The organism is Robertmurraya siralis (assembly GCF_005502275.1).
In the GTDB taxonomy this organism is placed as follows: Bacteria; Bacillota; Bacilli; order Bacillales; family Cytobacillaceae; genus Robertmurraya; species Robertmurraya siralis.
The window spans coordinates 1-57,671 of sequence record NZ_SWLZ01000004.1; the positions used below are offsets into that span (position 1 = coordinate 1).

49 protein-coding genes are annotated in these 57,671 nt (G+C 39.4%); 42 read left to right on the plus strand and 7 right to left on the minus strand.

Annotated elements, in window-relative coordinates; genetic code table 11:
- Window positions 1-101: 101 nt before the first annotated feature.
- Complete coding sequence (locus tag FCJ93_RS06740) at window positions 102-1,592, minus strand: methyl-accepting chemotaxis protein (RefSeq protein WP_137743191.1); 1,491 nt, start codon at window positions 1,590-1,592, stop codon at window positions 102-104.
- A gap of 303 nt (window positions 1,593-1,895) precedes the next feature.
- Here FCJ93_RS06740 and accB point away from each other — a divergent pair, with 303 nt between their 5' ends.
- From accB to FCJ93_RS06810, 14 genes are all read left to right on the plus strand, one after another.
- On the plus strand, window positions 1,896-2,387 hold the full coding sequence (accB, locus tag FCJ93_RS06745) for an acetyl-CoA carboxylase biotin carboxyl carrier protein (protein WP_095306703.1): 492 nt from the start codon (window positions 1,896-1,898) through the stop codon (window positions 2,385-2,387).
- Between the two features lie 14 nt (window positions 2,388-2,401).
- Entirely contained in the window at window positions 2,402-3,754 is a 1,353-nt protein-coding gene (accC, locus tag FCJ93_RS06750) for an acetyl-CoA carboxylase biotin carboxylase subunit (protein ID WP_095306702.1), read from the plus strand.
- A 23-nt stretch (window positions 3,755-3,777) separates the two neighbouring features.
- Window positions 3,778-4,182 carry an Asp23/Gls24 family envelope stress response protein gene (locus FCJ93_RS06755; protein WP_095306701.1) on the plus strand — a complete coding sequence of 135 codons (405 nt, stop codon included), beginning with the start codon at window positions 3,778-3,780 and terminating at the stop codon, window positions 4,180-4,182.
- Window positions 4,183-4,616: 434 nt separating this feature from the next.
- Entirely contained in the window at window positions 4,617-4,997 is a 381-nt protein-coding gene (gene nusB / locus FCJ93_RS06760; protein ID WP_095306700.1) for a transcription antitermination factor NusB, read from the plus strand.
- A 41-nt stretch (window positions 4,998-5,038) separates the two neighbouring features.
- Window positions 5,039-6,388 (plus strand): exodeoxyribonuclease VII large subunit, encoded by a 1,350-nt coding sequence (xseA, locus tag FCJ93_RS06765; RefSeq protein WP_095306699.1) that lies wholly within the window; start codon window positions 5,039-5,041, stop codon window positions 6,386-6,388.
- 2 nt (window positions 6,389-6,390) lie between these two features.
- On the plus strand, window positions 6,391-6,618 hold the full coding sequence (locus tag FCJ93_RS06770; protein WP_137743192.1) for an exodeoxyribonuclease VII small subunit: 228 nt from the start codon (window positions 6,391-6,393) through the stop codon (window positions 6,616-6,618).
- A 22-nt stretch (window positions 6,619-6,640) separates the two neighbouring features.
- The gene (locus FCJ93_RS06775) at window positions 6,641-7,501 is read left to right on the plus strand and encodes a polyprenyl synthetase family protein (protein WP_235879437.1); all 861 of its coding nucleotides are present in this window, start codon (window positions 6,641-6,643) and stop codon (window positions 7,499-7,501) included.
- A gap of 618 nt (window positions 7,502-8,119) precedes the next feature.
- Window positions 8,120-10,012, plus strand: coding sequence for a 1-deoxy-D-xylulose-5-phosphate synthase (dxs, locus tag FCJ93_RS06780; protein WP_095306697.1), 1,893 nt, complete (start codon window positions 8,120-8,122; stop codon window positions 10,010-10,012).
- Window positions 10,013-10,018: 6 nt separating this feature from the next.
- Window positions 10,019-10,852: a TlyA family RNA methyltransferase gene (locus FCJ93_RS06785; protein WP_095306696.1), complete on the plus strand. Its 834-nt coding sequence runs from the start codon at window positions 10,019-10,021 to the stop codon at window positions 10,850-10,852.
- A 230-nt stretch (window positions 10,853-11,082) separates the two neighbouring features.
- The gene (gene ahrC / locus FCJ93_RS06790; protein ID WP_095306695.1) at window positions 11,083-11,532 is read left to right on the plus strand and encodes a transcriptional regulator AhrC/ArgR; all 450 of its coding nucleotides are present in this window, start codon (window positions 11,083-11,085) and stop codon (window positions 11,530-11,532) included.
- A gap of 137 nt (window positions 11,533-11,669) precedes the next feature.
- Window positions 11,670-13,361 (plus strand): DNA repair protein RecN, encoded by a 1,692-nt coding sequence (gene recN, locus FCJ93_RS06795; RefSeq protein WP_095306694.1) that lies wholly within the window; start codon window positions 11,670-11,672, stop codon window positions 13,359-13,361.
- A gap of 353 nt (window positions 13,362-13,714) precedes the next feature.
- Window positions 13,715-15,007, plus strand: coding sequence for a SpoIVB peptidase (gene spoIVB, locus FCJ93_RS06800; RefSeq protein WP_408014791.1), 1,293 nt, complete (start codon window positions 13,715-13,717; stop codon window positions 15,005-15,007).
- A gap of 289 nt (window positions 15,008-15,296) precedes the next feature.
- The gene (gene spo0A / locus FCJ93_RS06805) at window positions 15,297-16,094 is read left to right on the plus strand and encodes a sporulation transcription factor Spo0A (RefSeq protein ID WP_095306693.1); all 798 of its coding nucleotides are present in this window, start codon (window positions 15,297-15,299) and stop codon (window positions 16,092-16,094) included.
- 68 nt (window positions 16,095-16,162) lie between these two features.
- Complete coding sequence (locus FCJ93_RS06810; RefSeq protein WP_095306692.1) at window positions 16,163-16,891, plus strand: glycerophosphodiester phosphodiesterase; 729 nt, start codon at window positions 16,163-16,165, stop codon at window positions 16,889-16,891.
- A gap of 257 nt (window positions 16,892-17,148) precedes the next feature.
- Here FCJ93_RS06810 and FCJ93_RS06815 read toward each other — a convergent pair whose 3' ends face one another.
- Window positions 17,149-17,400 (minus strand): DUF2627 domain-containing protein, encoded by a 252-nt coding sequence (locus tag FCJ93_RS06815; protein ID WP_095306723.1) that lies wholly within the window; start codon window positions 17,398-17,400, stop codon window positions 17,149-17,151.
- A gap of 284 nt (window positions 17,401-17,684) precedes the next feature.
- Between FCJ93_RS06815 and FCJ93_RS06820 the strand changes: the two genes are divergently transcribed.
- The 13 genes from FCJ93_RS06820 to FCJ93_RS06880 all read left to right on the plus strand — a co-directional run bounded on the left by FCJ93_RS06820 (window position 17,685) and on the right by FCJ93_RS06880 (window position 34,997).
- Window positions 17,685-19,733: a sigma-54 interaction domain-containing protein gene (locus FCJ93_RS06820; RefSeq protein ID WP_137743194.1), complete on the plus strand. Its 2,049-nt coding sequence runs from the start codon at window positions 17,685-17,687 to the stop codon at window positions 19,731-19,733.
- A gap of 204 nt (window positions 19,734-19,937) precedes the next feature.
- Window positions 19,938-20,843 carry a phosphate butyryltransferase gene (gene yqiS / locus FCJ93_RS06825; RefSeq protein WP_137743195.1) on the plus strand — a complete coding sequence of 302 codons (906 nt, stop codon included), beginning with the start codon at window positions 19,938-19,940 and terminating at the stop codon, window positions 20,841-20,843.
- Between the two features lie 30 nt (window positions 20,844-20,873).
- The gene (gene bcd, locus FCJ93_RS06830) at window positions 20,874-21,968 is read left to right on the plus strand and encodes a branched-chain amino acid dehydrogenase (RefSeq protein ID WP_095306689.1); all 1,095 of its coding nucleotides are present in this window, start codon (window positions 20,874-20,876) and stop codon (window positions 21,966-21,968) included.
- Between the two features lie 136 nt (window positions 21,969-22,104).
- On the plus strand, window positions 22,105-23,211 hold the full coding sequence (buk, locus tag FCJ93_RS06835) for a butyrate kinase (RefSeq protein WP_095306688.1): 1,107 nt from the start codon (window positions 22,105-22,107) through the stop codon (window positions 23,209-23,211).
- An 18-nt stretch (window positions 23,212-23,229) separates the two neighbouring features.
- Window positions 23,230-24,651 carry a dihydrolipoyl dehydrogenase gene (gene lpdA / locus FCJ93_RS06840; RefSeq protein WP_095306687.1) on the plus strand — a complete coding sequence of 474 codons (1,422 nt, stop codon included), beginning with the start codon at window positions 23,230-23,232 and terminating at the stop codon, window positions 24,649-24,651.
- Window positions 24,652-24,671: 20 nt separating this feature from the next.
- Window positions 24,672-25,670 carry a thiamine pyrophosphate-dependent dehydrogenase E1 component subunit alpha gene (locus FCJ93_RS06845; RefSeq protein WP_095306686.1) on the plus strand — a complete coding sequence of 333 codons (999 nt, stop codon included), beginning with the start codon at window positions 24,672-24,674 and terminating at the stop codon, window positions 25,668-25,670.
- Window positions 25,671-25,684: 14 nt separating this feature from the next.
- Window positions 25,685-26,668, plus strand: a complete 984-nt coding sequence (locus tag FCJ93_RS06850; protein ID WP_095306685.1) for an alpha-ketoacid dehydrogenase subunit beta — start codon at window positions 25,685-25,687, stop codon at window positions 26,666-26,668.
- Window positions 26,669-26,704: 36 nt separating this feature from the next.
- A complete protein-coding gene (locus tag FCJ93_RS06855) occupies window positions 26,705-27,964 on the plus strand; it encodes a dihydrolipoamide acetyltransferase family protein (RefSeq protein ID WP_095306684.1) in 1,260 nt (419 codons plus the stop codon).
- A 165-nt stretch (window positions 27,965-28,129) separates the two neighbouring features.
- Window positions 28,130-29,944 carry a methylmalonyl-CoA mutase subunit beta gene (locus tag FCJ93_RS06860; RefSeq protein ID WP_095306683.1) on the plus strand — a complete coding sequence of 605 codons (1,815 nt, stop codon included), beginning with the start codon at window positions 28,130-28,132 and terminating at the stop codon, window positions 29,942-29,944.
- On the plus strand, window positions 29,937-32,141 hold the full coding sequence (gene scpA / locus FCJ93_RS06865; RefSeq protein WP_137743196.1) for a methylmalonyl-CoA mutase: 2,205 nt from the start codon (window positions 29,937-29,939) through the stop codon (window positions 32,139-32,141). The genes FCJ93_RS06860 and scpA overlap by 8 nt, the downstream gene beginning before the upstream one ends.
- Complete coding sequence (gene meaB / locus FCJ93_RS06870) at window positions 32,128-33,252, plus strand: methylmalonyl Co-A mutase-associated GTPase MeaB (RefSeq protein WP_095306681.1); 1,125 nt, start codon at window positions 32,128-32,130, stop codon at window positions 33,250-33,252. The genes scpA and meaB overlap by 14 nt, the downstream gene beginning before the upstream one ends.
- A 219-nt stretch (window positions 33,253-33,471) precedes the next feature.
- Window positions 33,472-33,909, plus strand: coding sequence for a BrxA/BrxB family bacilliredoxin (locus FCJ93_RS06875; protein ID WP_095306680.1), 438 nt, complete (start codon window positions 33,472-33,474; stop codon window positions 33,907-33,909).
- Between the two features lie 92 nt (window positions 33,910-34,001).
- Complete coding sequence (locus FCJ93_RS06880; RefSeq protein ID WP_137743197.1) at window positions 34,002-34,997, plus strand: aromatic acid exporter family protein; 996 nt, start codon at window positions 34,002-34,004, stop codon at window positions 34,995-34,997.
- Window positions 34,998-35,246: 249 nt separating this feature from the next.
- Here FCJ93_RS06880 and FCJ93_RS06885 read toward each other — a convergent pair whose 3' ends face one another.
- Both FCJ93_RS06885 and prli42 read right to left on the minus strand, forming a co-directional pair.
- Window positions 35,247-35,714 (minus strand): BsuPI-related putative proteinase inhibitor, encoded by a 468-nt coding sequence (locus FCJ93_RS06885; protein ID WP_137743198.1) that lies wholly within the window; start codon window positions 35,712-35,714, stop codon window positions 35,247-35,249.
- Window positions 35,715-35,968: 254 nt separating this feature from the next.
- Window positions 35,969-36,064 (minus strand): stressosome-associated protein Prli42, encoded by a 96-nt coding sequence (gene prli42, locus FCJ93_RS24805; protein ID WP_150915065.1) that lies wholly within the window; start codon window positions 36,062-36,064, stop codon window positions 35,969-35,971.
- 146 nt (window positions 36,065-36,210) lie between these two features.
- Between prli42 and mce the strand changes: the two genes are divergently transcribed.
- From mce to FCJ93_RS06935, 11 genes are all read left to right on the plus strand, one after another.
- Window positions 36,211-36,624 carry a methylmalonyl-CoA epimerase gene (gene mce / locus FCJ93_RS06890; RefSeq protein ID WP_095306678.1) on the plus strand — a complete coding sequence of 138 codons (414 nt, stop codon included), beginning with the start codon at window positions 36,211-36,213 and terminating at the stop codon, window positions 36,622-36,624.
- Between the two features lie 4 nt (window positions 36,625-36,628).
- Window positions 36,629-38,176: an acyl-CoA carboxylase subunit beta gene (locus FCJ93_RS06895; RefSeq protein ID WP_137743199.1), complete on the plus strand. Its 1,548-nt coding sequence runs from the start codon at window positions 36,629-36,631 to the stop codon at window positions 38,174-38,176.
- 78 nt (window positions 38,177-38,254) lie between these two features.
- Window positions 38,255-39,376 (plus strand): M20/M25/M40 family metallo-hydrolase, encoded by a 1,122-nt coding sequence (locus FCJ93_RS06900; RefSeq protein WP_137743200.1) that lies wholly within the window; start codon window positions 38,255-38,257, stop codon window positions 39,374-39,376.
- A 117-nt stretch (window positions 39,377-39,493) separates the two neighbouring features.
- Entirely contained in the window at window positions 39,494-39,985 is a 492-nt protein-coding gene (locus FCJ93_RS06905; RefSeq protein ID WP_095306675.1) for a chemotaxis protein CheW, read from the plus strand.
- Between the two features lie 157 nt (window positions 39,986-40,142).
- A complete protein-coding gene (locus FCJ93_RS25755; RefSeq protein WP_280526657.1) occupies window positions 40,143-40,259 on the plus strand; it encodes an RAxF-45 family protein in 117 nt (38 codons plus the stop codon).
- 455 nt (window positions 40,260-40,714) lie between these two features.
- On the plus strand, window positions 40,715-42,550 hold the full coding sequence (abc-f, locus tag FCJ93_RS06910; RefSeq protein WP_408014793.1) for a ribosomal protection-like ABC-F family protein: 1,836 nt from the start codon (window positions 40,715-40,717) through the stop codon (window positions 42,548-42,550).
- Window positions 42,551-42,660: 110 nt separating this feature from the next.
- Window positions 42,661-43,935, plus strand: a complete 1,275-nt coding sequence (locus FCJ93_RS06915) for a DNA polymerase IV (RefSeq protein WP_095306672.1) — start codon at window positions 42,661-42,663, stop codon at window positions 43,933-43,935.
- A 136-nt stretch (window positions 43,936-44,071) separates the two neighbouring features.
- Window positions 44,072-45,481 (plus strand): NADP-dependent phosphogluconate dehydrogenase, encoded by a 1,410-nt coding sequence (gene gndA, locus FCJ93_RS06920; protein WP_095306671.1) that lies wholly within the window; start codon window positions 44,072-44,074, stop codon window positions 45,479-45,481.
- A 414-nt stretch (window positions 45,482-45,895) separates the two neighbouring features.
- Window positions 45,896-46,519 (plus strand): DedA family protein, encoded by a 624-nt coding sequence (locus tag FCJ93_RS06925; RefSeq protein WP_095306670.1) that lies wholly within the window; start codon window positions 45,896-45,898, stop codon window positions 46,517-46,519.
- 163 nt (window positions 46,520-46,682) lie between these two features.
- A complete protein-coding gene (locus FCJ93_RS06930; protein ID WP_095306669.1) occupies window positions 46,683-47,243 on the plus strand; it encodes a signal peptidase I in 561 nt (186 codons plus the stop codon).
- A 136-nt stretch (window positions 47,244-47,379) separates the two neighbouring features.
- Window positions 47,380-48,297 (plus strand): hypothetical protein, encoded by a 918-nt coding sequence (locus FCJ93_RS06935; protein ID WP_137743202.1) that lies wholly within the window; start codon window positions 47,380-47,382, stop codon window positions 48,295-48,297.
- Between the two features lie 444 nt (window positions 48,298-48,741).
- Here FCJ93_RS06935 and zwf read toward each other — a convergent pair whose 3' ends face one another.
- Window positions 48,742-50,211: a glucose-6-phosphate dehydrogenase gene (zwf, locus tag FCJ93_RS06940; RefSeq protein WP_235879438.1), complete on the minus strand. Its 1,470-nt coding sequence runs from the start codon at window positions 50,209-50,211 to the stop codon at window positions 48,742-48,744.
- A gap of 400 nt (window positions 50,212-50,611) precedes the next feature.
- On the opposite strand from zwf, the gene rnz reads away from it, so the two are divergent.
- Window positions 50,612-51,538, plus strand: coding sequence for a ribonuclease Z (gene rnz / locus FCJ93_RS06945; protein ID WP_137743204.1), 927 nt, complete (start codon window positions 50,612-50,614; stop codon window positions 51,536-51,538).
- 419 nt (window positions 51,539-51,957) lie between these two features.
- Here rnz and namA read toward each other — a convergent pair whose 3' ends face one another.
- On the minus strand, window positions 51,958-52,974 hold the full coding sequence (namA, locus tag FCJ93_RS06950) for an NADPH dehydrogenase NamA (RefSeq protein WP_095306666.1): 1,017 nt from the start codon (window positions 52,972-52,974) through the stop codon (window positions 51,958-51,960).
- Between the two features lie 674 nt (window positions 52,975-53,648).
- Entirely contained in the window at window positions 53,649-54,491 is an 843-nt protein-coding gene (gene proC / locus FCJ93_RS06955; RefSeq protein ID WP_137743205.1) for a pyrroline-5-carboxylate reductase, read from the minus strand.
- A 543-nt stretch (window positions 54,492-55,034) separates the two neighbouring features.
- Between proC and FCJ93_RS06960 the strand changes: the two genes are divergently transcribed.
- From FCJ93_RS06960 to FCJ93_RS06970, 3 genes are read left to right on the plus strand one after another with little or no spacing between them, the layout of a single operon-like run.
- On the plus strand, window positions 55,035-55,997 hold the full coding sequence (locus tag FCJ93_RS06960; protein WP_095306664.1) for an MBL fold metallo-hydrolase: 963 nt from the start codon (window positions 55,035-55,037) through the stop codon (window positions 55,995-55,997).
- A 9-nt stretch (window positions 55,998-56,006) separates the two neighbouring features.
- Entirely contained in the window at window positions 56,007-56,798 is a 792-nt protein-coding gene (locus FCJ93_RS06965) for an SDR family NAD(P)-dependent oxidoreductase (protein WP_373315032.1), read from the plus strand.
- Between the two features lie 37 nt (window positions 56,799-56,835).
- Window positions 56,836-57,621: a nucleotidyltransferase domain-containing protein gene (locus FCJ93_RS06970; protein ID WP_137743207.1), complete on the plus strand. Its 786-nt coding sequence runs from the start codon at window positions 56,836-56,838 to the stop codon at window positions 57,619-57,621.
- Window positions 57,622-57,671 lie beyond the last annotated feature (50 nt).

A 57,671-nucleotide genomic window follows, 5' to 3' on the forward strand; every position in this document is an offset into this window, starting at 1 on the left:
GAATTAGTGAGTGAATGTGGTGCAGAAGGGAAACCCTTTCAGTTGGCCTTTAAGGCCAAGGCCGGTAAGAGAGGCTTTCAGCCGCAGAGCAAACCACCAGTTCACACTGGTGGTTTTGATTGGAGTTTCATTAAATTATCAACAGATTGATGGGCATCTGTTACAGAGTTCAGCAATATTTCATGTTGTGCCGTTTGTACTCCGACTGCCGATGATAATTCCTGTAGTGTGGCGCTGGCTTGTTCAATCACAGCGCTAAATTCACTGAGTGCCTGCTCAATTGATCTGGAGGAGCCCAGGACATTTTTCGTGAGCGTCTCATATTTGGAGATATCCTCCTTTAGTTGGCGGAATGTAGTTTGAATTTGTGTAAAGGCATGTTGTGTATTGATCGCAAGCTGCAGATTATGATTAATTTTCGTTCTCGTTGACGAGACCGTTTCTGTCACAGCTTTAGTCCCGCCCATCACATGCTGTAGGTTTTCGGAAATATGTGTGGCCGTTTTATGGCTGATTTCTGCAAGTTTTCTTACTTCATCGGCTACTATCGCAAATCCTTTGCCGGATTCTCCAGCTCGTGCAGCTTCAATGGAGGCGTTTAACGCGAGTAGATTTGTTTGATCGGCTATTCCTTGGATTGCCTCTGAAAAATTAACGGTTTCTTTTACTAGCGAGGCTAGTGTTGTTGTTTGTTTTGCAACCTCTTCCATATTAAAATAGGAAACTTCAAGTCCATCTTTTAACTCGGTTACAAGCAATGCGCCATTATTGGTCACTCCTTGTGCGGCGATTGAATCACCGTGGAGCTTATGAACTAATTCACTTGTTTCCAGAATAACTTGATTTGAATTTTCTAATTCCCTAGTAATTTCTTGAATCGAATCAGTCTGAGTTTGCATGCCTGCGCTAATTTCACTAATTGAATGATTCATTTCTTGCGCGGCTTCATAATTTTCATGACTTTTATGTTTGACAAATTGGATCAAATTTGAGAGGCTAACCGTACTTGCATCAACCGTCTTTCTAATTTCTCGATCAAGCAATAACAGCTCCTCTGTTTGTTTTTGTGCTGTGACAATATTTTCAGATAATTTTTTTGCAATGGACAATTGGAACGCTAACAAAATTGACACTAACAGATAGAGGAGATAGACGGTTGCATAGTTCTTTATATCTAATGGCAATACGGGATGATGCACCCAAGTAAAGACGCTAATTGCGACAAAACCGAGTATCGCTCCTGACCATAGTACCTTTTTATCCATGTAGATAGCTGCTGTAGCTAGAATAAAGTACAATAGAACATAGGCAGTAGGAGATACACTATTCGCCATGATAACATACATAACCACAGCGACAAGGAGAACTGCTAAGTATGGAATAATGGTTACGAGCTTTTTTGTATAATGGAGAAGAGCAATCAGACCCACTCCAAGACCACCGCCGATAATAATAGATAAAATGAGGGCTAATTCCTTTTGCATGACGATGTCTACAAGAGCGGCCAAAATGACACAGACAAATGTAGCTTTGACTACGAGTGAATTCTTTCTCGTTAAATCCTCCTGTTTAATTTCTGTAATCGTTTTCATCCTATTCCTCCCTGCTTTTTTCTTCTAAAATAATTTTCGCTATAATTGTAAAAAAATCCTTTTCAAAAATGTAATTTCATAATTGAAATATTCGATAGGAACAATTCCGACTCAGACATTATTGGCATACGTCTTCCTGCTTTATGTATTAGCCTCATGAAGAGTTTAAACATCTCCTTCATTATCTTAATTTTGAGGAACTGAAAATGATTGAAAAAAATGTAATGATTGAACTTTTGTAAGGTCTTATCGTATAGTATTAGTATCTAGTGCTAAACTTTAATGTGAATAGGAGTGTCATAAATGTTAAAGGTACAAGAAATTCGTGAACTAATTAAACTTGTAGATCAATCCAATTTAGATGAGTTTGTATATGAAGTTGATGATTGCAAAATTAAAATGAAAAAAAATCACGGAGGTGTAGTTGCTGTTTCAGCATCACCTGTTGTTGAACCGGCAGCCGTCGATGCAGCGCCAAAACCACAGGTGGTTCAAGCTGACAAGGAAGTTGAAGTAAAAGAAACGAAGGATGCACCTGTCTCCGTCGATGAAAGCTTACATAAAATAACCTCACCGATGGTTGGTACTTTTTATCATAAACCATCACCTGAAGCGGAGCCCTATGTAAAAGTAGGGAGCAAAGTTACCAACGATTCGATCGTTTGTATTGTTGAAGCAATGAAATTATTTAATGAGATTGAAGCAGAAGTAAATGGGGAAATCGTGGAGATCCTTGTGAAAGACGGCCAATTAGTAGAGTATGGTCAACCACTATTTTTGGTAAAGCCTGAATAAGGAGCGAAGCGAAAATGATAAAAAAATTATTAATTGCCAATCGAGGAGAAATTGCTGTCCGCATCATACGTGCCTGCCGGGAATTAGATATTGAATCAGTAGCTGTATATTCTGAAGCGGATAAGGATGCCCTCCATGTTCAGCTTGCTGATGAAGCATATTGTATCGGGCCAACATTGTCAAAGGATAGCTATTTGAATTTTACGAATATCATCAGTGTGGCAAAACTTACCGATTGCCAGGCGATTCACCCTGGATACGGATTTTTAGCTGAAAATGCAGCTTTTGCAGAGCTTTGTCGAGAGTGCAATATTATATTTGTAGGTCCGACTCCGGAAGCGATTACAAAAATGGGAACAAAGGATATTGCAAGAGAAACGATGAAGGAAGCAGGAGTTCCGATTGTTCCAGGATCGCAAGGAATTATTAAAGATGAATCCGAGGCCATTCAGCTTGCCGAAGAAATTGGCTATCCTGTTATTATCAAGGCAACTGCAGGCGGTGGTGGAAAAGGAATTCGCGTTGCACGTAATGAAGCTGATTTAATTAAAGGAATAAATATAACTCAACAAGAAGCGCTCACTGCTTTTGGCAATCCTGGAGTATATATTGAGAAATATATAGAAGATTTTCGCCATGTCGAAATTCAAGTTTTAGCAGATAATTTTGGCAATGTTGTTCATTTAGGCGAGAGAGATTGTTCGATCCAACGAAGACTGCAAAAGCTTTTAGAAGAAACTCCTTCCCCAGCCTTAGATAGTGAAATTCGAGAAGAAATGGGTAATGCGGCTGTAAAAGCGGCTAAAGCAGTTGATTATACTGGTGCAGGTACGATAGAATTTATATATGATTATCGAAATCGCCAATTTTATTTCATGGAGATGAATACGCGAATTCAAGTTGAACATCCAGTAACAGAGATGGTCACAGGAGTCGATCTCATAAAAGAACAAATTAAAGTTGCTTCTGGGGAAGCATTGAAATTTCAGCAGGAAGAAGTCGAATTTAATGGATGGGCGATTGAATGTCGAATCAATGCAGAGAATCCAGAAAAATCTTTTATGCCTTCTCCTGGTAAAATTGAGATGTATCTTCCACCAGGCGGATTGGGAGTTAGGGTGGATTCGGCGGCATATCCAGGATATGCGATCCCTCCATTCTACGACTCGATGATTGCAAAGGTAATTACTTATGGAAGTACAAGAGAAGAAGCTATTTCGAGAATGAAAAGAGCATTGAGCGAGTTTGTCATTGAAGGGATCCATACAACCATTCCCTTCCACTTGAAATTGCTTAATCACGAGAAATTCGTGGAAGGTGATTTCAATACGAAATTTCTAGAAATGTATGATGTTATGAAATCTTAATACAAATATAGGAGGACTCGGATATGAGCGAAAACTTATTGGAAATGAGTCAAGGTCAAACTGGGCTTGGAAAAATAGAAATTGCTCCAGAGGTTATAGAAGTCATTGCTGGAATTGCCGCTTCAGAGGTTGAAGGCGTTTCACAAATGCGCGGAAGCTTTGCAACGGGTGTGGTGGAAAGATTAGGAAAGAAAAATCATGGAAAAGGCGTAAAAGTGGAACTTACTGAAGACGGGATTAAAGTCGATGTCTACTGTTTGATGAAATTTGGGATCTCTATTCCAACGGTAGCTGGAAAGGTTCAGGATAATATCCGTCAAGCTTTACTAAATATGACTGCACTTGAGGCTGAAGAAGTGAATGTTCATATTGTTGGAATCCAATTTGACAATCCGAAACAAGAAGCGGAAACTGAGCAAGAAATGTAATGGCACAATGAAAAAAACCAGAGACGAAAAGTCTTTGGTTTTTGTTTTCTTTTTAGAAAATGCCTCCGGGCTTTTTTAAAAATCTGTCAAAAGAGATTAACCTGACATAATAACGGCTATAGTGAAGGATAAGATTAAAAATTCCACAAATTCTAACTTTAAAGCTGGTACAGGAGCCCAGTTGAAAGGCATTTAAAATAAGAGGTGATCTGCCGTGATCACAAATATTGACCTCACAATAATATTGTTTAACATAGCCCTTTGTTATGCTATTATTTTTAATGACTTATAGAAAAGCAATGAAACTTGTTAGAGTGGCTTAATCCTATTGGCAAAATAGGAAGCTCATTTATTCCACTCACTTCAGCCATTAAGGTTACGAAGTTTAACGATATAAGTTCCATCTAAAACATCCTAAAAGGAGTAGAAAATAAATGAAAAGAAGAACAGCTAGAGAAAAGGCGTTGCAGGCGTTGTTCCAAATTGACGTAAGTGATGTAGAGCCGAAGGATGCGATTGCTCATGTCCTTGAAGGAGTACGGAATGATGATTATTTATTAAAATTAGTTTTGGGCGTTGTTGAAAACAAAGAAGAAATTGACGGAATTTTGCAGAAGAATCTTGAAAATTGGACGCTTGAACGGTTAGCGATTGTCGATCGTAACATTTTGCGTCTTTCAGCATATGAACTTTTGTATTGCAAAGAGGACGTTCCGACGAAAGTGGCTATTGATGAAGCGATTGAAATTGCCAAAATCTATGGAGATGATCAATCGAGCCGGTTTATCAATGGAATATTATCAAAGATTCATTAACGGATTGTAACAAGTTTTGCTTGTGAAAAAGGGGTTTTTTTATGAAGGAAAAGCGCTACCTTACTGTCGCAGCCTTAACGAAATATATAAAAAGAAAATTTGATGCCGACCCCCATTTACAAGGAGTACATGTAAAAGGGGAGATTTCCAATTTTAAACAGCATTCAAGTGGGCATATGTATTTTACCTTAAAGGATGATAAAGCAAGAATATTGGCAGTAATGTTTTCCAGCGATGCGCGTGCGATGAAATTCATTCCTGAGAATGGGATGAAGGTTCTGATTACCGGTAACATAACCGTGTATGAGCAAAGCGGACAATATCAAATATATGTTAAGAACATGCAGCCTGACGGTATTGGTGAACTATATTTGGCATATGAACAGCTAAAAGAGAAATTAGAAAAAGAAGGATTATTTTCACCTGCCCATAAAAAACCACTCCCAAAATATCCAAAAACAATTGGAGTTATTACTTCACCAACAGGTGCGGCTGTCCGAGATATCATTACAACGATAAAAAGGAGATATCCTGTTGCCAGCATCCTCATTTTTCCCGCAATTGTTCAAGGAGATCAAGCGCCAAATTCGATTGTAAACGCCATTAAAACAGCGAATGAAATGGATGAAGTCGATTGTTTAATTGTGGGCCGCGGCGGTGGCTCGATAGAGGAATTATGGGCGTTCAATGAGGAAATAGTTGTTAGAGCGATCTATACTTCGACGCTCCCTATTATTTCAGCAGTTGGACATGAAACTGATTTTACGATAGCTGACTTTGTTGCTGATATGCGCGCTCCTACCCCGACGGGAGCCGCTGAATTAGCAGTACCACATGTAGATGAATTGATGGAGCGGATATTGACGAGACAAACGAGAATGCTGAGGGTTATGAAAGAGCGGGTTCATTATGCACAAGAACGCCTAAAGCGAATTGAACGTTCTTATGCATTTCGTTATCCAAGACGAGCATACGAGCAGAAGATGGAGCAGGTTGATAGAGCAACAGAGCGTCTTGTAAAGGGTGCGGAAAAACAATTTTTAACCCAGAAAGAAGCCTATTTAAACTTAAATCGCCGTATTGAAAGACATAAACCACGTGAGCTGTTAAAAGAAGCAAGGGAACAGCATGAAAAAGCTGAAAAGCAAATGAACCGCGTGATGACAGCTATTTTGGCAGACAAACAGAAGGATTTTAGACAGATGCTTACAACACTTGAAGCGTTAAGTCCATTGAAGGTAATGGAACGGGGCTATAGTCTTGTCTACGATGATAGTGGCAAACTAGTAAAAAGTGTGAATGACTTTTCAAAGGAAGATCAACTGACCGTCCGGATGTCAGACGGATCGATTCAGTGTCAAGTCCTGAATGTTGAGGGGAAGGAGAGTTAAAGGTGGAAGAAAAAATGACGTTTGAAGAAGCGATGAAAAATCTCGAAGATATTGTGGAAAAGCTTGAAGAAGGAGATGTGCCGTTAGAAGAAGCAATCGCAATTTATCGAAAAGGAATGGAGCTTTCTAAGCTGTGCCACGATAAACTAAAAGATGTTGAAGAACAATTGACACAAATTATTACAGAGGATGGGAAAAAGCAGGAGTTTTCCATCCAAGAGGAGGAGTAAAGTGGAGCTTTTAGCATCTTTTATGCAAAAACATAAAGAGCTCCTCGAGCAGCAATTACGGACAAGTGTGATGCAAATGAAGGCCCCAGAGATTATAAAAGAATCCATGTTATATTCTTTGGAAGCTGGCGGGAAAAGAATTCGACCGATGCTCTTATTTGCCACAATTGATGCATTCGGGGATAAAGTTGAAAAAGGGTTACTGACTGCAGCAGCAATTGAGATGGTTCATACATATTCTTTGATTCATGATGATCTCCCAAGTATGGATAACGATGATTTAAGAAGAGGCAGACCGACAAATCATAAAGTTTATGGGGATGCTTTTGCGATTTTAGCAGGGGATGCCCTACTAACTTATAGCTTCCAATTAATTGCCGAGACAGCTGAGGTAGGGGCTGAAACAAAGCTGAAACTTATACGCGAGCTTTCTGTCGCCGCTGGTGCTGAAGGAATGGTCGGAGGGCAAGTTGCTGATATAAGCGGAGAAAATCGCCGTTTGACCTTGGACGAACTTGAATATATTCATATTCATAAAACAGGCAAACTGTTAGCCTTTAGCGCTGTCGCAGGAGCTCTCTTAGCAGGAGCACCGACCGCCATCGTTGAACAATTTAGAAAATTCGCCCATCACTTAGGACTGGCATTCCAAATTCGCGATGATATTCTTGATTTGGAAGGGAATGAGCAAAAGCTAGGAAAGCGTACTGGCAGTGATACTTTTAATCATAAAAGCACCTATCCTGCACTATTAACTATGGACGGTGCAAAGAAAGCATTGGTGCAGGAAATTGCGAAAGCGCAAGGCATTCTTCAGGAAACGGGCTTAAATACAGGATTGCTTATGGAGTTAACAGATTTGGTTGCAAATCGAGATCATTAATCTCCTTTATATGGGTGGCATAAATCTGCATTTTTACTAAATGGAATTTCTATGTTATAATACAGATTGATTTTGTCTAAATATTTATTTTGCTACATAGACTGAACGTAAACAAACACTTTCTCTATGTAAATGCAGTAGTGAGAGAGGGCGAAGTGAGGTATATCAACCTCCATCCCTTTATTATCCAAGCTGCGGTAGTGAAAAGGACCGTGTAAAATAAATAATTTGTTTTAAATGGAATTTGCGAAGCAGACGCAGAATTTCTATTAGAGACAATAAGCAAAAAGTCTAAATTGACATGAAGTCAGTTCAGCCGTTATCACTTTTGTGCTAGCGGTTCTTTTTTCAAGGCTATGTTATATATGATCTAGTTGATTTATGGCTCATCTGCGTAAGCAACCCTTGGTTTCTTATGTCTTTGAAGCTTAGCTTAAAAGCTGATTCTGACTTTGAGAAAATGCTAGGATTAAGCTTTTTTCTTCTTCGCTTCATCGAGTCAGAACTATAATAAGCCCAAAATGCATGAGCAACCATATTTAACACAGCTTTTTTTAGAAAGACAATCCGAAATCGGAATTAGTAATCCGAAAAAGAAATGAAAGTGAGTGGTCCGTTATGGATCTGTTATCAATAAAAGACCCATCTTTTTTGAAAGCATTGTCTAATAAGGAACTAGAGAAGCTAAGCCAAGAAATTCGCGAGTTTTTAATTGAAAAGTTGTCGAAAACAGGAGGCCATATTGGCCCGAACCTTGGTGTTGTTGAACTTACGATTGCGTTGCATAAATGCTTTAATAGCCCAAAGGATAAAATTCTTTGGGATGTCGGCCATCAATCGTATGTTCATAAAATTCTTACAGGAAGAGCCGATCAATTTGACACATTAAGGCAGTATAAGGGGCTTTGTGGATTCCCAAAAATGGTTGAAAGTGAGCATGACGTATGGGAAACAGGCCATAGTTCTACATCATTGTCTGCAGCGATGGGAATGGCGATCGCTCGTGATTTAAAAAAGGAGAAGTCGTTCATTGTTCCCGTTATTGGAGATGGGGCACTTACAGGCGGGATGGCACTTGAGGCGTTAAATCATATTGGACACGAACGAAAAAATATGATCGTTGTTCTAAATGATAACGAAATGTCAATTGCTCCGAATGTTGGTGCGCTTCACAATGTGTTGGGACGACTTCGGACGGCAGGTAAATACCAATGGGCTAAAGACGAATTGGAGTACTTGTTGAAGAAAATTCCGGCTGTAGGTGGTAAGTTGGCGGCTACAGCGGAAAGAATAAAGGACAGTTTAAAGTATTTGATCGTTTCGGGTGTGTTCTTTGAAGAGCTCGGTTTTACCTACTTAGGTCCAATTGATGGCCATAATTACGATGCATTATTAGAAAACATTGCCTACGCGAAGAAAATGGATGGACCCGTTCTTCTCCATGTCATTACGAAAAAAGGAAAAGGTTATCAGCCGGCCGAAAATGATACGATCGGAACATGGCATGGTACCGGTGCTTACAAAATTGAAACGGGTGACTTTATTAAACCTGTTCAATCTCCTCCAGCATGGAGCAAACTTGTCAGTGAAACGGTGCGGAAAATCGCTCGTGAAGATGAGAGAGTTGTCGCGATTACCCCGGCGATGCCAGTTGGTTCTAAATTAGAAGGTTTTGCTGGCGAATTTCCCGAGCGCATGTATGATGTTGGAATTGCTGAACAGCATGCAGCAACGATGGCAGCAGGATTGGCGACACAAAAAATGAAGCCGTTTCTAGCGATTTATTCCACGTTTTTGCAGCGTGCCTACGATCAGGTCGTACATGATATTTGTCGCCAAAACTTAAATGTCTTTATTGGAATTGACCGTGCTGGTTTAGTTGGGGCTGACGGAGAAACTCATCAAGGGGTATTTGATATTGCTTTTTTACGGCATGTACCTAATATGGTGCTAATGATGCCAAAGGATGAGAATGAAGGACAGCATCTTGTCCACACTGCATTAAAATACGATGATGGTCCAATTGCGATGAGATTCCCAAGAGGGAATGGCCTCGGAGTTCCTCTGGATGAAGAGCTGAAAGAAATACCGATTGGAACATGGGAAGTATTAAAAGAGGGGCTTGATGGAGCGATATTAACTTTTGGGACAACGATTCCAATGGCAATGAAGGCGGCAGAAATTCTTGAGAAACAGGGGGTTTCGATCAGGGTAATCAATGCACGTTTTATTAAGCCAATTGATGAAGAAATGCTTCTAGGTTTATTGGATGTAGATATGCCAATTCTTACAATCGAGGAAGCTGCCCTACAAGGTGGATTTGGTAGCTCGATTTTAGAATTTGCATCTGAAAAAGGATATCATCACGCTGAAATTGATCGCCTTGGCATTCCTGATCGATTTATCGAACACGGAAGCGTGAATGAATTGCTAAATGAAATTGGCCTCACAACAGAAAATGTTGTCAATAAACTGCAGACGTTGGCAAGAAGAAAACAAAAGAGGGCCTAAACAAAAATGAAAAAGGAACGGATAGACGTTTTACTAGTAGAACGGGGTTTAGTTGAAACGCGAGAAAAGGCAAAAAGAGCTATTATGGCTGGCCTTGTTTATAGTAATGAAGAACGGTTAGACAAGCCTGGGGAAAAAATTAGCATTGAGAGTCCGCTTACAGTGAAAGGAAATGTCCTTCCTTATGTAAGCCGTGGCGGATTAAAGCTCGAGAAAGCACTGAAAGAATTTGATTTAAATATTGAAGGCAAGGTACTGTTAGATATCGGTGCTTCAACTGGTGGTTTTACAGACTGTGCCCTACAAAACGGGGCGAAAATGTCCTATGCTCTTGATGTAGGTTATAACCAGTTAGCGTGGAAGCTCAGACAGGACGAGAGAGTTATTGTCATGGAAAGAACTAATTTTCGTTACGTGACTCCAGCTGATCTGTCGGCTGAGCTCCCTAACTTTGCTTCAATAGATGTTTCATTTATATCATTGAAATTGATCTTTCCTGTGTTAAAAGCATTGCTTGTTCCGGGAAGTGATATTGTCGCATTAATTAAACCTCAATTTGAAGCAGGACGTGATCAGGTAGGAAAAAAAGGAATTGTTCGGGATCCGAAAGTACATGAAGAGGTTCTGGAAAAAATGATTGATTTCGTGTTAAAAGAAGGCTTCGATGTTAAAAATTTGTCTTTCTCTCCGATCACGGGAGGAGATGGAAATATTGAATTTCTTCTTCATCTTCAATGGAATGGTTCGAAGGTCATGGGAGAGAAGAATTTGCTTTATTTTCCATCAGACATTGTGCGGAGCGCCCACGAACAATTGAAAAGAAAACAATCAGAGGAATAAGCATAGGCTTATTCCTTTTTTGCGTGAGTCATGAATATGGAAATTTCAGCAAAAAAATGATTGCTAAAGATGGAGAATGAAGAGGAATATCGTCGTCTAATCACGAATCATTATATGAAAAAGTATACATTTTCCTGTTTTTCAGCTAACATATTATTGAATGATCTGTGCAATTATGAATGTAAAAGTATAACACCAATACACTGTATAAATTTCAGAGGTGATTTAATATGAATAAAGGACAACGACATATTAAAATAAGGGAAATTATAACGAATAACGATATTGAAACACAGGACGAGCTTGTTGATGAATTAAAAATTGCAGGTTTTAATGTTACGCAGGCAACTGTATCAAGAGATATTAAAGAGCTTCATTTAGTAAAGGTACCTCTTATGGATGGGCGTTATAAGTATAGTCTTCCAGCTGATCAACGCTTTAATCCTTTGCAAAAGTTGAAAAGAAATCTCATGGATGCATTTGTTCGTATCGATCAAGCGGGACATTTGCTTGTCATGAAGACGTTGCCCGGAAATGCGATGGCAATAGGGGCGTTAATTGATAATCTTGATTGGGAAGAGATTTTAGGAACAATTTGTGGGGATGATACGATTTTAATTATCTGTAAAACTCCGGTTGAGACAGAAATCATACAGGCTCGTTTTCTTGAAATGCTGTAACAATTTCTTTGTCCGGGATTCAAAATCTGATCATATTATTTAGGTTTATTTTAATTTTTTTAAAGAATGAACGGAATCAACCGTAAATGTGAATCTGGACTAAAGTGAAGATGAATTTGATTTAGAGGTGACTATTCATGCTCAGCGAGTTATCGATTAAAAATTTTGCTATAATTGAGGCTCTTTCGATTTCTTTTGACAAAGGGCTAACGGTTCTTTCTGGCGAAACAGGAGCAGGAAAATCAATTATTATTGATGCCATTCATTTGCTCGTTGGTGGCAGAGGTTCATCTGAATTTGTCCGCCATGGGGAAGAGAAAGCGGAAATTGAAGGGCTTTTCCAAATTGATCATGATTCACATCCATTATTTCAAAAGGTGCAGGAGTTTGGCATCGAGATTGAAGACGGAATGATCATTCTTCGACGCGACATTTCAAAGAGTGGGAAAAGTATTTGCCGCATAAATGGGAAGCTAGTGACAATTTCCACACTGCGTGAAATCGGTGCGGCGCTTGTTGATATTCATGGTCAGCATGAGCACCAAGAATTAATGGATGAAACTCGTCATTTATCCTTGCTTGATCAATTTGGTGGCAAGGAAATTGAGGACGTCTACCAAGAATATGTACATATTTATCAGCGATATGAAAAAACGCATAGGGCGCTAAAGCATTTGAGTGAAAATGAACAGCAGGTTGCACATCGTCTAGATTTAATTTCTTTTCAATTAGAGGAAATTCAAAAAGCGGATTTAAAGCTTCATGAAGATGAAGAGCTGATCGAGGAAAGAAGGAAGCTGAGCAATTTTGAGAAGCTTCATGAAGCGTTGAATATAAGCTATTCAGCCTTACAGGGCGATAATAAAGGACTCGATTGGCTTGGTCTTGCGATGAACCATTTGGAAGATGCAGCATCAATTGATCAACACTATAAAGAGGTATCTGATACGGTTTCTAATAGTTTTTATGTACTCGAGGACATCATACGAACATTAAGAAATGAGCTTGATATCCTTGAATTTGATCCTGAACGATTGAGCAATATTGAGGAGAGACTTAATGAAATTAATCAATTAAAACGTAAGTATGGAAAAACAATTGCCGAAATATTAGAGTATGCGGCCAAAATTGAGGAAGAGCTCGAGACACTGCAGAATAAAGAAACACATATTGAGAAGTTGCAGCGGGAGCTTTCCATCATCCAGAAAGACCTGGCGATTGAAGCGCGTGAATTAAGTAAAATGAGACAAAAGCATGCTGGTCAACTAACAAAATTGATTCATACTGAATTAAAAGAGCTTTACATGGAAAAAACAATATTTGAAGTTCGTTTTACAAGTGACTACGATAACTTTACGATAGCAGGTTCAGATAAAGTTGAATTTTACATTTCTACCAACCCGGGTGAACCATTAAAACCTCTTTCAAAAATAGCTTCAGGAGGAGAGTTATCGCGAATTATGCTTGCCTTAAAGAGCATCTTTTCAAAGCATCAGGGCATCACGTCGATTATTTTCGACGAAGTCGATACGGGAGTCAGTGGTCGGGTAGCACAAGCGATTGCTGAAAAAATATATCATGTGTCTGTTGACTCGCAAGTTCTGTGTATTTCTCACCTTCCTCAAGTAGCAGCAATGGCCGATACCCACTTATTTATTGCGAAAAAAATTACGGATGGTCGGACAAGGACTTCCGTAAAAATTTTGGGTGACGACGAAAAAATTCACGAAATTGGCAGAATGATTTCAGGGGTGGAGATAACCGATTTAACGAAGGAGCATGCAAAAGAACTGCTTCATTTAGCGAAAGAGATTAAAATAACACAATGAGGCTATCCATATTTGGATAGCCTTACTTCTTTACTTCTTATCAAAAATGCATTGGCTACAGCGTTGTCATACAAGCAACTCATTAATACGCAATGTCCTTAAAGAAGCAGTATAACGATTCGAAATAAAGTAAATACTGTTGTTGATAAATTGTTAAGCAAACCTGTAAACAATCACCACTTAAAGGATTATCTTACTCAAAAATTCTAAAAGCGCCCAAGTTCCATTACTATCCATTCTGGGTAGCTTTTTTATCTCTCTAGCGGTTATAAATGCGTCTAAAGGAGGCAAAATTAAAGGTGTAGCCATTTTAGAGTAAGTGTGTGTGTGGACTAGAAGCGAGGAGAGTGAAGATGTTGAATTTTGAACTTCTTAGAAAAATAATTGGTGGAATTCTCCTTGTTTCAATTGTTGCTCTTGGGTTTTCGAAACCTGTGCAACAGTATATTCAATTCCCAAAGGAAGTAACGCTTTTTGAAGGGCAAGAATTTTCTTTTCAGAAATCCCGCCCAGTGTCAGCAGAAATGAATAGCTCAAACCTTAGTGTTTCAGTCGATGATGAAGAAAATACAGTTTCATTAAATGCAAACAAATACGGAAAAAATGAGATGCTGTTAGAATTAGCGGGTTTTCCAATTAAAAAGGTCGATGTCAATGTTCTAAAGGATTTTAAGGTAATTCCAGGTGGCCAATCTATCGGAGTTAAGTTAAATACAGTTGGGGTCCTGGTAGTAGGACACCATCAGGTCAATACAAATGAAGGAAAGCAATCACCGGGAGAGGAAGCGGGAATAAAAGTCGGCGATATTATTACAAAGATTAACGGGAAACAGATTGAGAAAATGTCCGACGTTGCCCCTTTTGTTCAAGAGGCCGGAGAATCGGGAACACCGTTGAAGGTTGAGATCAGTCGTGAAAGTGGAAAAGTAACAACAGAACTAAAACCGCAAAAGGAAAAAGATGAAGATAAGTTTAAGCTTGGTCTCTATATTCGAGATTCAGCAGCAGGAATAGGAACGATGACGTTCTATCATCCGCAAAGTAAAAAATACGGTGCTTTAGGGCACGTCATTTCTGATATGGATACAAAAAAGCCAATTGTTGTAGAAGACGGGCAAATTGTTCGTTCAACTGTAACATCCATTGAAAAAGGAAGCAATGGAGACCCTGGAGAAAAATTAGCTAGGTTCTCTTCAGATAAAGAGGTAATTGGAAATATCCAACGAAATAGCCCATTCGGAATATTTGGGAAGCTAAATCGTGACATAGAGAACGGGGTTATGGATAAAGCTTTGCCAATCGCTCTTTCCCATCAAGTTAAGGAAGGTCCGGCACAGATACTGACAGTCGTCGATAATGATGAAGTTAAACTTTTTGATATCGAAATTGTCAGTACAATCCCGCAAAAATTTCCTGCCACGAAAGGAATGGTCTTAAAAGTTACAGATAAAGAATTGCTTGATAAGACAGGCGGAATCGTTCAAGGGATGTCGGGAAGCCCAATCATTCAAGATGGAAAAGTAGTTGGAGCAGTTACTCATGTATTTGTTAATGATCCAACTTCAGGTTATGGAGTTCATATTGAGTGGATGCTTAATGAAGCAGGGATCGATATTTATGAAAAGGAAGAGGAAAAAGCAAGTTAAATTATTACCTTCTGGAGGTGGAATTTTCCGCCTCCTTCTTCTTTTTTCATGATAATATGGAAGAAAATAAAGATTTTTCGACAAAGTCATCACACAAAAAAAATCAAGTGACGAAACTAGTCGAAAATAAGAGAAAATAGGAGAAAATAGAAGAATTACTACATTTTTGCAGAAAAAATAAAAAAAGAAAAGGATTTTTATTGGCTTTGTCGAATTGAATATTTAGAATAAAGATATAAGAATCAAATTTAAGAGACGAGAAACTTAAGGATCGAGGAGGAAACTGTAAGTGAAGAAAATTAAAGTTTGTGTAGTTGATGACAATCGAGAACTAGTGGGTCTATTAGAAGATTATATTTCTTCTCAGGAAGACATGGAAGTTGTAGGTGTGGCCCATAATGGACAGGAGTGCCTGGAGGTATTGCAGGAAACTGACCCAGATGTTCTTGTTTTAGATATTATTATGCCGCATTTAGATGGATTAGCAGTACTGGAAAGGTTAAGGGAGATGAAAAAGAACCATCTTCCAAATGTTATTATGTTAACGGCATTTGGCCAAGAAGATGTGACGAAAAAAGCAGTTGAGTTAGGTGCATCTTACTTCATTTTAAAACCTTTTGATTTAGAGCATTTAGGCAATCATATTCGTCAGGTAAGCGGGAAAGAAGCGCCTGTTATGAGAAAATCATCAGGATTAGCGAGTGCTGTTAGACCAGTTGTGGAGGAAAAACCAAGAAACCTTGATGCTAGTATTACAAGCATAATTCATGAAATTGGTGTCCCAGCTCATATTAAAGGCTATTTATATTTAAGAGAAGCTATTTCCATGGTCTATAATGACATAGAATTATTGGGATCGATTACAAAAGTTTTATATCCCGATATTGCCAAAAAATATAACACTACAGCTAGCCGCGTTGAGCGCGCTATTCGTCATGCCATTGAAGTGGCATGGAGTCGTGGCAATATTGATTCTATTTCATCCTTATTTGGTTATACCGTATCTATGTCCAAAGCAAAGCCAACGAATAGCGAATTTATCGCGATGGTGGCAGATAAGCTTCGTTTAGAGCATAAGGCTTCTTGAAAGGGAAAGGACTAAATAAAAGACGTCGAAAGGGCGTCTTTTATTTCTGATTAGGAGGTTGAAGAAACTTGACACTTATTTTTGCCCACCGTGGTTATTCTGCAAAATATCCTGAGAATACGATGAAAGCTTTTAAGGAAGCGGAAAATGCAGGTGCTGATGGAATCGAATTAGATGTCCAATTAACAAAAGACAATGAGATCGTTGTCATTCATGATGATAAAGTCGATCGTACGACAAATGGGAGCGGTTTTGTGAAAGATTTTTCCTTCGCAGAATTGCGGAGACTTGATGCAAGCTATAAGCACAAAACAATTCTAAAAAAAGAGCCGGTCCCTTCTTTAAAAGAGGTGCTTGCGTGGCTGCAGACGAATCAACTTCAGTGCAATATTGAAATTAAAAGCAGTGCGGAATCATACATGAAAATAGAGGAGCCGCTTATTGAGCTTATTCGTGAATTTGCTTTAACAGAGCGAGTGATCATTTCTTCATTTAATCACTATAGTATCGTTTACTGCTATCGCCTTGCACCTGAAATAGAGATTGCTCCCTTATATCATGAGGGACTCTACATGCCCTGGGTCTATGCACGGTCGATTAAAGCGAAGGGAATGCACCCTAATTTCCGAGTCGTTCCTAATGAAATCATTAAAGCTTCTCTTGAGTTTGGTATTGAAGTGAGACCTTATACTGTCAATAAAGAACAGGAGATGAGGAGACTCTTTGATATTGGCTGCACTGCATTTATTACAGATGATCCAGTAAAGGCGATTAAAATTAGAAAAGAATACAGCTAAATTTAATATCTATTGAGAAAGGCATCCCCAAACCTTTTGCGGATGCCTTTCTGAGCGATTAAAATGTCGAACACGTACAGCTAAAATGCTTAACAAGTGAGGGATATGCTACTAAGAGAACTTCTTTCGTTATCGGCAGAAAACTGATGCTAATACGGTCATGGTACGGAGCAAAGCTACTTTCATTAATCGTCTACCGGAACAAATTTGAACCAGTTCTAAACAGTCGCCGCCCTTATAGTTGAAAGATTGTTAAACTAAAGTTTTTTATCCAATTTAAAGCGATTCTGGACTTTATTTTTCTTTCGATCACGATGAAGGATAAATCCTCCGATGAAGGCTAATCCAGCTAAAAACAATAATAATCCGGAAATAAATTGCAGCCATAATAAAGAGGAAGTAAACGGTCCAATTGTAATTCCAAAGACCATATCCCGCATCATTTTAATTCCGTATGCCGCAATGATTCCAGGTATTACTAAAATTAGTAAAGCTATAATCCGAATCATAAAAATCCTCATTTCTATTTGATCTCCTATATTATAACATGCTTTTGCGATACAAGTATGTCGTCCTCCTGACATTCTCGCAGTTCCTTTTCAAAACATTTTTTTATTTGGCTTTGTTCAATAGAATTGGTGTTAAAATGAGCCCAAAGTCAACAGCGACCTAAACAAAAAACATATTCTAAAAAAATTTGTCATTGAAACCGTTTAACACTAAAATAGACTTATGTGCAAAAAAATTCATTGTTTATGAAAAATTTTTCTTGCAAGAAGGTAGGGGAGATCATGTGCAAACAGTAATGATTGTTGGAGCTGGTTTGGGTGGATTATCGATTTTAAAGATATTAAAAGAAACCGCTGTTCTGGATGTGAAAGTGGTCATCGATATTGATGAGAATGCTCCGGGAATCTTGTTTGCTAAGGAGCTAGGGATTGAAGTGGGAACAGATTGGAAAAAATATTTATCTGATCAGCTGGATGTGGTCATAGAAGTAACTGGAAGGCAAGAGGTATTTAACGAAATTCGTGAGTTAAGAGACAGGAAGACAGTGTTAATTCCAGGGAGTATGGCTTATTTAATCTCAAAGTTGATTGAAGAGAAAGAAGAATTAATCTCTAGACTTGAATATGAAACCTACAAACATGATTTAATATTTAATGCAACTGGTGATGGCATGCTTGTTGTAGATAAAGATGCGACGATCACCTTCATCAATCATAGCGCAGCAACGATGATCGGAATGAAAAAGGAAGAAATGATCGGAAAACCGGTTTTAGAAGTTGTCCCAACTAGCCGTTTGCCGATTGTTTTACAAACCCGAAAGTCTGAAACAAATCGAAAACAAACTCTTGCGAACGGGATGAAGATCATTACGACGAGAATCCCGATGATCGCTGAAAATAATGAAATAATCGGAGCATTTGCAGTCTTTAAGGACATAACGGAAGTTGTCAATTTAGCCGAGGAACTCACAAATTTAAAAGAAGTGCAAACGATGCTTGAATCAGTGATTCAATCGAGTGAAGAGGCGATTTCTGTCGTTGATGAAAATGGTTTGGGGATTATCATTAATCCAGCTTACACAAGATTAACAGGGCTCTCTGAGGCAGAGGTTATCGGTCAACCGGCGACTACGGATATTTCTGAAGGAGAAAGCATGCATATGCAAGTTTTAAAAACGAGGCGAGCTGTTCGTGGGGTGGCAATGCGATTAGGTCCTAACAAGAAAGAGGTCATTGTCAATGTGGCGCCTGTCATTGTTGATGGGAAATTAAAAGGAAGTGTCGGAGTCATTCATGATATGTCCGAAATAAAGAGCTTGAACCGAGAACTGAGCAGAGCGAGGCAGATTATTCGAACGCTGGAAGCAAAATATTCATTTGAGGATATTATTGGTGATTCCGAAGAAATGCGTTTAGCTATTGAGCAAGCAAAGCTGGGGGCTAGAACACCTGCAACCGTTCTTCTTCGTGGAGAGTCCGGTACTGGAAAAGAACTCTTTGCTCATGCGATCCATAATGCAAGTGATCGAAAGTATAACAAATTTGTTCGCGTTAATTGTGCTTCTCTATCAGAGTCATTACTTGAAAGCGAACTTTTCGGTTATGAAGAAGGAGCTTTTTCCGGTGCGAAAAGAGGTGGAAAACGAGGCCTTTTCGAAGAAGCGAACAATGGTAGTATTTTTTTAGATGAAATTGGTGAATTAACAGCGAATACTCAAGCGAAACTATTACGAGTATTGCAGGAAAGTGAAATTACTCGAGTCGGTGGCACGAGGCCGATTTCCATTAATGTAAGGGTAATTGCTGCTACAAATGTTAATATTGAAAAAGGGATCATCAATGGAACATTTAGGGAAGATTTATATTATCGTCTCAATCGAATGCCGATTCATATTCCTCCTTTAAGGGATCGAAAAGGAGACATTCCGTTATTATGTGAGCGTTTGATCCAGAAGATTAATCAAGATTATGGGAGGAATGTGGAAGGAGTAACGGCAGATGCCATGAAACATTTGCTTCAGTATCATTGGCCAGGTAATGTAAGAGAATTGGAAAATATTCTGGGACGAGCGATTATTTTCATGAATTATCATGAAACGGAGATTGATTTGTTGCATTTGCCGAATTTAAACATCATTCAGGAGCAGACATTCGAACCATTCTCTCATTCTGAAGCTGAAGGAGAAACATTAAACGTGAAATTAGAGCGGTATGAGAAAGAGATTATCGCACAAACGCTTGCGAAAATGAATGGCAATAAGACGGAGACAGCCAAAGCTTTAGGTTTATCCGTTCGTAATCTCTACTATAAGTTGGACAAATACAAATTATAAGGCTATGATCATGTTTGTAAAGATTAGCATGCAATTTTTTTCGCATATCTGCAAAAAAGTTCATGGATTGCAAGCTAGAAACGGGAGTTTAAAACCCTTATTTTAATTGGCATAAAAATTGCAAACATACTTTATGTTATCGCAAAATGTATTTGACCAAATAAAGGAAAATACAGACAAAAATTAAAGGGGGTTGAATACAGCTTGAAATTGCAATCTCTAATTGACAGAGCCATACAATTTCCTTCAATCACGGTGGCGGTAGCTGCTGCTGAAGATGAGGATGTACTTGAAGCGGTACAAGAAGCGCTGCGAAGAAGGCTTTCCCGCTTCCTTTTATATGGCGACAAGGAGAAGATCATCGAGATTATCAATGCTAAATTTCCTCATTTGATAAACAAGGGTGATGTTCAAATCATTCATGCACTTACGAATCAGGAGGCAGCTGAAAAAGCCGTTAAGGCTGTACAATTAAATGAAGCCAATGTGTTGATGAAGGGAAATGTTCAAACCGCGGTTATTTTAAAGGCAATTTTAAATAAAGAATATGGTTTAAGGACAGGAAATATTCTTTCGCATGTTGCTGTTTTTGAAATCCCAGACTTTGAACGCCTTCTCTTTATTACCGATGCAGCGATGAATCTCTATCCTGATCTTGGACAAAAGGTACAAATTATTGAAAATGCCGTTGCAATTGCAAGAAGTGTTGGGGTCAATTGGCCAACAGTGGCACCGATTGCCGCTGTTGAAGTAGTCAACCCGAGTATGCAGGCAACACTGGATGCTGCTGCACTTTCGCAAATGAATCGAAGAGAGCAGATAACGAATTGTCTTATTGATGGGCCGCTTGCGTTAGATAATGCGGTTTCGAGCTTGTCAGCTGAGCAAAAAGGAATCAAAAGTGAAGTTGCTGGACGAGCAGATATCCTGCTTGTGCCAACAATAGAGGTAGGAAATGCATTGTATAAATCATTGACATATTTTGCGAAGGCGAAGGTTGGAGGAGTCATTGCCGGGGCGAAGGCACCAATTGTTTTAACTTCCAGGGCAGATTCTGCTGAAAGCAAGCTTTACTCCCTAGCTTTAGCCATTTGTTCTACTAAACATTGATGATATTTAACAAAAGAGGAGAGATACAACATGGAAATTTTCAAGTATATGGAGTCTTATGATTACGAACAAGTCGTTTTTTGCCAAGATAAGCAATCCGGACTAAAGGCGATAATTGCGATACATGATACGACTTTAGGACCAGCGCTTGGTGGAACGCGGATGTGGACATATGAATCAGAGGAGGCAGCAATTGAAGATGCTCTTCGTTTAGCGAAGGGGATGACATATAAAAATGCTGCTGCTGGGTTAAATCTTGGAGGCGGTAAAACGGTTATTATTGGGGATCCTCGTAAAGATAAGAACGAAGAAATGTTTCGTGCCTTTGGCCGTTACATTCAAGGTTTAAATGGCCGTTATATTACAGCTGAAGATGTAGGAACAACTGTTGCTGATATGGATTTGATCCATGAAGAAACCGATTATGTAACGGGAATATCACCAGCATTCGGTTCATCGGGAAATCCTTCTCCAGTTACAGCTTATGGTGTATATCGTGGGATGAAGGCAGCAGCTAAGGAAGCCTTTGGGAATGATTCACTAGAAGGAAAAGTGGTTGCTGTTCAGGGTATCGGTAATGTTGCTTTTAATTTATGCCGTCATTTACATGAAGAAGGGGCAAGTTTAATTGTGACAGATATTAATAAAGAAGCTGTACAAAGAGCGGTGGAAGAGTTCGGTGCAAAGGCAGTGGAACCAGACGAAATTTATAGTGTCGACTGTGATATTTATGCTCCTTGTGCGTTAGGAGCTGTCATTAATGATGATACAATTCCGCAATTAAAGGCTAAAGTTATTGCGGGAGCTGCTAACAATCAGCTTCGTGACACGGTTCATGGTGACCTCATTCATGAATTAGGGATTGTCTATGCACCTGATTATGTAATTAATGCCGGTGGAGTTATCAATGTCGCCGATGAGTTGTACGGTTATAACCGCGACCGAGCGATGAAGAGAGTTGAGACAATTTATCAAAACATTGAAAAGGTAATTGAAATCTCAAAGCGTGATGGAATTCCGACTTATAAAGCAGCAGATCGTATGGCTGAAGAGAGAATCGAAAGAATGCGCAATTCCCGCAGTCAATTTCTTCAAAATGGCCATCACATTCTAAGCAGAAGATAAATGCTTTGTCAGTTAAATGGTATGGTTATTACATGTTGAAAGGTGTTAAGCGCAAGTTTCCGTTATGAATGGCTCAAATCATCGAATAAAGAACAGTAGGAAAGGAAATTTGCGCTTTCAATTGGAGGGTTAGACAGTGCCAGAGTCAATTAATCGAATTCTCGTCATCAATCCAGGATCTACTTCAACGAAAATTGGGGTATTCGATAATGAGAAATCTGTTTTTGAAAAGACGATTCGTCATCGTAATGATGAAATTGGTCAATTTAATCAAGTTATTGATCAATATGAATTCCGTAAAAAGACGATCCTCGAATCACTCGATAAAGAAGGTATGAACATTTCCAAGCTTAAAGCGGTTTGCGGTCGTGGTGGATTGCTGCGCCCCATAGAAGGAGGAACGTATCGAGTTAACGAAGCGATGTTGTCCGATCTTCGTGCTGGTTTTGCTGGTGAGCATGCCTCCAATCTTGGTGGAATTATTGCCCATGAAATTGCATCAGGATTGAATATTCCAGCTTATATTGTCGATCCTGTTGTTGTTGATGAGTTGGAACCTATTGCTCGAATTTCAGGTTTTTCGTTAATAGACCGAAAAAGCATCTTCCACGCCCTTAATCAAAAGGCAGTATCGAGGCGGGTTGCGCAGGAGTTAGGGAAGAGATACGAAGAGCTCAATTTAATTGTCGCCCATATGGGGGGCGGGATTACGGTTGGTGTACATAAAAAGGGGAGAGTTGTCGATGTGAACAACGGTCTTCATGGAGATGGACCGTTCAGTCCAGAACGTGCGGGTACAGTGCCTGCGGGCGATCTCGTTGCCCTCTGTTATTCTGGACAATACTTTTATGAAGAAATCATGAAAAAACTGGTCGGACAAGGTGGATTGGTTGGCTATTTGAAAACAAATGATGCTCTTGCGGTGGAAAAAATGATAGAAAATGGCGATGACAAGGCAAGCTTAGTCTATTCTGCGATGGCATACCAAGTAGCGAAGGAAATTGGTTCAGCTAGTGCGGTTTTATCAGGGAAGGTCGATGCGATTATTTTAACGGGTGGTCTTGCCTATGGAAAAGGATTTGTGCAGGAGATTCAGGAAAGAGTCAAATGGATTGCTGATGTCATTGTAAAGCCGGGAGAGAATGAGCTTCAAGCGTTAGCGGAAGGAGCGCTTAGAGTGTTAAGAGGTGAGGAAGAGGAGAAACATTATCCAAACCCAGTAAAGAGCAGTGAGAGGATTTGAAAAAGGAGGTCGTTTTTTATGGCGAAGGAATATGATTTAGTCATTCTTGGCGGTGGTACAGGTGGCTACGTCGCAGCGATTCGGGCATCTCAGTTAGGCTTAAAAACGGCAATCGTTGAGAAAGGAAAACTTGGCGGCACCTGTCTACATAAAGGGTGTATCCCCAGTAAAGCATTGTTAAGAAGCGCTGAAGTATTTGCGACGACAAAAAAAAGCGAAGAATTCGGTGTGGAAACCACAGGTGTTTCATTAAATTTTGCCAAGGTGCAGGAACGAAAAAACAATATCATTGAACAACTTCATAAAGGTGTTCAACATTTAATGAAGCAAGGTAAGATTGATGTTTTTGCAGGAACAGGGAGAATTTTAGGTCCGTCTATATTTTCACCTATGCCAGGAACAATTTCTGTTGAAATGAATGATGAAACAGAAAACGAAATGCTAATTCCTAAAAACGTTATTATTGGAACTGGTTCAAGGCCGCGTACTTTACCGGGATTAGACATAGATGGTGAGCTAGTAATGACTTCAGATGAAGCGTTGCAAATGGACTCACTTCCCCATTCGATCATTATTGTTGGCGGCGGTGTGATTGGAATTGAATGGGCATCAATGTTGTCGGATTTTGGGGTTGAAGTAACAATTATTGAATACGCAGATCGTATTTTACCAACAGAGGACAAAGAAATTTCCAAGGAAATGCAGCGGCTGATGAAGAAGCGTAAAATCAATGTTGTCACAAGTGCAAAGGTTTTGCCAGAAACGCTTCAAAAAGGAGAAACTGTCACCATCTCTGCTGAAGTAAAGGGAACAGAAAAACAATTTAAAGCAGATAAAATACTTGTTTCGGTTGGCCGTATCGCAAACACAGAAGGAATAGGTTTAGAAAATACCGATATTCAAGTAGAAAAAGGGTTCATTGTCACAAATGATTTTTATCAAACAAAAGAATCGCACATTTATGCGATAGGAGATTGTATCGGTGGCTTGCAGCTTGCCCATGTTGCTTCACATGAAGGGATTGTTGCGGTTGAGCATATTGCTGGAGAGAAGCCAGAACCTCTTGACTATCGGTTAATTTCTAAATGTATATATAGCGCTCCTGAGGTAGCAAGTGTTGGTTATACGGAAGAAGAAGCAAAGGAAAAAGGACACAAAGTTAAAGTTGGAAAATTTTCCTTCCGTGCGATTGGAAAGGCGCTTGTTTTTGGTGAATCAGATGGATTTGTGAAAATGATCGCTGATGAAGAAAGCAATGATATATTAGGCGTCCATATGATTGGACCTCATGTAACAGATATGATTTCTGAAGCGGGTTTAGCACAAGTATTAGATGCGACACCTTGGGAGGTTGCCCATACGATTCATCCGCATCCAACTTTATCAGAAGCGATTGGTGAAGCAGCTTTAGCGGTTGATGGCAAGGCGATACATGGATAAGATTAATTTCTCGGGAGGGAATGGAATTGACTGAGAATCGTCATAGCGCTCTTGGATTGAGCGATGAAAAGGTGCTGGAAATGTACGAAACAATGCTGTTGGCAAGAAGAATTGATGAACGGATGTGGCTCTTAAACCGTGCAGGTAAGATTCCGTTTGTTATTTCTTGTCAAGGGCAGGAGGCTGCCCAGGTTGGTGCGGCATTTGCATTAGATAAAGAGAAAGATTATGTATTGCCCTATTATCGCGACATGGGGGTAGTATTGACTTTTGGAATGACAGCAACAGAATTAATGCTTTCTGCATTTGCAAAAGGGGAAGATCCGAATTCTGGGGGCCGACAAATGCCCGGACATTTTGGACAAAAGAAAAATCGGATTGTCACCGGTTCATCCCCTGTAACGACACAGGTTCCTCATGCGGTTGGAGTGGCATTAGCAGGAAAGATGGAGGATAAAGATCTTGTCACTTTCGTCACCTTTGGTGAAGGTTCATCGAATCAGGGTGACTTCCATGAAGGTGCCAATTTTGCGGGTGTTCATAAGCTCCCAGTTATCTTTATGTGTGAGAATAATAAATATGCAATTTCTGTACCCATTGAAAAGCAGTTGGCTTGTGAAAATGTCTCTGATCGTGCTGTTGGTTATGGAATGCCTGGAATTACAGTCGACGGAAATGATCCGTTAGAGGTGTATAAGGCTGTTAAAGAGGCAGCGGATCGCGGACGCCGTGGCGAAGGTCCATCATTAATTGAAACGATTTCTTACCGTCTAACTCCACATTCTTCAGATGACGATGATAGAAGCTATCGTGCTCCTGATGAGGTCGCTGAAGCGAAAACAAAAGACCCGATTATTACTTTTGGAGCTTATTTGAAGGAAAATGGTGTAATGAACGATGAGAAGGAAAAAGAAATTAACGATCGTGTGATGAAAATCGTTAACGAAGCAACAGATTATGCAGAAAACGCTCCATACGCAGAGGCAGAATATGCGATGAAGCATGTGTATGCAGAGTAAGGGGGAAGATTGAAATGGCAGTCATTTCATATATAGATGCAGTGACGATGGCGATTCGTGAGGAAATGGAAAGAGACTCTAAAGTTTTCGTTCTTGGTGAAGATGTAGGGAAAAAGGGCGGAGTTTTTAAAGCAACTCAAGGATTATACGAGCAGTTTGGGGAAGACAGAGTCATTGATACCCCCCTTGCTGAATCAGCGATCGCAGGAGTAGGAATTGGGGCAGCAATGTATGGCATGCGTCCGATTGCGGAAATGCAATTTGCTGATTTTATCATGCCGGCTGTCAATCAAATCATTTCTGAAGCAGCAAAAATCCGTTATCGTTCCAATAATGACTGGAATTGTCCCATTGTGATTCGCGCCCCATATGGTGGCGGTATTCATGGAGCATTGTATCATTCCCAATCGGTTGAAGCCGTATTCGCCAACCAGCCTGGATTAAAAATTGTCATGCCATCTACGCCATACGATGTAAAGGGACTATTAAAGGCTGCAATTCGTGATGAAGACCCGGTTCTCTTTTTCGAGCATAAAAGAGCATACCGTTTAATTAAAGGCGAAGTACCTACTGAAGATTATGTTCTTCCAATCGGAAAAGCGGATGTCAAGCGTGAAGGCGATGATATTACTGTTATTACGTACGGGTTATGTGTTCATTTTGCACTGCAGGCTGCTGAACGACTTGCGAGTGAGGGCATTTCGGCACATATTTTAGATTTGCGTACTGTTTATCCGTTGGATAAAGAAGCCATTATTAAGGCAGCCAGCAAGACGGGTAAAGTATTGCTTATAACAGAGGACAATAAGGAAGGCAGCATTATTAGTGAAGTGTCGGCGATAATTGCAGAAAATTGCCTCTTCGATTTGGATGCTCCGATTAAGCGCTTAGCGGGACCAGATGTACCTGCAATGCCATATGCACCGACAATGGAAAAGTATTTTATGGTTAATCCGGATAAAGTTGAACAAGCGATGCGAGAGTTGGCTGAATTTTAAATAGAGAAAAAGCGTAGTTGAAGGAGGTTTTTCGAATTGACAATTGAACAAATTAAAATGCCTCAATTAGGAGAAAGTGTTACCGAAGGAACAATAAGCAAATGGCTTGTATCAGCAGGGGATAAAGTCAATAAGTACGACCCGCTGGCAGAGGTTATGACAGATAAAGTAAATGCGGAAATACCCTCCTCTTTTTCCGGTGTCATAAAAGAACTAATTGCAAATGAAGGGGATACGCTAGCAGTAGGTGAAGTGATTTGCTCTGTGGAAGTAGAGGGCAGTGTAAGTGAAGCAGATGAAGAAGCTCCTGCTGCTCAAAATGAAGCAGACTTTTCAAGTACAAACGCTTTGCTTGATGCAACAAACAGCAAAGCTCGTTATTCACCTGCTGTACTGAAACTTTCACAAGAACATGGTATTGATTTGAATCTTGTGCAGGGAAGCGGTGCTGGCGGACGTATTACCCGTAAGGATATTTTAAAGATTGTTGAGTCAGGTCAGATTCCAAAATCGGTTCAAGCTGAGACACCGCCTGCGAAACCTCAAGCTCAGACAGCAAAACAAAGCGCTCCTGTGCCATCGATTCCAGTTGGGGCTGGTGATACTGAAATTCCACTAACTGGAGTTCGCAAAGCAATTGCAGCAAATATGCTTAAAAGCAAGCATGAAATCCCGCATGCTTGGACAATGATCGAAGTCGATGTGACGAATTTAGTTGAATATCGAAACATGGTCAAGGATGAATTCAAAAATAAAGAAGGATTTAATTTGACTTTCTTCGCGTTTTTTGTCAAAGCTGTTGCTCAAGCCTTAAAAGAGTTCCCACAAATGAATTCAATGTGGGCAGGAGATAAAATCGTGCAGAAAAAAGACATCAATATTTCTATTGCAGTAGCAACAGATGATGCATTGTTTGTACCGGTTATCAAGGCAGCCGATGAGAAAACAATTAAAGGGATTGCTCGCGAGATTACCGAGTATGCCACAAAGGTGCGTGCTGGTAAATTGACAAGCGAAGACATGCAGGGCGGGACATTTACAGTGAATAACACAGGTTCATTCGGCTCTGTCCAATCGATGGGAATCATTAATTATCCACAAGCTGGGATTTTACAAGTGGAATCGATTGTCAAGCGCCCTGTTGTTATAAATGGCATGATTGCCGTTCGTGATATGGTGAATTTATGCTTGTCGCTTGATCATCGCGTTCTTGATGGCTTAGTATGTGGTCGTTTTCTCCAAAGAGTTAAAGAAATTCTTGAACATACAAGCAAAGAAAATACCTCGATTTACTAAATGTTATTTTAAAATAGCATATAATCTCTTGAAGACCGTTTATTAAACAACGGTCTTCCTCTTTTCTCTCCGTTGCTTGAATGAAATTCGTGTACTACAATAGTGGTATCAATAGAAAATTTAATAATCGGAATTTTTAATAACCTCATGGAAGGTGGAGAGGAAATGCGAGAGCAATCGTTTCCAAAGGTTTCTATTAAGAATTGGGTTGAAAAGAGCGAGCAGTCAATGAAAGGGAAAAAGATTGAGTCGCTTGAAAAAGATACATATGAGCAAATAAGATTGAAACCGCTTTACATGCAAAACGATCAAGAGGAAGTAAGCCAGTTTCCGGCACAGTCCGATTTTAGAAGAGGAGCCTATTCTCTAGGTTATTTATCAAATCAATGGAAGGTGGCACAAAAACTTACGATTGATAAAAATTTAAATGAGCAACTGTACAAAGCCATTTCTAAAGGACAAACAGCGCTCTCGTTTGAGATCAATGAAAGCGTGTTGGCAAAAGTTGAAGAATTAGAGGAAGAGCTGCTCCGTTATCCATTTTCAATCAATGCGAAAGAATATCACCATGAATTTTTAAAGAAAATTCAAAGTCTGCCTCACTCTGGGAAGTGTTATGGTTATATCGGCATCGATCCAGTTGCTCTTCTAGCAGAAAAAGGGATAGATAGGATTGAAGAAGGCTATCAGCAGATGTTTGAAGCGATCAATAATAGCCTAACTTCACTTCCTCGAATACGGACCATTTTAGTGGATACAGTTCCATATCATAATGGTGGTGCTCATGCTGTGCAAGAATTGGCAATTGCAATTAGCACAGGGGTACAGCATATTGAAAAACTTGCGGAGTTCGGCTTATCAATCAAAACATTAGTGTCAAAAATTGTTTTTCAATTTTCGATAGGCGCAAATTTCTTTATGGAACTGGCAAAGCTTAGAGCGGCTCGAGTGTTATGGGATATGGTAACGAAAGCTTATGGAGTAGATGAAGAAGAGCGGGGAATGATTATTTCTGCTACGACCTCTCGCTTTACGAAAACGCTCTATGATCCTTATGTGAACATGTTAAGAGCGGGAAGTGAGGCCTTTGCAGCAGTATTGGGAGGAATTCAATATTTACATGTCAGCCCCTTTAATGAGCCTGAAGGTAAAGAGACTGCTTTTTCGGATCGTATTGCAAGAAATACACAATTAATTTTACGAGATGAGTCCCACTTGGCAAAAACAATTGATCCAGCAGGTGGTTCCTGGTACGTGGAATCTTTAACGACAGAGCTTGTTGAAAAAGCATGGGAACTATTTTTGGCGATCGATGAAAAAGGTGGAATTGTTGAAGTGCTTAAACAAGGATGGATACAGACGGAGATTGCCAAAGTAAGAAAAAGGCGTGAAGAAGCGATAGCGACGAGGCAGCAAGCGATTGTGGGAACGAATAAATATGTGGACTTACAAGGTGAATCATTAAAAAACGTGCAGGTAAGCGGAGTGCAGCATAGAGCCGAATTTCCACCAATTCCACAAGGGCGATTATCAGAGTCATATGAGGAGCTTAGGTTCAGTGCGCAGAAACTGAAAAAGCAAGGAGTAGATTTAGCTGTAGGACTGCTCACTTTAGGAGAATTAAAGTCTCATAAACTGCGGACTGACTTTGCCAACGGATTTCTCGCACCAGCTGGTATTGAAGGAAAAATGAGTACAGAAATTCATGCAATAACTCATGCTTTAGAGTTTGTGAGAGAAACAGGCTATAAACATTACTGTCTTTGTGGAAGCAATGAGCAATATGCATCTTTCGGAATCGAGCTTGCCCAAAACATCAAAACAGCCTTCCCTCACGTTCACTTGTATGTTGTTGGGCTTCCTGAAGAGCGGGAAAGCTGGGAAAAGGTCGGGATTGCTGGATTTATTCATTTAAAGAGCAACTGCTATCAAACCCTTGCTACGATTTTAGCTAATTTGGAGGTGGGCATAGATGACTAAGCCGAATTTTAAGGCATTCTCTTTATTTGCGTCGAAAAGTGATTCGAAGGAAAAATGGCAACGAAAAGCGAGAGAAGAAATTGCTCAAAATATGGAAGAGCTTCTTTTTGAAACAAATGAGCACATCAAAATCAAAGCGCTTTATACGAGTGAAGATCGTCAAAATTTAGAGCAATTAGAGCATTTGCCCGGATTGCCGCCATATACGAGAGGGCCATATCCGACGATGTATGTTAATCGGCCGTGGACTGTCCGGCAATATGCCGGTTTTTCGACTGCAGAAGAAAGCAACGCCTTCTATCAGAGAAATTTAGCAATGGGGCAGAAAGGACTTTCCGTCGCCTTTGACTTAGCAACACATCGCGGCTATGATTCCGATCATCCAAGAGTAGTAGGCGATGTGGGCAAAGCGGGGGTAGCGATTGATTCTGTACTCGATATGAAAACATTATTTGAAGGGATTCCGCTTGATCAAATGTCTGTCTCAATGACAATGAATGGTGCGGTCCTTCCGATTATGGCGTTTTACATCGTTACCGCAGAAGAGCAAGGGGTATCGCAAGATAAACTTTCTGGAACAATCCAAAATGATATTTTGAAAGAGTATATGGTTCGCAATACGTATATTTACCCTCCCGAAATGTCGATGAGAATTATCGCTGATATTTTTAAGTATACATCTACCTATATGCCTAAATTTAATAGTATTAGTATATCAGGATATCATATGCAGGAGGCTGGTGCACCAGCTGATATCGAACTTGCTTATACTTTAGCTGACGGACTTGAATACGTGCGGACGGGTTTGACAGCAGGGATTGAAATCGATTCTTTTGCACCAAGACTGTCGTTTTTTTGGGCAATTGGCATGAACTATTTTATGGAAATCGCAAAAATGAGAGCAGCACGTCTTATTTGGGCAAAAATGATGAAAACTTTTCAACCGAAAAATCCAAAATCGATGGCGTTGCGTACTCATTCACAAACTTCCGGTTGGAGTTTGACTGAACAGGATCCGTTTAATAACGTTACCCGCACATTGATTGAAGCGCATGCGGCAGCGATGGGACATACACAATCGCTTCACACGAATGCCCTTGATGAAGCGATTGCTTTACCGACTGATTTTTCAGCGCGGATCGCTCGCAATACCCAGTTATTTTTACAAGAGGAAACAGGGATTACAGATGTGATTGATCCGTGGGCAGGTTCTTACTATGTCGAAGCCTTGACTGCAGAGCTGGCAGAACGGGCTTGGGAGCACATCGAAGAAATTGAGCAGCTTGGTGGAATGGCAAAAGCGATTGAAACAGGTCTTCCAAAAATGAAAATTGAAGAAGCGGCAGCAAGACGACAAGCGCAAATTGATTCCGGAAAAGAGACTATTATCGGCGTAAATCAATACAGACTCGAAAGGGAAGAACCGATAGAGATCCTTGATATCGACAATACGGCAGTGCGCTTAAGACAAATTGAAAAATTGGAAAAATTAAAAGCGGCACGCAATGAAGCAAAAGTAACGGAGGCGTTAAGGGCCATTACGGAAGCAGCGGAGTCGGGAGAGGGAAATCTTTTACAATTGGCTGTAGAAGCGGCACGAGTACGAGCTACACTTGGGGAAATTTCTTATGCAATTGAACAGGTAGTGAATCGCCATAAAGCGGTGATACGTTCAATAAGTGGTGTGTATAGTTCTGCCTTTTCAAATGAGGAGGAAATTGCCGAGGTTCAGCGAATGACAGAGGAATTTTTAGAAAATGAAGGGAGACGCCCAAGAATTTTAATTGCCAAAATGGGGCAGGATGGACATGATCGAGGAGCGAAAGTAATTTCGACTGCTTTTGCCGATTTAGGATTTGATGTCGATATCGGTCCGCTATTCCAAACGCCCGAAGAGACTGCCTTGCAGGCTGTGGAAAATGATGTGCATGTGATCGGGATGAGTTCCTTAGCAGCAGGTCATAAAACATTGCTGCCGCAGCTGCGAGCAGAATTAACAAATTTGGGGAGAGAAGATATTTTAGTGGTTGTCGGTGGAGTTATTCCTGCCCAGGATTATCAGTTTTTATATGATAATGGAGCCGCAGCGATATTTGGACCAGGAACAGTAATTCCTGTGGCTGCACAAAAGGTGATTCACGCTATTTATGAAAGACTGGGCTATGAGGAAGTGTCGAGTGAACATGACGGAGGATAAGAAGCCAGAATGGAGCGATCCGAATCAGCCTGAAAGGTATAATTCAGTTATTCGAACTGGGGTAACAGGATCGGAGCAAATAACATTCGCCCAAAAAAAGACCCGTTTTCAAAGAAAAAAAGTTAATGGTCCATCGCTTGAAAAGCTGTACAAAGGGGTTTTAGCAGGAGAACGTAGAGAGCTTGCGAGGGCCATTACACTGATTGAAAGCAATGCAGAATACCATTTTGCTCAAGCGCAGGAGCTTTTGCAGAAGCTTCTTCCTCATGCCGGAAGAGCATTAAGAATTGGAATTACCGGTGTTCCAGGTGCAGGAAAAAGTACGTTTATTGAAGCCCTTGGTAGTTTTCTTTGTGGCGAAGGATTAAGTGTGGCTGTTTTGGCCGTCGATCCAAGCTCTAATATTAGCGGTGGAAGTATATTAGGCGATAAAACAAGAATGGAACAGCTTGCAAGAAATAAAAGGGCATTTATTCGCCCATCTCCGTCAAGTGGAAAGCTCGGCGGAGTTCATCGTAAAACAAGAGAAACGATGCTCGTGTGTGAAGCGGCTGGATTTGATGTCATATTAGTGGAAACAGTTGGGGTGGGGCAAAGTGAAGTCATTGTCAGAGAAATGGTTGATTTCTTTATGCTCCTAGTTTTAACAGGGGCAGGAGACGAGCTTCAAGGGATGAAAAAAGGGATTATGGAGCTTGCTGACGCTGTCCTTGTTAATAAAGCAGACGGTGAAAATAAAAAGCGTGCTGAAAAAACAAAACAAGAATATAATCAAATTCTTCACTTTCTCCAACCTGCGACAAAAGGGTGGGTAACAAAAGCTTATACATGTTCAGCATTAAAGAATGAAGGAATCGGGAATGTTTGGCGCACGGTTAAAGCGTTCGAGGAATCGACGAAACAATCAGGCATCTTTGCGGAGCGTCGCAGAGCCCAGACGAAGGAATGGATGAAATCGATGATCATCGATCAACTGCAAACAGATTTCTTTCATCATCCCCTTGTAAAAGAACTGCTCCCAAAGTATGAAAATGAGGTAATTGCCGGAGATAAAACGGCTACTTCTGCGGTAAACAGCCTCTTTCAGCATTATTTTCAGGCAAAAAGTTAAAAAAAAAGGCTACCATTCCAAGATGGTAGCCAAATAGGGGTAATTATGGGATAGATCTTGCTTATTGTGTATTTACCCATTTACAAGAAAATAAAACATCTTTTCTTCTTTTTTTATCTTTCTTCCTCTACTTATAATAATTGCGAGTGGAATGGTTGTAAACATTGCACTGGTATTGGTATTATGAAAAAGAAGAATAGATAAAAGGGAGCGATATAGATGAACATGGATTTTAATTTATTCATGAACGACGTAGTTCGCCAAGCTCGGCAAGAAATTGTCGCTGCAGGATATAAAGAGCTGACAACACCAGAAGAGGTGGATGCAGCGTTACAACAAAAAGGGACAACACTAGTAATGGTGAATTCAGTTTGTGGCTGTGCTGGTGGGATTGCTCGCCCAGCTGCTATGCACTCCCTTCATTACGATAAAAGACCCGATCAATTAGTAACTGTATTTGCTGGACAAGACAAGGAGGCGACGGAAAAAGCTCGCTCTTACTTTACTGGCTATCCGCCATCCTCTCCATCATTTGCTTTATTAAAGGATGGGGAACTTGTCACGATGATTGAGCGTCATGATATTGAAGGCCATGGTCCGATGGATGTTGTCCAAAAATTACAGGATGCATTTGAACAATATTGTGAAGAAGTTTAAGACCTCGGTTTTTTTCCGAGGTTTTTTTGATACAATAAGATGTGCTGATTATTAGGATAAATTTGAAATATGGAAGGTACATGGGAGCAATGATGAAATTTCGGATAGGATATCGAACAATCAAGACCGCTTTAGGAACAACATTATCGATTTTGCTGGCACAAACAATAGGCCTCAATAATTTCGCATCTGCAGGGATATTAACCATTCTTTGCATTAAACCGACAAAGGTAAAGTCCGTTAAAGCTTCATGGGATAGAGTTCTTGCTTGCCTCATGGCCATGTTATTTTCCACGATCTTTTTTGAGGGCATTACATACCACCCGATTACAATTGGATTAATGCTGTTATTTTTCATCCCTACGGCGGTTATGTGTAAGGCTCAGGAAGGAATTGTTTCAAGCAGTGTCATCATTCTGCATATTTACATGGCTGGAAATGTCACCTTCGAACTTCTTCTCAATGAATTAGGCATTGTGATCATTGGTGTCGGAATGGCTTTAATAATGAATCTCTATATGCCGAGTGCAGGGAAGAAATTGATTCAATATCAGGCAGAGCTTGAAGATAATTTTCGGAAAATTATACTGGAAATTGTCCACTATTTAAGAACAAGTGACAGCAGCTGGGACGGAAGTGAACTTACCCGTACAGCAAGATTAATTGATGAAGCAAAAACAATGGCTTTCCAAGATGTAGAGAATCATTTTCGCCGCAATGACCATTTGTACTATCATTATTTTAAAATGCGTGAAAAGCAGTTCGAGATTATCGAGAGAATTTTGCCTTTAGTTGCCTCATTACCTGTTACAGTAGTACAAGGCCAAATGATCGGAGACTTTTTGGAGGAGCTGGCTGAGCATATAAGTCCTGGTGAAGTACCAAAGAATTTTCTAGAAAATCTGTTGGAGATGAGAGAGGAATTTCAAAGTATGGGGCTGCCGCAAACACGTGAAGAATTTGAAGTCCGCGCTGCCCTCTTGCAGCTAACGAAGGAAATGGAACAATATTTGATGCTGAAAAACTCGTTCAAGTATTTGAAGAGAGAAAAGAAGAAGTATCGAAAAGGCAGTGTGGAATTACAGTAGTTTTTTGGAGAATACTCTTTAAACACAAGGCTTTGTTATATGTCGGTGTTGATCTTTGGCTCATTGCGTGTGAAACTAAGGCTTCACACGCAATGAGCCAAAGATCGTTCAATCAACAATATTGTTTAACAAAGCTATCGAAAGTAAACAATAGGAGAGTGTCGAAACATGAAACGTCCCCAAAAAATTTTCGTGAAATTTATCTTTTGGGGGATAGTCGATTGTTAAACGTTCAGGTACCTTCTTATTTTAGCCCTCATAACTGAAGTCTGTCTCCACCTTATTTTCATCGATTTCTGTCGCTGTAATCCATGCTTCTAAAGTATAATCTCCAGGCTCGAGAAAGGAAAGAGTCTCAGAAAGATCGAGTTCATATTCAAGCTTTTCTCCCGGTGCCAATATTTCTTCTTCTACTGTAGCGGCAAACATTTTATCTGCTGAATACGTATAAACAATTGTCCCATCTTTGTCTTTGATAAAATAATCAAAATCCTGTGAAGAAGGGAATGTTATTTTTTCTTCTTTTTCCTGATTGTTTTGAATGGAGAGTTGGTATTGTAAATCAGTGATCTTATGGATAGAAATATTCATTTCTTCCCCGGAGCCTCCTCCGTTGCTGTTCTCATTTTTGGAGTTGTCTGCCGTTCCACAGCCTGCTAAGGTAGCAAAAAGGAAGGCAGTAATCACGACTGCTGTTTTCCTTAGAGAAATGATCATTGGAATCACCACTTTTTTTAATTTGTCTTCATTTAATTAGACTTCATTTCTGATAAAAGGTTACACGAAAAAAGAGTAGGGCATCCTACTCTTTAAAGCTGTTCATATGTCCACTGTAAGCAGCTATTATAAAACTTCGCTCCTATCGATAGATTTAGCGAAAAAGGCGACAACGATACCAGCTTGTCCGCTGGTGAGCTTAGAGAAAAGCCACGAACCATTCATTTACAGCTGCTTGCATTTTCCGAAATGGTTTATATAAACATGGAAAGTCCAAGGAGAAGAGTTGATGCGAGCATCGCAAATATCATTAAGTAAACAATTACTTTTCTAGCCTTTTTATTTTTCATTATCTTTCCCTCCCAATCTATACATCCTGTTTTCTATTTTACTAGGTATTGCAGAAATGAACAACCGCTCAATTTTAGGAAGGAAATCGGCATATTTTAGCGAATATTTTAACTATATTGAGCTATGCTCAGGTGGGGGGAGAAGAATGATTGAAAAAGTAGATCATATCGGAATTGCCGTTAAATCAATTTCGGAGTCATTGCCATTTTATACAGAAGTGCTTGGGCTTGAAATTCAGGGGATTGAAGAAATAGAAAGCGAAAAGGTAAAAGTAGCTTTTATAAAAATAGGCGGGACGAAGATAGAATTACTTGAACCCACAAGTCCAGAAAGTGCAATTGCAAAGCATATTGAGAAAAGGGGCGAGGGGATTCACCATGTGGCATTAGGGGTTGATTCCATTCAAGCAAGGATTGATGAAATGAAGAGAAAAGGGATTCAAATGCTCCAGGACAAAGCGAAAATAGGTGCAGGAGGGGCACTTGTAGCATTTATGCATCCGAAATCAACAGGTAAGGTGTTATGGGAGTTATGTGAAAAAACGGAAAAGGGAGAGTAGCGGAATGGACATCTATGAAAAAATAAACGAACTTTACGATAAGAGAAGAGAAGTTGAACTTGGAGGTGGAGATGAACGCATCGAAAAGCAACATGAAAAAGGAAAATTAACGGCAAGAGAACGCATTAATTTGCTTGTGGATGAAGGGAGCTTTGTTGAATTAAATCCCTTTATCGAGCATCGTTCACGGGATTTTGGATTAGAGTCTCAAAAGGGCCCAGGTGATGGAGTTGTAACAGGCTATGGCAAAGTCAATGGACGTTCTGTCTATTTATTTTCCCAGGATTTCACAGTGTTTGGCGGAGCGTTAGGGGAGATGCACGCTAATAAAATTGCCAACGTGATGGATCTGGCCGCAAAAAACGGAGCTCCCTTCATCGGATTAAATGATTCTGGCGGGGCAAGAATTCAAGAAGGGGTTGTTTCGCTAGATGGATATGGCAAAATCTTTTATCGAAATTCAATTTATTCAGGAGTAATTCCACAAATTTCGGTCATTTTGGGACCGTGTGCAGGAGGGGCAGTCTATTCTCCTGCCATAACAGATTTTGTGTTTATGGTTGAAAAAACGAGTCAAATGTTTATAACAGGTCCAAAGGTGATTGAAACGGTGACAGGTGAGAAAATTAGTGCTGAAGATTTAGGTGGAGCAAGGGTCCATAATTCGATTAGTGGAAACGCTCATTTTCGGAGTGATTCTGAAGAAGAAATTATCAAAAGTGTAAGGTTATTATTAAGTTATTTACCACAAAATAGTGAGGAAAAGCCGCCGATGTTAATGGTTGCCGCTGAAGACGACTATCGTCCGAACTTAACCGACGTGATTCCGTTTGATGCGATTAGGCCATATGATGTAAGGGTTATCATTGATGAAGTCGTAGACAAAAATTCATTCCTTGAGATTCACAAAGACTTTGCTAGAAATATTGTTGTAGGATTAGCGCGGATAAAAGGGGAAGTGATCGGCTTAGTTTGTAATCAACCAAAGGTGATGGCCGGTGGACTTGATATTGATTCCTCCGACAAGGCTGCACGTTTTATTCGTTTTTGCGACAGCTTCAATATTCCGCTGATTACCTTTGAGGATGTAACGGGATTTTTTCCAGGTGTTAAACAGGAGCATGGCGGCATCATCCGTCATGGTGCAAAAATCCTCTATGCTTATTCAGAAGCAACCGTTCCGAAGCTTACGGTAATTTTAAGAAAGGCCTATGGTGGGGCTTATGTTGCATTAAATAGTAAATCCATTGGTGCTGATCTTGTTTTTGCTTGGCCCAATGCAGAAATTGCTGTTATGGGACCACAGGGGGCAGCGAACATTATTTTTGCGAAAGAAATTCAAAATAGCGAAAATCCGGAACAAACACGGGCGAAAAAAATTGAAGAATATCGAGAAAAGTTTGCTAATCCTTATGTGGCTGCAGGCATGGGCATGGTTGATGATGTCATTGATCCGCGAGAGACAAGGATCAAAATCATTCAGTCTCTAGAGATGCTGCGAAATAAAAAGGAATCACGTCCGCATAAAAAGCATGGAAATATTCCTCTTTAGCAACAAAGAAAAATTTGCCGATTCTTGACTGAAACAGATATACTGAAATAGGAAGATATAGCGGAAGGGGTTACATCAATGATAAATGAAGAAAGATTGCTCAATGAATTTTTAGAACTTGTCCAAATCGATTCAGAAACGAAATACGAAGCGGAAATTGCCAAAGTGTTAAAGGAAAAGTTTTCTGCTCTAGGTGTGGAGGTTTTTGAAGATGATACAACGGAATTAACAGGGCATGGTGCAGGAAACTTAGTTTGCACACTTCCCGGGACTAAAGATGGTGTTGATACCATTTATTTCACTTCACATATGGATACCGTTATTCCAGCAAAGGGTGTTAAGCCAGCCATTAAAGATGGTTATGTTGTCACTGATGGAACAACGATTCTTGGTGCTGATGATAAAACTGGTTTAGCTGTTATGCTTGAAGTTATTCGTGTGTTAAAGGAGCAAAATATTGCTCATGGAACGATTCAATTTATTATTACCGTTGGCGAGGAATCAGGCTTAGTTGGTGCTAAGGCTCTTGATTCATCCTTGGTAACTGCTAAATTTGGCTATGCCCTTGACAGTGATGGAAAAGTAGGAAATATCGTTGTTGCTGCACCTACTCAAGCGAAGGTGAAAGCGACGATTTTAGGGAAAACAGCCCATGCCGGTGTTGCGCCGGAAAAAGGAATTTCTGCGATTACAATGGCGGCAAAGGCGATTGCTAAAATGCCGTTAGGAAGAATCGATGAGGAAACAACAGCCAATATTGGTTATTTTAAAGGTGAAGGTCCAACGAATATCGTTTGTGATCGCGTTGAAATCCTCGCTGAAGCTCGTTCTCTTCTGCCTGAAAAAATGGAAGCCCAGGTTCAAAAGATGAAAGCTGCTTTTGAATCAGTGGCAGCTGAAATGGGCGGTAGTGCCGAGGTGGAAGTCGAGATCATGTATCCAGGCTTTAAATATGGAGAAGGTGACCATGTTGTTGAAATAGCGCGCAAAGCAGCGGCTAAAATTGGCAGAAGCTCTGAACTGTTAAAAAGTGGTGGGGGGAGCGATGCTAATGTTATCGCTGGATTCGGCATTCCAACGGTCAACCTAGCTGTTGGTTATGAGGAGATACATACGAAAAATGAACGGATGCCGATCGAAGAGCTAAATAAGCTTGCTGAAATGGTCATTGCCATTATTGAAGAAGTGAGCAAGGCATAGTTCATTTTAAGAGAACCGGATGAAAGGTTCTCTTATTTCCATTTGTACAAAAGTTAGCATAGACAAGCTGTCTGTTCGGTGAGTACTATAGAAGTAGAAAAGTCAGGAGGGATGTTCATGCAAGATTCAAGTAAATTTGTCGTTTTTACAGTGGGAGATGAAGAATATGCGATCCCGATTGAAAGTGTGTTGTCCATTGAGAAATTAGAAGGGATTACGCCAATACCTCATTTACCAACTTATGTGAAAGGAATTATGAAAGTTCGCGGAGAGCTTATTCCGACAATCGACACGGAGACCATTTTATATGACCGTGCAATGGAAGCAAGCGATTCAGTTCGAGTCATCGTATTGCGGACAGACGAAATTTCCTTAGGGGTTCTCGTTAAAGAAGCAAAAGAAATATTGGATATTCCAGCTGAAGTCATTAAGCAGGTGGGACTAGTAGCTTATCAAAAAACAAGTTATTTTACGGGAGTAGCGAATCTTGACAGTCGCCTTATTACAATTATTTCTCCAACAGTCATGGTGAAAACTCTAGAGGGGATAAAAGAGATTCAAGAATATATGGAAAGCCAGTTGCAGGAAGCTGATTCCAAAAGTCATTGATTTGACTTTTGGAATCAGCTTTTTTGTAGTCTAGCAAATGAGCGATTTCCTTCATTTTTCAACATTTCTATATGATCCATATTCGATGGAAACTTGAAAAATGCTCGAAAAAGGAATATAATTTAGTGGATATATAGTGAAACGGAGGTGGGGAAAGGTGTTGAATCAAGCTGTTTTATCGCACGGATATTGGACGGAATTCTTATATTTTTGCCGTGCAAAATTTGCTAGTTTAGTTGCTAACGGGATAACTATGCCCTTTTTTAGGAACTAAATAGGAAATGAAAACAGTGAAAACATCTTTAAACCCACAATTGATAGGATGGCAAAAAAGAGGAGCTTTTCATGCTCTCTTTTTTTGTCTTGAATATTCGTGTATAGCTATGGGAAAGTATGTATTTCCATGGCTTTTTTGTGTGTTCTTGGAACATAAGTTTCATTTAATGAGTGTAACTAGTCTTTTGCAAGCAGCCAAAGCCTGACAAACATTGGTATTGGAATTTTTACAACCTATGATAAGTGACCGAGAGTGGCATCGCAATTCAGATTTAGAACAGTTCCTTTAACGTTTGTACGGCAATGAGCTCCATGGAAAGCTTCTTAGAACGCTCATCACAGGATCAATCTTTCCGATCGATCCGTGAGCGCCTCGTGCTTTTGTACTATGTTTATTGATTAAAAGGGAGGAATATAGAGATGATTGCTTGCAGTGTTCAGCAAGTGTCAAAGATGTATGGAGGCAATAATATTTTTGAAAATATTACATTTGAAATTATGGAAAAAGAAAGGGTAGGTCTTGTCGGTCGAAATGGGAGTGGCAAGACAAGTCTATTAAAAATTTTGTCCGGTGAGGAAATACCTGATTCTGGTCAAATCCATTGGAAAAAAGGGACTCAAGTAGGCTATCTTCAACAACTCAAAGAGTTTGGAAACAAAGCAACTACGGCAGAAGTATTAAAGACAGCGTTCTCTGCCCTTTTATTATTAGAAGACAAGATGAAGGAATTGGCGAGAGAAATGAGCAATGAAAAAAACGCTCATAAGCTTGAAAAATTAGTAACGGACTATGGTCAGTTGCAAGATGATTTTACGAGAAAAGGTGGGTATGAAATCGAAGCCTCTATTAACAAAATTGTGAATGGCTTAAATATTACGGACCTATTGGATATACCATTTGCAAAACTTAGTGGTGGGGAACAAACAAAAGTGGGGCTGGCTTTGGTGCTTTTAAAAGCACCTGATTTCTTGTTGCTAGATGAACCGACGAATCATCTAGATCTTGCAGCAGTTGAATGGTTAAGCCATTTTTTACAGGATTATCAAGGAACTGTGCTTGTTGTTTCACATGATCGGCACTTTTTAGATGAAGTAGTGAACAAAATATTAGATTTAGAAGACGGAGAGATTGTTAGCTACGTGAAAAATTATTCTGGTTATATGAAAGAAAAAGAGGAGAGGTTGTTAAAAGAATTTCATGCTTATGAAGAGCAGCAAAAGAAAATAAAGAAAATGAAAGAAGCGATTAAACGCTTGCGGGATTGGGCAAACAGGGCTAATCCGCCTAATGAGGAGCTCCATAGACGCGCGAGAAATATGGAAAGAGCTTTGGAGAGAATGGAGAACTTGGAGCGCCCTGTAATGAATCAAAGGAAAATGAACTTAGAAATGGTATCTGCGGACCGCAGTGGAAAAGATGTTATTATCGTCCGGAATGTCTCTAAACGATTTGGAGAAAAAGTCCTGTTTGAACAAGTGAATATCCATGTATTTTATCAACAACGTGTAGCGATTGTTGGAGGAAATGGAACTGGGAAATCCACTTTAATTAAATTAATTTTGCAGGAATTAAACCCGGATCAAGGTGAAATTAAAATAGGTAGTAACGTGAGAATAGGCTATCTTTCTCAGCATGTTTTTGCCGATGAGAAAGATGAAAGGCTCATTGATGTTTTTCGCAATGTCATAAAAGTGATTGAGGGGGAAGCAAGGGGGATTTTAGCGCAATTTTTATTTTTTGGACATACGGTTTTTAGAAAAATATCTCAACTTAGTGGCGGAGAGAGGATGCGACTTCGTTTAGCTCAACTTATGCATTTAAATGTAAATACGCTCATCTTGGATGAACCGACTAATCATTTGGATATTGAATCTCTCGAAGTGCTGGAAGAAGTCCTTAGTCGTTTCAAAGGGACGATATTAGCTGTTTCACATGATCGTTATTTTCTTAATAAGCTTTTTGAGAAAGTGTATTGGATCGAATCGCAGAAAGTTTATAGCTTTGACGGGAATTATCATTATGCGAAAAAGAAAATGGAAGAAGTCCATTTTAAAAAAAATAAAAGGGAGAACGATAAAAAAAGAATAACTAGCAAAAGTAAAGGAAGTCATGAAAAAAATTCTCTAGATGAAAAATGGGAATTGCAATTAGAACAAATAGAATCGAGAATTTCAAAATTAGAACAAATGTTAATTGAAACGGAGGATTTAGCGCAATTACAACAAATATATAATGAGAAAGTAGAACTGGAAAAACGGTGGGAAGAAATTTATAGGCAGGCCTTTTAAAAAGCCTTGATGAGCTCTGTCACAATAGGGGAGCTTTATTGCGTTTAACAAACCGAACATATGATAAAATAGAACTATAAGAATTTCTTCTTTTGGAAGTGTGGAACGGTATGAAAAATATGTATCCAAAAAACGGTCGTGTCATTTTACATGTGGATATGAATAGCTTTTATGCATCTGTGGAAATGGCTTATGATCCATCATTAAAAGGGAAACCGCTGGCAATCGCAGGGAACCCAGAGGAAAGAAGGGGCATAATCGTTACTTGTAGTTACGAAGCGAGGAAATTTGGAGTAAAAACGACGATGCCTTTATGGGAAGCGAAGAAGCTTTGTCCACAGCTTATCGTGAAAAGGCCAGATTTTGAACGTTATCGGGCCGCTTCTATGGGAATGTTTGACTTGTTAAACCAATTTTCAAAGCTTGTTGAACCAGTGTCGATTGATGAAGGATATGTGGATATTACTGAAAGTTTTGAGCTCGGTTCTCCATTAGAAATTGCTGAACAAATTCAAAAACGCTTAATCCGGCAACTCGATTTACCGTGCAGCATTGGCGTCGCGCCGAATAAATTTCTTGCGAAGATGGCTTCAGATATGAAGAAACCATTAGGAATAACTGTATTAAGAAAAAGGGATCTTCCGACTGTCCTTTGGCCGTTGCAAGTAGGTGAAATGCATGGTGTCGGTAAGAAAACGGCAGATAAATTAAAAGGAATTGGCATTCATACAATAGAGGATTTGGCAAAAGGGAACGACATCCAGCTTAAAGCTTTGTTGGGGATAAATGGACTACGATTAAAGGAGAGGGCAAATGGGATCGACAATCGTCCAGTCGATCCAGATGCCATTTCCGATTTTAAAAGTATTGGAAATTCGACAACCTTGCCGAAGGATGTTTCCAATCAACAGGAGCTTTTTCAAGTTTTAAAAGGTTTGGCGGAAAAGGTTTCCGTGCGCTTAAAACGCAAAAAAGTGCTGGCAACTACATTGGGGATTACAATTCGATACAAAGATCGCAAAACGGTAACAAGAAGCAGGAAATTATTAAATCCTGTTTCTACTCAAGAAGAAATTTTACAATTGGCAAAGGGGATGTTAGTCTCCAACTGGACAGGTGATCCTGTGCGGTTGCTCGGGATTACAGGGACAGATTTAGTCGAGAACGATCATGCGGTGAAGCAGCTTGACCTTTTTACGTATGAAAGGGATGCTAAAAAGGAACCGCTTATTGACACAGTGTCGAAGCTGAAGGAAAAATTCGGTGCTCATATTATTGAGCAGGCAAGCAATCTTTCATATGAGCAAAAACGGCAAATTGGCACAGAGACCAGTTTTAATAAGGATTTTCTTCAGGTTGAAAAGAGAAAAAAGGATTCTCCTTAGCTTATTTTTTCATTGTTTTTTGAAAAACTATTGATAGGAAACTCATATTTTTGCATCTTTGCGTAATTCTTGCTAAAGTAAAGTGGATTCACGATATATTCAATCGTATTTAAAGGTTAGAAGGGAAGTAACACAGATGACAAAACAACAATTTGGTGTAATTGGACTTGCCGTAATGGGAAAAAACCTGGCGATGAATATTGAAAGCAGGGGCTATTCAGTTTCTGTTTACAATCGTTCACGAGAAAAAACGGATGAAATGTTAAAAGAAGTGGAAGGCCGGAATTTTGTCGGTACATATACAATCGAAGAGTTTGTCCAGTCGCTCGAAAAGCCACGTAAAATCATGTTAATGGTAAAAGCAGGTGCGCCTACAGACGCGACCATTGAACAGTTAAAGCCTCATTTGGAAAAAGGCGATATTTTAATCGATGGGGGAAATACTTTCTTCGTTGATACCCAAAGACGTAACAAGGAATTAAGTGAGCTTGGCATTCATTTCATTGGTACAGGTGTCTCAGGGGGAGAAGAAGGTGCTTTAAAAGGGCCATCGATCATGCCAGGAGGTCAAAAGGAAGCTTATGAATTAGTCGCTCCTATTTTTAAAGATATCTCTGCGAAAGTAAATGGTGAGCCTTGTACCACATATATTGGTCCAGATGGAGCAGGTCACTATGTAAAAATGGTTCATAATGGAATCGAATATGGGGATATGCAGCTAATTTCCGAGTCCTACTTTTTATTAAAACATGTACTAGGTTTGTCTGCGGATGAGTTGCATGAAGTATTTGCTGATTGGAATAATGGTGAGCTTGATAGTTACTTAATTGAAATTACAGCAGATATTTTCAAGAAAAAGGATGAGGAGACAGGTAAGCCGATGGTCGATGTCATCCTTGATACAGCAGGTCAAAAGGGAACTGGTAAATGGACAAGTCAAAGTGCTCTCGATTTAGGTGTACCTCTGCCGATTATTACAGAGTCGGTTTTTGCCCGTTTCATTTCAGCGATGAAGGATGAGCGCGTAGCTGCAAGCAAGGTGTTAAATGGTCCTGAAGTAAAGCCTTTCTCAGGTGACCGTGCAAGCTTTATCGAGTCTGTCCGCAAGGCACTTTATATGAGTAAAATTTGTTCCTATGCGCAAGGATTTGCTCAAATGAGAGCAGCCTCTGAAGAATATAACTGGGATTTACAATATGGAGACATTGCCATGATTTTCCGTGGCGGCTGTATTATCCGCGCTCAATTCTTGCAAAAAATTAAGGATGCTTACGACAGAGATGGCGCTTTAAAGAACCTTCTTCTAGACCCATATTTTAAGGAGATCGTTGAAAATTATCAGTCCGCATTACGTGATATTATCGCCGTTGCCGTTCAAAATGGAATTCCGGTTCCTTGCTTCTCTGCAGCACTATCGTATTATGATAGCTATAGAACGGAAACATTACCGGCAAATTTACTTCAAGCACAACGCGACTATTTCGGTGCTCACACTTATCAACGCGTTGACAAGGAAGGGATTTTCCATACGGAATGGTTGGATTAATAGAAAAACCTTTTAAGGTTTTGGAAAAGGTCCTCTTAACTAAGCAAGTGGAGAAAAACGAATGGTTTTTCTCCACTTGCTTTTTTCATGGGATTAGCTGGTGAATATCTGCTATGTTTTGGAAGGATGGGCAAGCGGCTTGATTCAAAGATTCACTGAAATTTTAAGAACCCTGCTGTCCAGTTTTAGAGTGTTTCACTTTTTTTAAACAAGGCTTATGCTTGAAAAAAATTGGTCGATTTGGTCAAATCGAAACGCCTCATTGTTTGAAAGAGAGGCCGAATTTTGCTTCTAAACGGACAAAATCTTCCGCTACCATTTTTGTATAAAGTTTAATCCTTAACGAACAATAATGGTATAGAACTGGATATTTCATGAAACCAATAAATAAAGTGGGAGAAATGAGGAGAGTTTATGGAAATGATTGAACGTTTGTTTGCTCAATATGGTTATTTAGTGTTGTTAATCGGTTTACCTATGGAATTAATTGCTCTTCCGATACCTCCTGGAAACTCGACCCTCGCATATACTGGATATTTATCCTATAAAAATGTTCTCGACCTTCTACCAGCTCTAGCTGCAGCGTATTCCGGATCTGTGATAGGAATAACGACCACCTACTGGTTCGGAGAAAAATTGGGGATGCCATTGATTGATAAATACGGTAAATGGTTGTTTTTAAAACCAAAATATTTGGAGAAAACAAAAATTGCTTATGAGAAATATGGGAACAAAATGCTTCTATTTGGTTTCTTCTTACCCGGTATCCGACAGTTCAACAGCTATTTTGCGGGCATTATTCAAATTCCATATCGAACCTTTGCTTTATATGCCTATACAGGAACTGCCCTGTGGGTATCGATGTTTATCGGTATCGGTTATGTGTTCGGTAATCAATGGCAGTTTGTTTTTACTTGGATAGAACATTTTTTGAAGCTCATCTTAATCATATTGTGTTGTGTGATAGTTCTTTTTTTTCTTTTAAAATGGCGTAATCGGTTTAGAAAATCTTCTAATATTCATGAAGGAGAAGCATAGTTGTACAGTCAATTACTTGTATAAGATTACAAATTTCTAAACGTTTAATTAAACATTTTTTTCACTATTTCGAACAAAATAGTCTTGTCTAATGCTTAGAACTGAATTATACTTTATATAAATCGTTCTTATTAAAGAACGATTTATATTTTATTAAGGTGACATGAAAGGGGGAGTAAAGATTAAAAGAATTTTTAAGGCAACAGGGAATTTAGTGCTGCTTGGATTTGTTGTTATTATGCTCATATCTCTTTATAACGTTATTCAAGTAAGTAGAAATTCTGATGGATTACCATCGATTTTAGGGTTCCATTTGTTAACGGTTTTAACTGGGAGCATGGATCCCAAATTATCCGAAGGGGACTTAATTATTATCCATCCTTACAGTACTGAGACGCCAAAGGTAAATGATGTCGTTACTTATCGGAATCATAATGGAACTTTTGTTACACATCGCATTGTCGGTATTGTGGACAATAATGGGACAAGTCTTTTTCAAACAAAAGGGGATGCTAATAATTTGGTTGACCAAGACCTTGTTTCACTTGAACAAATAGCTGGTGCGGTCGCTTTCAAGATTCCGAAACTCGGTTTGCTGTTAAGCTCTTTAAAAGGTCCGCTCGGTCTTATCCTTTTAACGCTCACCATCTCTTTTGTCTTAAGCGCAAAGATCATCAAAAAAATACTGGCTGTTCGGAAAGAAGAGCAGCTTACACAAAAATAATTTTTAGGAGGTGATCAATTAAGGAGTAATGAGGGTTAAGAAAAAATAGCACAATTGGAAGATATTTTTTTTAGAAAATAGTTCGTTATTAAGTTTGTTTTCGTTCTTTAAAATATGTTGGATAGGAGAAAAAAGGATGAACTTTTTAAAAAAACATAAGCTATGGTTTAGTTTAATAGGTGTTCTATTATTAACAATTGCAACAATTGGAACAATCGCTTATTTTAGTAAAAGCTTTACAAGTGACAATAATGTCGCCGTTGCAGCTAAGTTTGATGTTGAGGCTGTCAATGGTCAAGGCCAGACTATTGGTGATGGTCAGTTTGCTTTAGGTGAGGATTTATATCCTGGAATGCCTACATTAGAGGCGTATAAATTCCAAATTAATAAAAATAATACAACTTTACCGGTCGAATACAGAGTTCACTTAGAACGAAGCGGTGCCCTTTTTGCGGAAAATTCCCCCGTTAAGCTGAGTCTCCAAAGATATATTGATAATAATTGGGTTGATGTGGATTACTTAACGACATTTCGCCCTGAAAATGATATTGAGAAATACAGAGTATTAGTCGATTGGCCACACAGTGATCATGATATTGATTTCCAAGGAGCGACCGGAAATATAAAATTGGAAGTTGTGGCGACTCAAGTTGATCCGATAGAGGAACCAGCGGGACCTCCATATTATACTGGTGCAATCACCTTTAAAGCAACACCGAACGGCAGTACAAGAACAACTTCGAATAAAGAAGTTAATTTTTATAAGGATGACCAAGGTTTTAAAATTATCCAAGTAACCATCGGAGCTGGAAGTGGTGAATTTGAAGAGAAAGTAGGCAACTTCAAAATTGTCGAAAGCGTTGAAGGGAGTACAACCTGGTATCGATTGTATACAGAAAAAGAGTATTATGCAAGTGAAAGTCAAGTATGGAGGGTCGATAGTGTCGATACGTCAACAGATGGAACGATTACTTTAAAAAGGGCAAATAACACATTTCTGACAATCCAATCAAAAGAATTGTACAATTGGTTTACTGAAAAATCAGATAAATAGCTTGCCTCATGCAAATGTTAATGTAGTTAAAGTCATGGCTGTTTTTATGTGGGGAAAGTAACTGAGGATCTTTATAGACGTAAATCAGGGGATTAATCTGTAATCCCCATGTTCTTTATTATGAGTAAAAAAAGCCTATTTTGAATGCGATGAGAAGTGGGATTTTAAAAAAGGAGGCTTTGTTAAAAATCTGTGGTGATTTTTTGCACATTTTCTTCTTTTTTTTCATGAAATTTTGAGAAGCTTTTAGCATTAACACGAAATGAGTTTTATTAACAATATTGTTTAACAAAGTCAAAAAGTTACGAAGTTGTGAGTTAAACAAGATTTATTATGATGAAAGATTTCGAAGTGCATCCGTCGAAACATTTAAAAATTATCGCATCGTGAAAAAACAACGATTGGTAACAATCGTTGTTTTTTGTTCTTATAAGGAATGTTTTCTTACTTGTCGTTCACTTCTAAATTGGTAACGGGCCACCAGAAGTAGCCGTCTTTCTCTAGGAGTTCATCAGAGCATTTAGGTCCCATTGTGCCTGATTTGTAATTAGGAAAGCTTTCATCAACATGGTTTTCCCAAATGTCTGAAATTTTGTCGGTAAAGCTCCATGAAAGGGCTACCTCATCCCAATGGGTGAAGTTGGTAGCATCGCCACGCATGCAATCGTATAATAACTTTTCATACGCTTCAGGTGTGTTGATTCCATCAATCCCTTTATTGGCATAATTTAGCTTAATCGGTGTCGCTTCCATTCCTGTACCAGCCTTTTTAGCGTTGAGATGAATGGTTACACCTTCCTCAGGCTGGATATGGATTACGAGTAAATTTGGATTTAATGGTTGCTCTGTCTGATAATAAAGATTCATCGGAACATCCTTAAATTGGATGACAATTTTGGTGGATTTCGCAGCCATTCTTTTTCCAGTTCGGATATAAAATGGAACACCTGCCCAACGGAAATTATCAATTAACAGTTTTCCAGCAACAAATGTTTCTGTGTTGGAATTTTCCGCAACCATTGGTTCTTGGCGGTAGCTTGGCACTGTTTTTCCATTAATGGTCCCTTCATCATATTGGCCTCTCACGAAGTATTTATTTACTTCTTCACCTTCGATAGGACGCAGTGCTCTTAATACCTTCACCTTTTCTGAGCGAATCTCTTCTGTATTTAAGCGAATTGGCGGTTCCATCGCAAGTAAGGCCACCATCTGGAGCAGATGGTTTTGTACCATATCTCTCAAGGCGCCGCTATTTTCGTAGTATCTGCCTCTTTCTTCAACACCAAGAATTTCACTTGAGGTCACTTGGATATTGGAGATGAAGCGACTGTTCCATAATGGTTCGAAAATGGCATTTGCAAAACGAATGACTTCGATGTTTTGCACCATTTCTTTGCCCAGGTAATGGTCAATACGATAAATCTCATCCTCAGAAAATGCCGTTCTAATTTGATCATTAAGTTCTTTGGCAGATTCTAAATTATGGCCAAATGGTTTTTCAATCACAAGACGTTTAAAGCCGCGCACGTCTGTAAGTCCATCTGACTTTAAGTGCAGGGCGATCGATCCAAAAAACTCGGGAGCCATGGCCAAGTAAAAGATGCGATTTCCATTTAACTGATAATGGTTATCGAGATCAGATGCCATATTTTTTAATGCCGCATAGGAAGCGGAATCAGTGACATCGTGGGAATGATAGTAAAAATGGGATGCAAATTCATCAATTCGATCTTCTTTTTCAATCGCTGTTTTAACAGATTCCTTGATCGACTGCTGAAATTCATCATTTGTTAAAGGGCGTCTCGCTACGCCGATAACGGCAAAGTTTTTAGAGAGCTTATCTTTTTCAAACAATTTATATAGAGAGGGGAATAGCTTGCGTTTTGCTAAATCACCAGTTGCTCCAAATATCATGATGAGTGCTGTTTGATTATCATTCTGGTTCAAGATACTAGACCTCTTTTCTCACTTTATGTATGAATCATATATCTTCTAGTTTAGACTTTACTTGAAAGAAGTTCTACGAATTTGACTCAAATATGAATTTTATAGTGTTCAGAAGCAATTCGCAAATATTTTAGCATATTTCTTCGCTATTTTTTGTCATTTATGATGGAACTATCCAAAATGAACATAAATGGCACATATGGTATAGTAAGTAAGAATTATGGTTTGGTAAATGTTCTTATAGGTTTACTGGATAAATTGCTTGCATTTCTGTACTTTCGTGCAGTTCTGTATCATGTTCAAACCAGCAATACTTGAGATTAAATATAAATAAAGATGTACTGGAATGGAAGAAAGGAGTTTTATTGTGGAAGTTTTATTTCTAGGGACGGGAGCTGGAGTTCCGGCAAAGCTGCGCAATGTTACGTCAATTGCTTTGAAATTACTTGAAGAACGAGGCTCTGTTTGGCTGTTCGATTGTGGTGAAGCAACGCAGCATCAAATTTTACATACAACTTTAAAGCCACGAAGGGTGGAAAAAATTTTTATAACCCATTTACACGGTGATCACATTTACGGCCTTCCTGGCTTTTTGGCAAGTCGCTCCTTTCAAGGGGGCGAATTGGACGTGACGGTCTATGGACCGAAGGGAATTCAAAACTTTGTGGAAACAAATCTTTCTGTCAGTCAAACCTACTTAAAGTATCCCCTTCATTTTGTTGAAGTTAGCGAGGGAATCGTGTTTGAAGACGAACAGTTTCTTGTCGAGGCACGTTTGCTGGAGCACGGAATTGCTTCTTATGGCTATCGAGTTGTAGAAAAGGATCGGCCGGGGGTTTTATTAGTCGACAAACTGAAAGAAGCTGGGATTGAGCCAGGTCCAGTCTATAAAAAGATCAAAAATGGGGAGCGCGTAACCCTTAAAGATGGGAACGTTGTGGATGGAAAAAAGTTTACAGGACCTGATATAAAGGGGAGAGTGGTGACCATATTAGGAGACACGAGGTTTTGTGGGGCAGCAAAGGAATTAGCAGAAGGTGCTGACTTGCTTATTCATGAGGCGACGTTTGCATCTGGTGAAGAAGGATTGGCCCATGAATATTTTCATTCGACTACAACGCAAGCGGCACAGATCGCAAAAGCGGCCAATGCTAAGAAATTATGTTTAACCCATATTAGCTCGAGATATGATCGCGAAGATTGGAAAATGCTTGAAGCTGAAGCGAAAAAAATTTTCGCAATGACTGAAATGGCACATGATTTTAAAGAAATTGAGATTCCGTCGGTGAAATAATAGGTTTAAGTGAGCCATGTTGATGTCGCTCATAATCTGAATACCAGTGGTTATCAAAACATTAAAACATGCAGTATGCTGGTGCATCATAAAAAAGAAACGAGAAAACCGTCTTAGGCTTTAAGGCTAGACAGTTTTCTCGATTAAAAAAAACTTGCTAGGGACATAAATTTATAAAAAAGTCCAGCTTTGGTAAACTGGTAAACCATCAAAAATGGATTTCACAATAACATCTTTAATGATAAGTTTTTTCACCAAAAGAGGGGAGAAGATAAAGTACATGCGGGATGCAAAAATCAGTTCGCTCCTGCCGCAAAATGCGAATATGATACGCTGAGCAACCGAGTCTTTTGGCTTTCGATATGAAAAAGCATATCAATTACATTTGAATTGATATGCTTACTGGATAAATGAACGCCCTACCATCCACGATCATATTGTTTAGGAGGTTCGATTGCCGTTCCTAATTCTTTTGCCGCGGTTTTAGGGAAATAAGGGTCACGTAAAAGTTCACGTGCTAGGAAAATGAGATCTGCGCGATTATTTTGCAAAATTTCCTCAGCTTGAATTCCGGTTGTAATTAAACCGACTGCGCCTGTCGGGATGTCTGCTCCATGTTTAATGGCTTCTGCAAAAGGAACTTGATAACCTGGATATGCATGAATTCTTGCAGGTACAACCGCTCCAGAGCTGACATCGATCAGGTCGACTCCTTGTTCTTTCATCCACCTTGAAAGTGTGACATAATCCTCCGGTGTCATTCCATCTGGATGATAATCAGACGCTGATACTCTAACAAATAGTGGTCCATTCCAAACTTCTTTCACCGCTTCAATAACTTCCCGTAAAAAACGGTAGCGATTTTCGGCGGATCCGCCATATGGATCGGTTCGTTTGTTGGAAAGAGGGGATAAAAATTCGTTTATTAAGTATCCATGGGCAGCATGGATTTCAACCACATCAAAGCCTGCTTTTTTTGCTCTTAAAGCTCCTTGTTTAAAAGCCTCAATTACATCATGGATATCTTCTCTTGTCATTTCCTTCGGTGTTTTCATGTTTTCGTCAAAAGGAATTGCGGACGGCGCCAAAATTTCACCTTCTACAGTTGCTTTGCGGCCAGCATGTGCAAGCTGGATTCCTGTTTTGCTCCCATAGCTCTTGATTTGCTTCGTTAATCGAGATAATCCCTCAATATGATCATCACTCCAGATTCCAAGATCCTTTGATGAGATGCGTCCCTGAGGTGTTACTGCGGTTGCTTCTTGAATAATGAGTCCAACTTGCCCAACTGCTCTGCTGACATAATGGGTAATGTGAAAATCCTCGACTTTTCCATCTTCGTTTTCACTTGAATACATACACATCGGGGCCATGACGATGCGATTTTTTAAAGTCAAATCTTTAATTGAGTAAGTAGAAAATAACTTTGCTTGCAAATGGATTACCTCCTTTGTTAGATATGTTAAAAGTATAACAATGGAAAGAGAAATTCAAAAAATATATGCTTATTTTAAATTTAGGCCATTGTTCAACCATATAGTATCGTTGATAAAATGCTAAGAATGAATAATAGATTAAAACCTTTTTCTTGATTTAACCGTGCTATAATTAATAAAAAAACTTGGAGTGATTTTTAATGGAAGATACATTAAAAATAATCCTCAATGAATTAAAAGAACTCAATGAAGGTCAGCAAGAAGTCAAGGAATTTCAGCAGGAATTCAAAGAGTTTCAACAAGAATAAAAAGTATTTCAGCAAGAACTTAAGAAAGATATTTCAAGTATTAAAGATAATCTCATCAATGGTCTTGGTCCCTATTTTGAGCAGATAGGGAAACATATCGATGAGCAGAAGCAGAACTTAAAATTACATTAGAAGATCAACAACTGTTGATTGATACTCTAGCAGCTCGTTCTGTGAAGCATGAAAGCGAAATAAAAGATTTAAAACGCATACTGAGAAATCAATAAGGCTAGAAACTGTTTTTTGACACAAAAAGGAAGGCAATCATTTGCTAACTTCCTTTTCTCTTTAGCTGTTTTCGTATTAAGTGGGTAGGGAATAGCGATTGGTATTCCCAGTGCATGTCCGATAGCCAAGTTTGTTATCTTATGTCCGCTTCTCTTTTTCAAGCTCTTCCGCTAATGTAAGACCAAGTCTTTTTGATTGAGAGGTAGCTTCTTTAATACATTGAATAAAAGCTTCCTGGACTTGATGTTCTTTTAAAATTTTTAACCCTGCCTCGGTCGTACCACCAGGACTCGTTACTTCTCTTCGGAGCTGCTTTGGCGGCTTTGTCGTTCTCGAAACCATTCCAGCTGCTCCAATTAACGTTTGCACAATGAGTTTCTGTGCCAATTCTCCGTTAAGTCCGATTTCAACTGCACTTTTTTCCATTGCTTCAATTAAATAATAAATGTAAGCTGGACCACTTCCTGATAGTCCAGTGACTGCATCCAGCTGCTTTTCTTCAACATAAACGGTAAGTCCAACGGTATCAAACATTGTTTTGATTAAATTAATTTGTTCTTCTGTAGCAATGGAATTAGCAGCAAGGGCAGTTGCCGATTGTCCGATCGCAGCAGAAGTATTTGGCATTGCCCTAACGATTGAAACCGATAGCTCGGTAAGCATTTCAATACTTTTAATCGAGACTCCAGCAAGCATGGAGACGAGAAGTGTTTCATGATTTAAATAAGGTTTTATTTGCTTTACTGCTAAAGCAACATCCTTTGGCTTCATCGCTAAAAGAATGACGTTAGCATCTTGAAGCATTTCTTCAAAGTTGTATGTTGGATTTACCCCGTATAGTTTATGGAGTCGATTTAGCTTTTCTCGGTCGCTGCGGTTCGTCACCCAAATTTGTTCGCCTTTTATAAATTGTTTTTCAACCATGCCGGAAATTAAAGCCTCAGCCATCGAGCCGGCCCCGATCATTGCGATTTTTTTCATGTCATCCTCTCCTTATCTATAAAAAAACCCTTTCATCCTCTAAAGGACGAAAGGGTTGCTTCCGTGGTACCACCTTTGTTCATCTAGCACAAGCCAGATGATCTCATATCCGTTAACGCCGGCAGACGGTTAGATTTGCTAACAGCTCGTGAGGTAGGTTCAATGGTAAGCGGATGGTGAAGCCTTTCAGCCGCTGAGCTTCACTCTCTTTTCATCATTTTCCATTTACTGGTCCTTAGTCATTGCTTTGTATAAATATTAATAGAGATTATGCAAGATCAAGAGCTTGTCTGTCAAGTATGATTATGAAAAAAATTAAATTTTATATAATATAAGCTGAATCGAATTTACCATGGTCAACCTCAAGTTAGAACAACGACATTTACTTTGTGCAAAATTGTTGGTTATAATTTGAATCTATTGTACATGATCAAATATGTGAAAATAATGACAGTTATTGAAAGTGAAGGTAAACTAATGATTGTATACGTTTATATAATGAATTATTAAGTATGGGAAAATAATGTTTAAGGAGATTAAATGATGACGGAATGGAAAGATGGTATTGCCAAATTAATTTTGCCCACTCCTTTTCCAGTTGGAGATGTGAATGTGTATGTCATTAAGGGAGACCTGTTAACATTGGTAGATGTTGGACCGAAAACAGATGAGGCTTGGCAGGCATTGAACGAACAGTTAAAAGAATTGGATCTGCAACCAGAAGATGTGGAGCAGGTTGTGCTAACCCATCATCACCCTGATCATGCAGGTCTACTCGATTATTTTTCACCTTCTCTTCCAGTATATGGACATCGATTAAATAATCGATGGTTGCAGCCAACGGAAAGCTTCTTAACTGAAAATGACCAGTTTTTTATAAAATCGTTTCGCGAATTCGGGATTCCAAAGGATTATTGGCGACTGGCAGGGGCGATAAAGAAGGAATTGAAATATTCCTGCAACCGTTTATTGACCGGCTTTCTAACAGAAGGAGATTCACCGCAAGGATTATCTGATTGGAAGGTCATTGAGACGCCAGGTCATGCTCAAAGTCATATTGGCTTATACCGGGAAAAGGATGGCTGTTACATTGGGGGTGACCACCTGTTAGCCCATGTTTCCCCTAATCCAATATTAGAACCACCAATATCAGGAAAGAGTGACCGACCGAAGCCGCTTCTTCAATATAATGCTTCTATAAAAAAATTGTTGGATATCCCGATGAATCTTGTCTATTCAGGTCATGGTGAAGACATCTTACATAAAAATGAATTGATTCATCACCGTTTAACCCAGCAGCATGAACGGGCAAAAAAGGTTAAGAAGATGCTTGAGAAAAATGCATTGACCATTTTTGAAGCATGTCAGCTCCTTTTTCCAAAAGTATATGAACGCCAGCTTTCACTCACAATGTCAGAGACCGTTGGACAGTTTGACTATTTAATGGCCGTGAAGGAAATAAGGGAAAGCAGTGAAAATGGTGTATTTCGATATTCAGTAAGTTGAGGTGTGGAAATAGTGACATTAACCAATCAAAACATCGTTATTACCGGTGCTTCTTCAGGTATTGGTGAAAAAGTAGCAAGGATGGTGGCGGAAAGGGGAGCTAGACCTATTTTGCTCGCCCGTTCAACAGAGAAGCTTGCTGAAATATGTGAACAGGTGAATGAAAGAACAACTGTTGGAGCGTTCTATTATCAGTTAGATGTTAGTAATGTTGAAGAAGTCAAAATCGTTTTTCAAAAAATTCTTCAGGAAGTAGGCCATATCGATATTCTTTTAAATAACGCTGGCTTTGGCATTTTCGAATCGCTTCAAGAAGCGAATTTTGCAGATATTGAAAAAATGTTTCGTGTGAATGTTCTTGGGTTAATCGCCTGCACGATGGAGGTTTTGCCTGTTATGATAAATGCGAACCGCGGTCATATTATTAATGTTGCTTCACAGGCAGGTAAGCTTGCTACGCCGAAGTCGAGCGGTTATGCTGCGACAAAGCATGCTGTCCTCGGTTTTACAAACAGCCTGCGGATGGAACTGTTAAAAACAAATATTTTTGTATCTGCTGTTAATCCCGGTCCAATTGAAACGAATTTTTTTAGCATTGCTGACAAATCTGGGAATTATGTGAAGAATGTAAAAAGAATGATGCTGAAATCAGATTATGTGGCCGAACAAATAATCAAATTAATGATGAATCCGAAGCGTGAATTAAATTTACCACGATGGATGAATATGGGAAGCACTCTTTATAATTTGTTTCCTAATCTAGCTGAAAAACTGACAGGGAGTATATTCGACAAAAAATAGCTTGGGAATTTCCATGCTTTGAATTGGGGTATGGTCATTGAAAGAGAGGATTTTAAAATCATTAATGAAAATAGAGGAAGACTATCATGTGAAGATTCTCTATGCGGTTGAATCGGGAAGTAGGGCGCGGGATTTTCCATCAAAAGATAGCGACTATGATGTTCGCTTTATCTACGTCCATAGAATGGAGGATTATTTAGCGATCGATCAAATGGGGATAGGAAAAAAACGAGATGTGATTGAATTGCCGATTCATAACTTATTGGATATAACAGGCTGGGAACTTACTAAAGCATTGAGATTATTTAGAAAATCAAACCCTCCATTGATGGAATGGCTTCATTCTGGAATCGTGTATTATCAAGCGTTTTCGACCATTGAGCAGATGAAGGAGCTCAGTGAAGAAATCTTTTCTCCTAATACATGTTTACATCATTATTTAAATATGGCGAGCGACAATTTTCGAAAGTATTTGCAGGGGGATGAAGTGAATATAAAGAAATATTTTAATGTCCTCCGCCCAGTTTTGGCTGCTCAATGGATTGAAAAATATAATCAATTTCCGCCTTTGGAATTTCCGCAGTTATTGGAGTCTCTTATACCTGCTGGGGAATTAAAAACAGAGATTAAAATGCTGCTGAAAAGAAAAATGAGCGGGGAAAAACCTGCTCTTGAACCAAAGATTGATATCATAGTCGATTTTTTAAATGAGGAAATCTTGCGTTTAAGTGATTATACACGAACAATCAATGTCAATTCCCCAGATTGCACACCTAAACTTGACCATATTTTCAAAAAAACTCTTAAGGAGGTCTGGAGCTAAATGAAAGAAGCTTGTTACTTTTGTTCAGCAACAAGCTTTTTCGTGTATTT

Excerpts from the sequence above, each read along its gene's own strand:
- zwf (WP_235879438.1), bottom strand. The coding sequence starts at position 50,211 with ATGATATTTGGAGCAACTGGTGATTTAGCAAAACGCAAGCTATTCCCC.
- spoIVB (WP_408014791.1), top strand. The coding sequence starts at position 13,715 with ATGTTGAATTTTGAACTTCTTAGAAAAATAATTGGTGGAATTCTCCTT.
- FCJ93_RS06930 (WP_095306669.1), top strand. The coding sequence starts at position 46,683 with ATGAAAGGGGGAGTAAAGATTAAAAGAATTTTTAAGGCAACAGGGAAT.
- FCJ93_RS06935 (WP_137743202.1), top strand. The coding sequence starts at position 47,380 with ATGAACTTTTTAAAAAAACATAAGCTATGGTTTAGTTTAATAGGTGTT.
- dxs (WP_095306697.1), top strand. The coding sequence starts at position 8,120 with ATGGATCTGTTATCAATAAAAGACCCATCTTTTTTGAAAGCATTGTCT.
- FCJ93_RS06895 (WP_137743199.1), top strand. The coding sequence starts at position 36,629 with ATGGACATCTATGAAAAAATAAACGAACTTTACGATAAGAGAAGAGAA.
- FCJ93_RS06785 (WP_095306696.1), top strand. The coding sequence starts at position 10,019 with ATGAAAAAGGAACGGATAGACGTTTTACTAGTAGAACGGGGTTTAGTT.
- gndA (WP_095306671.1), top strand. The coding sequence starts at position 44,072 with ATGACAAAACAACAATTTGGTGTAATTGGACTTGCCGTAATGGGAAAA.
- FCJ93_RS06845 (WP_095306686.1), top strand. The coding sequence starts at position 24,672 with ATGGAATTGACTGAGAATCGTCATAGCGCTCTTGGATTGAGCGATGAA.
- FCJ93_RS06850 (WP_095306685.1), top strand. The coding sequence starts at position 25,685 with ATGGCAGTCATTTCATATATAGATGCAGTGACGATGGCGATTCGTGAG.
- FCJ93_RS06755 (WP_095306701.1), top strand. The coding sequence starts at position 3,778 with ATGAGCGAAAACTTATTGGAAATGAGTCAAGGTCAAACTGGGCTTGGA.
- nusB (WP_095306700.1), top strand. The coding sequence starts at position 4,617 with ATGAAAAGAAGAACAGCTAGAGAAAAGGCGTTGCAGGCGTTGTTCCAA.
- accB (WP_095306703.1), top strand. The coding sequence starts at position 1,896 with ATGTTAAAGGTACAAGAAATTCGTGAACTAATTAAACTTGTAGATCAA.
- bcd (WP_095306689.1), top strand. The coding sequence starts at position 20,874 with ATGGAAATTTTCAAGTATATGGAGTCTTATGATTACGAACAAGTCGTT.
- FCJ93_RS06875 (WP_095306680.1), top strand. The coding sequence starts at position 33,472 with ATGAACATGGATTTTAATTTATTCATGAACGACGTAGTTCGCCAAGCT.
- lpdA (WP_095306687.1), top strand. The coding sequence starts at position 23,230 with ATGGCGAAGGAATATGATTTAGTCATTCTTGGCGGTGGTACAGGTGGC.
- FCJ93_RS06960 (WP_095306664.1), top strand. The coding sequence starts at position 55,035 with ATGACGGAATGGAAAGATGGTATTGCCAAATTAATTTTGCCCACTCCT.
- FCJ93_RS06860 (WP_095306683.1), top strand. The coding sequence starts at position 28,130 with ATGCGAGAGCAATCGTTTCCAAAGGTTTCTATTAAGAATTGGGTTGAA.
- FCJ93_RS06815 (WP_095306723.1), bottom strand. The coding sequence starts at position 17,400 with ATGATTCGGATTATAGCTTTACTAATTTTAGTAATACCTGGAATCATT.
- scpA (WP_137743196.1), top strand. The coding sequence starts at position 29,937 with ATGACTAAGCCGAATTTTAAGGCATTCTCTTTATTTGCGTCGAAAAGT.
- FCJ93_RS06740 (WP_137743191.1), bottom strand. The coding sequence starts at position 1,592 with ATGAAAACGATTACAGAAATTAAACAGGAGGATTTAACGAGAAAGAAT.
- prli42 (WP_150915065.1), bottom strand. The coding sequence starts at position 36,064 with ATGAAAAATAAAAAGGCTAGAAAAGTAATTGTTTACTTAATGATATTT.
- accC (WP_095306702.1), top strand. The coding sequence starts at position 2,402 with ATGATAAAAAAATTATTAATTGCCAATCGAGGAGAAATTGCTGTCCGC.
- FCJ93_RS06775 (WP_235879437.1), top strand. The coding sequence starts at position 6,641 with ATGCAAAAACATAAAGAGCTCCTCGAGCAGCAATTACGGACAAGTGTG.
- recN (WP_095306694.1), top strand. The coding sequence starts at position 11,670 with ATGCTCAGCGAGTTATCGATTAAAAATTTTGCTATAATTGAGGCTCTT.
- abc-f (WP_408014793.1), top strand. The coding sequence starts at position 40,715 with ATGTATGGAGGCAATAATATTTTTGAAAATATTACATTTGAAATTATG.
- FCJ93_RS06915 (WP_095306672.1), top strand. The coding sequence starts at position 42,661 with ATGAAAAATATGTATCCAAAAAACGGTCGTGTCATTTTACATGTGGAT.
- FCJ93_RS06925 (WP_095306670.1), top strand. The coding sequence starts at position 45,896 with ATGGAAATGATTGAACGTTTGTTTGCTCAATATGGTTATTTAGTGTTG.
- meaB (WP_095306681.1), top strand. The coding sequence starts at position 32,128 with ATGACGGAGGATAAGAAGCCAGAATGGAGCGATCCGAATCAGCCTGAA.
- FCJ93_RS06885 (WP_137743198.1), bottom strand. The coding sequence starts at position 35,714 with ATGATCATTTCTCTAAGGAAAACAGCAGTCGTGATTACTGCCTTCCTT.
- FCJ93_RS06880 (WP_137743197.1), top strand. The coding sequence starts at position 34,002 with ATGAAATTTCGGATAGGATATCGAACAATCAAGACCGCTTTAGGAACA.
- ahrC (WP_095306695.1), top strand. The coding sequence starts at position 11,083 with ATGAATAAAGGACAACGACATATTAAAATAAGGGAAATTATAACGAAT.
- FCJ93_RS06905 (WP_095306675.1), top strand. The coding sequence starts at position 39,494 with ATGCAAGATTCAAGTAAATTTGTCGTTTTTACAGTGGGAGATGAAGAA.
- xseA (WP_095306699.1), top strand. The coding sequence starts at position 5,039 with ATGAAGGAAAAGCGCTACCTTACTGTCGCAGCCTTAACGAAATATATA.
- FCJ93_RS06900 (WP_137743200.1), top strand. The coding sequence starts at position 38,255 with ATGATAAATGAAGAAAGATTGCTCAATGAATTTTTAGAACTTGTCCAA.
- proC (WP_137743205.1), bottom strand. The coding sequence starts at position 54,491 with ATGAAAAAAATCGCAATGATCGGGGCCGGCTCGATGGCTGAGGCTTTA.
- mce (WP_095306678.1), top strand. The coding sequence starts at position 36,211 with ATGATTGAAAAAGTAGATCATATCGGAATTGCCGTTAAATCAATTTCG.